The sequence below is a fragment of the Aliidiomarina shirensis genome, from assembly GCF_003987345.1.
Taxonomy (GTDB): Bacteria; Pseudomonadota; Gammaproteobacteria; order Enterobacterales; family Alteromonadaceae; genus Aliidiomarina; species Aliidiomarina shirensis.
Genome location: NZ_PIPP01000001.1, coordinates 576059 through 633089, shown reverse-complemented (window position 1 = coordinate 633089; position 57031 = coordinate 576059). Strand labels below are relative to the sequence as shown.

The 57031-nt window shown below is 45.2% G+C and carries 62 protein-coding genes (1 of these 62 only partly in view); 45 read left to right on the top strand and 17 right to left on the bottom strand.

What is annotated here, in order from left to right; all coding sequences use genetic code 11:
* Positions 1-67: 67 nt before the first annotated feature.
* From CWE13_RS02905 to CWE13_RS02845, 13 genes are all read left to right on the top strand, one after another.
* A complete protein-coding gene (locus CWE13_RS02905) occupies positions 68-481 on the top strand; it encodes a hypothetical protein (RefSeq protein WP_126805831.1) in 414 nt (137 codons plus the stop codon).
* Positions 482-658: 177 nt separating this feature from the next.
* On the top strand, positions 659-1180 hold the full coding sequence (locus tag CWE13_RS02900; RefSeq protein WP_126805830.1) for a YcxB family protein: 522 nt from the start codon (positions 659-661) through the stop codon (positions 1178-1180).
* Positions 1181-1236: 56 nt separating this feature from the next.
* On the top strand, positions 1237-2124 hold the full coding sequence (locus CWE13_RS02895; RefSeq protein ID WP_126805829.1) for a hypothetical protein: 888 nt from the start codon (positions 1237-1239) through the stop codon (positions 2122-2124).
* 70 nt (positions 2125-2194) lie between these two features.
* On the top strand, positions 2195-2623 hold the full coding sequence (locus tag CWE13_RS02890; RefSeq protein WP_126805828.1) for a hypothetical protein: 429 nt from the start codon (positions 2195-2197) through the stop codon (positions 2621-2623).
* A gap of 105 nt (positions 2624-2728) precedes the next feature.
* Positions 2729-3067: a hypothetical protein gene (locus CWE13_RS02885; protein WP_126805827.1), complete on the top strand. Its 339-nt coding sequence runs from the start codon at positions 2729-2731 to the stop codon at positions 3065-3067.
* 159 nt (positions 3068-3226) lie between these two features.
* A complete protein-coding gene (locus tag CWE13_RS02880) occupies positions 3227-4576 on the top strand; it encodes a metal-dependent hydrolase family protein (RefSeq protein WP_126805826.1) in 1350 nt (449 codons plus the stop codon).
* Complete coding sequence (locus tag CWE13_RS02875; protein WP_126805825.1) at positions 4576-4977, top strand: GFA family protein; 402 nt, start codon at positions 4576-4578, stop codon at positions 4975-4977. The genes CWE13_RS02880 and CWE13_RS02875 overlap by 1 nt, the downstream gene beginning before the upstream one ends.
* Positions 4978-5145: 168 nt before the next feature.
* Complete coding sequence (locus CWE13_RS02870; RefSeq protein WP_126805824.1) at positions 5146-5601, top strand: hypothetical protein; 456 nt, start codon at positions 5146-5148, stop codon at positions 5599-5601.
* An 80-nt stretch (positions 5602-5681) separates the two neighbouring features.
* Positions 5682-6200, top strand: coding sequence for a DUF4269 domain-containing protein (locus CWE13_RS02865; protein ID WP_126805823.1), 519 nt, complete (start codon positions 5682-5684; stop codon positions 6198-6200).
* A gap of 850 nt (positions 6201-7050) precedes the next feature.
* On the top strand, positions 7051-8595 hold the full coding sequence (locus CWE13_RS02860; RefSeq protein WP_126805822.1) for a glutamate synthase-related protein: 1545 nt from the start codon (positions 7051-7053) through the stop codon (positions 8593-8595).
* Positions 8596-8654: 59 nt separating this feature from the next.
* On the top strand, positions 8655-9302 hold the full coding sequence (locus CWE13_RS02855; protein ID WP_126805821.1) for a hypothetical protein: 648 nt from the start codon (positions 8655-8657) through the stop codon (positions 9300-9302).
* Positions 9303-9511: 209 nt separating this feature from the next.
* On the top strand, positions 9512-9859 hold the full coding sequence (locus CWE13_RS02850) for a VOC family protein (protein ID WP_126805820.1): 348 nt from the start codon (positions 9512-9514) through the stop codon (positions 9857-9859).
* A 56-nt stretch (positions 9860-9915) separates the two neighbouring features.
* Positions 9916-10509, top strand: a complete 594-nt coding sequence (locus CWE13_RS02845) for a hypothetical protein (protein ID WP_126805819.1) — start codon at positions 9916-9918, stop codon at positions 10507-10509.
* A gap of 100 nt (positions 10510-10609) precedes the next feature.
* Here CWE13_RS02845 and CWE13_RS02840 read toward each other — a convergent pair whose 3' ends face one another.
* Positions 10610-11365 (bottom strand): SDR family oxidoreductase, encoded by a 756-nt coding sequence (locus CWE13_RS02840; RefSeq protein ID WP_126805818.1) that lies wholly within the window; start codon positions 11363-11365, stop codon positions 10610-10612.
* Positions 11366-11504: 139 nt separating this feature from the next.
* Here CWE13_RS02840 and CWE13_RS02835 point away from each other — a divergent pair, with 139 nt between their 5' ends.
* From CWE13_RS02835 to CWE13_RS02760, 17 genes are all read left to right on the top strand, one after another.
* Positions 11505-12416 carry a LysR family transcriptional regulator gene (locus tag CWE13_RS02835; protein WP_126805817.1) on the top strand — a complete coding sequence of 304 codons (912 nt, stop codon included), beginning with the start codon at positions 11505-11507 and terminating at the stop codon, positions 12414-12416.
* Between the two features lies 1 nt (position 12417).
* Positions 12418-12840 (top strand): PH domain-containing protein, encoded by a 423-nt coding sequence (locus CWE13_RS02830; protein WP_126805816.1) that lies wholly within the window; start codon positions 12418-12420, stop codon positions 12838-12840.
* A gap of 24 nt (positions 12841-12864) precedes the next feature.
* A complete protein-coding gene (locus CWE13_RS02825; protein ID WP_126805815.1) occupies positions 12865-13548 on the top strand; it encodes a DUF899 domain-containing protein in 684 nt (227 codons plus the stop codon).
* Positions 13549-13679: 131 nt separating this feature from the next.
* Positions 13680-14234, top strand: a complete 555-nt coding sequence (locus tag CWE13_RS02820) for a dihydrofolate reductase family protein (RefSeq protein WP_126805814.1) — start codon at positions 13680-13682, stop codon at positions 14232-14234.
* 131 nt (positions 14235-14365) lie between these two features.
* Positions 14366-15736, top strand: coding sequence for an alpha/beta hydrolase (locus CWE13_RS02815; protein ID WP_126805813.1), 1371 nt, complete (start codon positions 14366-14368; stop codon positions 15734-15736).
* A gap of 16 nt (positions 15737-15752) precedes the next feature.
* Complete coding sequence (locus CWE13_RS02810; RefSeq protein ID WP_126805812.1) at positions 15753-16130, top strand: hypothetical protein; 378 nt, start codon at positions 15753-15755, stop codon at positions 16128-16130.
* A gap of 65 nt (positions 16131-16195) precedes the next feature.
* Positions 16196-16981, top strand: a complete 786-nt coding sequence (blaOXA, locus tag CWE13_RS02805; RefSeq protein WP_126805811.1) for a class D beta-lactamase — start codon at positions 16196-16198, stop codon at positions 16979-16981.
* 38 nt (positions 16982-17019) lie between these two features.
* Positions 17020-17796 (top strand): type I methionyl aminopeptidase, encoded by a 777-nt coding sequence (map, locus tag CWE13_RS02800; RefSeq protein ID WP_126805810.1) that lies wholly within the window; start codon positions 17020-17022, stop codon positions 17794-17796.
* A 141-nt stretch (positions 17797-17937) separates the two neighbouring features.
* The gene (locus tag CWE13_RS12735; protein ID WP_126805809.1) at positions 17938-18489 is read left to right on the top strand and encodes a DUF805 domain-containing protein; all 552 of its coding nucleotides are present in this window, start codon (positions 17938-17940) and stop codon (positions 18487-18489) included.
* 157 nt (positions 18490-18646) lie between these two features.
* Entirely contained in the window at positions 18647-18787 is a 141-nt protein-coding gene (locus tag CWE13_RS12505) for a hypothetical protein (protein WP_157980925.1), read from the top strand.
* Between the two features lie 229 nt (positions 18788-19016).
* Positions 19017-19412: a hypothetical protein gene (locus CWE13_RS02790; protein WP_126805808.1), complete on the top strand. Its 396-nt coding sequence runs from the start codon at positions 19017-19019 to the stop codon at positions 19410-19412.
* A 48-nt stretch (positions 19413-19460) separates the two neighbouring features.
* Positions 19461-19994, top strand: coding sequence for a DinB family protein (locus CWE13_RS02785; RefSeq protein ID WP_126805807.1), 534 nt, complete (start codon positions 19461-19463; stop codon positions 19992-19994).
* 74 nt (positions 19995-20068) lie between these two features.
* A complete protein-coding gene (locus CWE13_RS02780; RefSeq protein ID WP_126805806.1) occupies positions 20069-20308 on the top strand; it encodes a hypothetical protein in 240 nt (79 codons plus the stop codon).
* The gene (locus CWE13_RS02775; RefSeq protein WP_126805805.1) at positions 20305-20778 is read left to right on the top strand and encodes a hypothetical protein; all 474 of its coding nucleotides are present in this window, start codon (positions 20305-20307) and stop codon (positions 20776-20778) included. The genes CWE13_RS02780 and CWE13_RS02775 overlap by 4 nt, the downstream gene beginning before the upstream one ends.
* Before the next feature lie 18 nt (positions 20779-20796).
* On the top strand, positions 20797-20991 hold the full coding sequence (locus CWE13_RS02770; protein ID WP_126805804.1) for a YqaE/Pmp3 family membrane protein: 195 nt from the start codon (positions 20797-20799) through the stop codon (positions 20989-20991).
* Between the two features lie 69 nt (positions 20992-21060).
* Positions 21061-21921 carry a DMT family transporter gene (locus CWE13_RS02765; protein WP_126805803.1) on the top strand — a complete coding sequence of 287 codons (861 nt, stop codon included), beginning with the start codon at positions 21061-21063 and terminating at the stop codon, positions 21919-21921.
* Positions 21922-21929: 8 nt separating this feature from the next.
* Positions 21930-22556, top strand: a complete 627-nt coding sequence (locus tag CWE13_RS02760) for an alternative oxidase (RefSeq protein ID WP_126805802.1) — start codon at positions 21930-21932, stop codon at positions 22554-22556.
* Positions 22557-22646: 90 nt separating this feature from the next.
* Here the strand turns inward: CWE13_RS02760 and CWE13_RS02755 are convergent, their stop codons facing one another.
* The gene (locus tag CWE13_RS02755; RefSeq protein ID WP_198677878.1) at positions 22647-23105 is read right to left on the bottom strand and encodes a MerR family transcriptional regulator; all 459 of its coding nucleotides are present in this window, start codon (positions 23103-23105) and stop codon (positions 22647-22649) included.
* 12 nt (positions 23106-23117) lie between these two features.
* On the opposite strand from CWE13_RS02755, the gene CWE13_RS02750 reads away from it, so the two are divergent.
* The 5 genes from CWE13_RS02750 to CWE13_RS02730 all read left to right on the top strand — a co-directional run bounded on the left by CWE13_RS02750 (position 23118) and on the right by CWE13_RS02730 (position 26532).
* Entirely contained in the window at positions 23118-23870 is a 753-nt protein-coding gene (locus tag CWE13_RS02750; RefSeq protein ID WP_126805801.1) for a MauE/DoxX family redox-associated membrane protein, read from the top strand.
* Positions 23871-23898: 28 nt separating this feature from the next.
* Positions 23899-24402 (top strand): GNAT family N-acetyltransferase, encoded by a 504-nt coding sequence (locus tag CWE13_RS02745; protein ID WP_126805800.1) that lies wholly within the window; start codon positions 23899-23901, stop codon positions 24400-24402.
* A gap of 67 nt (positions 24403-24469) precedes the next feature.
* A complete protein-coding gene (locus CWE13_RS02740; protein WP_126805799.1) occupies positions 24470-24814 on the top strand; it encodes a YciI family protein in 345 nt (114 codons plus the stop codon).
* Between the two features lie 2 nt (positions 24815-24816).
* Positions 24817-26064 (top strand): RNA polymerase sigma factor, encoded by a 1248-nt coding sequence (locus CWE13_RS02735; RefSeq protein ID WP_126805798.1) that lies wholly within the window; start codon positions 24817-24819, stop codon positions 26062-26064.
* Between the two features lie 81 nt (positions 26065-26145).
* On the top strand, positions 26146-26532 hold the full coding sequence (locus CWE13_RS02730) for a nuclear transport factor 2 family protein (RefSeq protein WP_126805797.1): 387 nt from the start codon (positions 26146-26148) through the stop codon (positions 26530-26532).
* A 77-nt stretch (positions 26533-26609) separates the two neighbouring features.
* On the opposite strand, the gene CWE13_RS02725 is transcribed toward CWE13_RS02730, so the two are convergent.
* Complete coding sequence (locus CWE13_RS02725) at positions 26610-27554, bottom strand: hypothetical protein (RefSeq protein WP_126805796.1); 945 nt, start codon at positions 27552-27554, stop codon at positions 26610-26612.
* Complete coding sequence (locus CWE13_RS02720; protein ID WP_126805795.1) at positions 27551-27904, bottom strand: PadR family transcriptional regulator; 354 nt, start codon at positions 27902-27904, stop codon at positions 27551-27553. The genes CWE13_RS02725 and CWE13_RS02720 overlap by 4 nt, the downstream gene beginning before the upstream one ends.
* Before the next feature lie 192 nt (positions 27905-28096).
* On the opposite strand from CWE13_RS02720, the gene CWE13_RS02715 reads away from it, so the two are divergent.
* Positions 28097-28648, top strand: a complete 552-nt coding sequence (locus CWE13_RS02715) for a DUF924 family protein (RefSeq protein ID WP_126805794.1) — start codon at positions 28097-28099, stop codon at positions 28646-28648.
* On the opposite strand, the gene pnuC is transcribed toward CWE13_RS02715, so the two are convergent.
* Positions 28645-29385: a nicotinamide riboside transporter PnuC gene (gene pnuC, locus CWE13_RS02710; RefSeq protein WP_126805793.1), complete on the bottom strand. Its 741-nt coding sequence runs from the start codon at positions 29383-29385 to the stop codon at positions 28645-28647. The two genes, CWE13_RS02715 and pnuC, sit on opposite strands and share 4 nt — an antisense overlap.
* Before the next feature lie 105 nt (positions 29386-29490).
* Here pnuC and CWE13_RS02705 point away from each other — a divergent pair, with 105 nt between their 5' ends.
* A complete protein-coding gene (locus tag CWE13_RS02705; RefSeq protein WP_126805792.1) occupies positions 29491-29937 on the top strand; it encodes an energy transducer TonB in 447 nt (148 codons plus the stop codon).
* 7 nt (positions 29938-29944) lie between these two features.
* Here the strand turns inward: CWE13_RS02705 and CWE13_RS02700 are convergent, their stop codons facing one another.
* On the bottom strand, positions 29945-30175 hold the full coding sequence (locus CWE13_RS02700; RefSeq protein ID WP_126805791.1) for a helix-turn-helix transcriptional regulator: 231 nt from the start codon (positions 30173-30175) through the stop codon (positions 29945-29947).
* A complete protein-coding gene (locus tag CWE13_RS02695) occupies positions 30175-30660 on the bottom strand; it encodes a hypothetical protein (protein ID WP_126805790.1) in 486 nt (161 codons plus the stop codon). The genes CWE13_RS02700 and CWE13_RS02695 overlap by 1 nt, the downstream gene beginning before the upstream one ends.
* 284 nt (positions 30661-30944) lie before the next feature.
* Between CWE13_RS02695 and CWE13_RS02690 the strand changes: the two genes are divergently transcribed.
* Both CWE13_RS02690 and CWE13_RS02685 read left to right on the top strand, forming a co-directional pair.
* Positions 30945-33134 carry an OsmC domain/YcaO domain-containing protein gene (locus CWE13_RS02690; RefSeq protein WP_126805789.1) on the top strand — a complete coding sequence of 730 codons (2190 nt, stop codon included), beginning with the start codon at positions 30945-30947 and terminating at the stop codon, positions 33132-33134.
* Between the two features lie 47 nt (positions 33135-33181).
* Entirely contained in the window at positions 33182-34993 is a 1812-nt protein-coding gene (locus CWE13_RS02685; RefSeq protein WP_126805788.1) for a DUF805 domain-containing protein, read from the top strand.
* A gap of 1 nt (position 34994) precedes the next feature.
* Here the strand turns inward: CWE13_RS02685 and CWE13_RS02680 are convergent, their stop codons facing one another.
* Positions 34995-35975: a metallophosphoesterase gene (locus tag CWE13_RS02680; RefSeq protein WP_126805787.1), complete on the bottom strand. Its 981-nt coding sequence runs from the start codon at positions 35973-35975 to the stop codon at positions 34995-34997.
* Positions 35976-36174: 199 nt separating this feature from the next.
* On the opposite strand from CWE13_RS02680, the gene CWE13_RS02675 reads away from it, so the two are divergent.
* The gene (locus tag CWE13_RS02675) at positions 36175-37359 is read left to right on the top strand and encodes an exonuclease SbcCD subunit D (protein WP_126805786.1); all 1185 of its coding nucleotides are present in this window, start codon (positions 36175-36177) and stop codon (positions 37357-37359) included.
* On the top strand, positions 37356-40493 hold the full coding sequence (locus tag CWE13_RS02670; RefSeq protein ID WP_126805785.1) for an AAA family ATPase: 3138 nt from the start codon (positions 37356-37358) through the stop codon (positions 40491-40493). The genes CWE13_RS02675 and CWE13_RS02670 overlap by 4 nt, the downstream gene beginning before the upstream one ends.
* 7 nt (positions 40494-40500) lie before the next feature.
* Here the strand turns inward: CWE13_RS02670 and CWE13_RS02665 are convergent, their stop codons facing one another.
* The 7 genes from CWE13_RS02665 to CWE13_RS02635 all read right to left on the bottom strand — a co-directional run bounded on the left by CWE13_RS02665 (position 40501) and on the right by CWE13_RS02635 (position 51772).
* A complete protein-coding gene (locus CWE13_RS02665; protein WP_126805784.1) occupies positions 40501-41235 on the bottom strand; it encodes a hypothetical protein in 735 nt (244 codons plus the stop codon).
* Positions 41236-41275: 40 nt separating this feature from the next.
* Complete coding sequence (gene rnk, locus CWE13_RS02660; RefSeq protein WP_126805783.1) at positions 41276-41692, bottom strand: nucleoside diphosphate kinase regulator; 417 nt, start codon at positions 41690-41692, stop codon at positions 41276-41278.
* A gap of 220 nt (positions 41693-41912) precedes the next feature.
* Positions 41913-43181, bottom strand: coding sequence for a DEAD/DEAH box helicase (locus CWE13_RS02655; protein ID WP_126805782.1), 1269 nt, complete (start codon positions 43179-43181; stop codon positions 41913-41915).
* Between the two features lie 140 nt (positions 43182-43321).
* On the bottom strand, positions 43322-44179 hold the full coding sequence (locus CWE13_RS02650) for an EamA family transporter (protein ID WP_126805781.1): 858 nt from the start codon (positions 44177-44179) through the stop codon (positions 43322-43324).
* An 87-nt stretch (positions 44180-44266) separates the two neighbouring features.
* Positions 44267-47344, bottom strand: coding sequence for an efflux RND transporter permease subunit (locus tag CWE13_RS02645; protein WP_126805780.1), 3078 nt, complete (start codon positions 47342-47344; stop codon positions 44267-44269).
* Positions 47337-50663: an efflux RND transporter permease subunit gene (locus tag CWE13_RS02640; RefSeq protein ID WP_126805779.1), complete on the bottom strand. Its 3327-nt coding sequence runs from the start codon at positions 50661-50663 to the stop codon at positions 47337-47339. Before CWE13_RS02640 ends, CWE13_RS02645 begins: the two co-directional genes overlap by 8 nt.
* Positions 50664-50704: 41 nt before the next feature.
* On the bottom strand, positions 50705-51772 hold the full coding sequence (locus tag CWE13_RS02635) for an efflux RND transporter periplasmic adaptor subunit (protein WP_157980924.1): 1068 nt from the start codon (positions 51770-51772) through the stop codon (positions 50705-50707).
* Positions 51773-52104: 332 nt separating this feature from the next.
* On the opposite strand from CWE13_RS02635, the gene CWE13_RS02630 reads away from it, so the two are divergent.
* Positions 52105-53373: an O-acetylhomoserine aminocarboxypropyltransferase/cysteine synthase family protein gene (locus tag CWE13_RS02630; RefSeq protein ID WP_126805777.1), complete on the top strand. Its 1269-nt coding sequence runs from the start codon at positions 52105-52107 to the stop codon at positions 53371-53373.
* Between the two features lie 113 nt (positions 53374-53486).
* Here CWE13_RS02630 and CWE13_RS02625 read toward each other — a convergent pair whose 3' ends face one another.
* Positions 53487-54350, bottom strand: a complete 864-nt coding sequence (locus CWE13_RS02625) for a homoserine O-acetyltransferase/O-succinyltransferase family protein (protein WP_126805776.1) — start codon at positions 54348-54350, stop codon at positions 53487-53489.
* Between the two features lie 169 nt (positions 54351-54519).
* Complete coding sequence (gene gltA, locus CWE13_RS02620) at positions 54520-55800, bottom strand: citrate synthase (protein WP_126805775.1); 1281 nt, start codon at positions 55798-55800, stop codon at positions 54520-54522.
* Positions 55801-56095: 295 nt separating this feature from the next.
* Between gltA and sdhC the strand changes: the two genes are divergently transcribed.
* The 3 genes in view from sdhC to sdhA are tightly spaced (at most 9 nt apart) and all read left to right on the top strand, a layout consistent with a single transcriptional unit that may run on beyond the window.
* Positions 56096-56470: a succinate dehydrogenase, cytochrome b556 subunit gene (sdhC, locus tag CWE13_RS02615; protein ID WP_126805774.1), complete on the top strand. Its 375-nt coding sequence runs from the start codon at positions 56096-56098 to the stop codon at positions 56468-56470.
* Entirely contained in the window at positions 56464-56811 is a 348-nt protein-coding gene (sdhD, locus tag CWE13_RS02610; protein WP_126805773.1) for a succinate dehydrogenase, hydrophobic membrane anchor protein, read from the top strand. Before sdhC ends, sdhD begins: the two co-directional genes overlap by 7 nt.
* Positions 56812-56820: 9 nt before the next feature.
* A protein-coding gene (sdhA, locus tag CWE13_RS02605) for a succinate dehydrogenase flavoprotein subunit (RefSeq protein ID WP_126805772.1) crosses the window boundary here: on the top strand, positions 56821-57031 show its 5' end (the start). Its footprint extends 1550 nt past the window's final position; the window shows 211 of its 1761 coding nt (coding positions 1-211); its start codon is at positions 56821-56823; the stop codon falls past the right edge of the window.

Below are 57031 nucleotides of genomic sequence, written 5' to 3'. Positions count from 1 at the left end.
CTACGGCGCCGGACACTCATTTAGTCCGTGCCGCAGTCTTCTGCGTTAGCAGGCGATGGAGGTTTTTATGAGATATGCCTTAAAATTTGTTTTGATGACACTTGTGATTGTTTCGCATTCTGCCTTTGCTTGCAGGGAATTTGTAGGCTTTACGGAGCACCTTAAGGTTAGTGATGCTCGCGATTATTACGTGGTCGATATTCAGCAATTCGATAGTAATGGATTGCGCGGAAGGATTGTAAAATCATTTAATGAAGATGTTTCAGTAGGCGATATTGTGTCTATTGGATTCATTCAGGGTGAACAAGCCTATGCTAGGTGCAATACTAGGTTTGAACTAGGTGTAGTCTATCTTTTAAGGGCTGAATCGATAGATGGACGATTAGAGACATCTCGATTCAGTGGTTACAATATTTCAGCTGCTCACGAACGGTTTAGTGCTTATGTACAAGACATTGAAATGGCCCGAGATTCGCGCTAGCGAAGTGCTCATATCGTTCGCTGCCCCTTAACACAACGTTATGCGTTCGTCACAGTCGGTTCAATCTCTTTGATAAAGGGTGGTGCTTTTGAGAACACTCAACAAACGTGTCAAATTCTACGCTCGTAACTTGGGCGCTTCACGCGGGCGTTAAACATACACGGAAAAGTTTGAATCATGATTAAAACAATAAGAGTCACTAAGACGGATTATCTTAACTTCGCTAATTACGCTTATAAGCGTCTGTGCCCACCACAAGCTAAGGGCGGTATCGGCTTTATAAAAAGCATGATTATGTGGTGCATTTTAGCCATAGCTTTTATGTTTGCATTTCAGATTAACTCCCTATCAATCTCTAGCTTTCATTGGCCATCAGCGGCAATGGCCGCAATCCCTTTTGTAGTGTTTATTTTCGCTTACGCTAACAATATGCGTAAACTCCATCAGTCAAGTATTCCCAATGAAAATGGCTTAATGCTTGGAGAAAAAACCATAGAATTTGGTACTGACGGAATTACAGAAATAAACACACTTGGAAAGTGTTTCTATAAATGGGAAAGCGTTGAGTCCGTAGAAGATAATAACGGTGATCTTTATATTTTTTTAGATAAGCTTCTTGCCTTAATCGTCCCAGCTTCTTCTTTCTCCTCAGATATAGAAAAAGCAGAGCTCCATTCAATAATGAAAAAGTATGTATAACAAGGTGCTTAGAGTAGAGTTAAGCGCAATCAGTTTCTCATGGAGTAAAATTGAAAATGAGTGAATCGGTTACGCACTATATTAGAATATTCGTTGGGTTTGCTGTTTTTTTTCTTGTAACTTTTGTAGGGTGGGAGTTAGCGAAGAAATCCGTTTGGTTTGCCGGGGTATGGGAATCTCTTCTTAACCGTCTATTTATTGTTATTGTTGGTACTATTTTAGTTATTGGTCTTTTTTCCTTTATCTATTCATACTTTTGGGGAAGAAGAAACTTCATCCGGGCTTTCAAAGAAGTGGGAATTTTTAAATTAGATAAATGCAAAGAAAATGAATTGGTTAGGATACAGGGAGAATTAGTACTAATAGGGAGTCCATTGATTGCACCTTTTTCGGGTAAAGAATGTGCTGCTTTTGAAACAAGAGCGTCAACAATGGAAACAGTTGTAACTGTAACAACGATAGGTTCGCACGTTGAGTCAAAACAAATTTGGGTAACGTTAAAAACAGCCTCAGATACAAGCGATTTTTTAATTAAATGTAAAGATTCTTACGCATTAGTTAGAGTACAAGAATGTAAATTGAAAATTCACGAAGATATAATTCATGATGAAAACTCTTATGACAAAGATCGCGGTGGGTTCTTAAGTGAACATGAAAATACTATCAGAGAAAATGCTCTTACTCGAATGAATCACTCATCTAGAAACTTTATTGGTACATATGCTCAAAATATTAAATTTGAGGAAGGTCTATTAGAACAAGGTGAACAAGTTGCTGTAAGAGGTGTAGGTAAATGGGTCAACGTAGCTGATCTAGAAGAGCTAAGCTTCTTGCTCTCAAAAGGTGTAGATAAGATTTTTGAAATAAGAAACAGTGCAGATTATCAGCTATACATCAGTGATTCATTGGATGTTCTTGAAGAAGCAGTAGGAACTAAAATCTGATAAGAAATTGAACAGGAACAAATATGAGAATAATTGCAGAAATGGTGCATAAAACTTATAAGGAATAACAATGAAAAGAATATTATTGATAGCTGCTCTAAGTGCCCTAAGCCTCAACTCGTATGCGGCAGATGTTTGTGATAGCGCCTCACAAGAGTTTGCTGCTGCTGTTGAAGTGTATCAAGAAGAAGGCGGGACGGCTTTCATGAAGCGCGTTCTCAAAAATGGTCCGTTAGAAAACGATACAAGGTCACTCGATCAAGCTCAAGTACTTGGACAAATTGAACAATTTTTTGGCGCATTAGAGGGCGCCTCGATTTTAAGCACGAAAGCCTTAGGTGCAAAGTCTTGCTATATCATCGGGATACTTGAGTATGAAAATGGGCCTGCATTTGCAGTAGCCAACTACTACAGTGGTTCAAAAGGTGTTGGTGCTACATCAATGTTTTTCAAAACTGAACCGGAGCAAATACTTCCAAGCGAGTTTCTTGTTCAGTAGACATTTAACAAATAGATCAAAGGCAGCTCCACTATGTTGCGCTGGGCATTCCTCTCGGTCGGCCCTTTACGTGGGCGTTCCATAAAGCACGGAAATTACAATCACATGAAAACAATTATTGCATCAATTCTATTTGTATTTCTGTTCCCGGCGGTTTCATTTGCTGGTCCAATGGAGTGTAAAATTGGACCCATCGAAATGGATCTTGGCGGAAATAAATGGCTTGTGTACGCGTGCACTGACGAACGATCAATAGTTGCGGTTAGCGCCCCAGGCAACCCAGCCATGCCATTTTTTTTCGCGGTTAGCCCAGTAAATGGGGAGTATACCGTTTCGGGTGAAGGCAACGGAGATAAGGCTGCAAGTAAATCGGCTTACGATGAACTCATCAAATTACAAAAAGAAGAAATTGAGAACATCATTGCGAAAGCAAAAAATATATAACAAAAAGTTCAACACAGGAATATTAACCTCCGGCTCGTTTATGTGCAGGTATGGGCAGATTGCTTTTCCTCTGGTGCTACAAAGCATTGGCAGCTACATTTAACATTGCTCTGGTTATCGGGTACTGGGCAACAATATAATTTAAAAATAGAGGTTCATATGCGTGCCACAATCAATAGATATACCGTTCCCTTAATTTTATTCGGGTTTCTCATTTCGGCCGTTGGCTATGCAAAAGATGCCGAGCCTTCTGTTGTATTGTTTGAAAACGTTCGTATTTTTGACGGTACGAGTAGCGCGCTTTCTGCGCCATCTAACGTGCTTGTGCGCGGAAATGTTATTGAGCGAATCACCACTGACCCAATTCCTGTCGATCGCCGTGCTGATACGCGCATTATTCAAGGGGAAGGGCGAACATTAATGCCTGGCCTTATTGATGTGCACGTGCACATGACCTTCGGTGCGCTGAGCATGACCGATCTTATGTCACCTGACCTAACACCAGCTAAAGCAGGAGCAGCAGCGGCTCGCAATGCCGAAGAAACTTTGTTGCGCGGATTCACCTCGGTACGTGACGCCGGTGGACCGATATTTGAATTAAAAGCCGCGATCGATGCAGGGCAAATCAGCGGCCCACGTATTTGGCCATCGGGTGCTACCGTTAGCCAGACAGCCGGCCATGGTGATTTTCGCATGCCGCACGAACGTTCGCGGCGCTTCTTTGGGGAAGTTTCCCGTGCGGAACAAATGGGAGCCACATTCATCGCTGATGGGCGAGATGATGTGTTGACCGCGGTACGTGAGAATTTACGGTTCGGGGCGAGCCAAATTAAGCTAATGGCTGGAGGTGGTACATCTTCCGCCTATGATCCGATTGACGTAACACAATATACGCTCGATGAGATGCGAGCAGCGGTGGAAGCCGCTGAGGATTGGGGTACGTATGTAACCGTTCATGCGTATACACCACGCGCAGTGCAGCGAGCAATTGAGGCGGGCGTAAAAGTGATAGATCACGGCCAAATGCTCGATGAAGAAACGCTAAAAATGATGGTTGAGCATGGCGTTTGGTTATCGACCCAGGTTTTACGTTCGAGCACTCCGGATATGGATCCTCAGCGCGTGGCGAAACGTCAGCCCGTTCTTGAAGGGCAGGCGCGCCTTTGGCCAATGGCACGCGATCTCGATGTAAAGCTTGCCTGGGGAACTGATTTCTTGTTTGAGCCAGATCTAAATAAAGAACAGAATTCTTACATACCACCACTTGCTGAGTGGTTCTCCGCCGCAGAAATTCTTAAGTTAGTAACTCATGATAACGCTCAATTATTGGCTCTTTCCGGCCTACGAAGCCCTTACTCAGGAACGCTTGGTGTTGTTGAGAACGGCGCACTCGCCGATTTGTTGTTGGTAGATGGCGATCCTCTTTCTGATATTACCTTGCTTGCAGATCCGGAAAATAATTTCATAGTGATTATGAAAGACGGGAAATTGGTCAAGGATATTCTCTGATGACTAATTATTTTGGTTCTTGTTTGTGTGGCAATGCAAAATTTGAATTGCAGGGGGAGTTTGAAGGCTTTTACCTGTGTCATTGTCAGCATTGTCAAAAGGATACCGGGTCTGCTCATGCGGCCAATTTATTTTCGAGAGAAGCTAAGTTGACTTGGTTAGTTGGATCAGATTATGTGACGACCTTTACGCTTCCAGGCACTCGCCACATGAAAAGTTTTTGTACGTGTTGCGGATCAGCATTACCAACCTCTAATGCCGGAGGTTTGCTGGTCATTCCCGCTGGGTCTTTGGATACGAAAGTTTCTATAACACCAACAGCTCATATCTTTACATCTAGCAAAGCTGTTTGGGATAAAGATTTAGGTGATGTGCCAGAGTTTAAAGGGCTGCCAGAGTGAGTAGCTTTCCCACATTAAGCCGTGGCAGGTTTTGCTTCAATCGGAGCAGGAGTCGCTAGGCTTTCCGTTGAATGCGGTGTTACTTGCAATCTTTGATCGTATTAATTGGCGTAAGTGTTTATATTTTAAAAAAGCGCACTTATGCGTTATACACATTCGGGAGAAATCGTGAAAAAAGCATTTATTATAATTTGTATAGCCTCATTCATACTTCTTTATGAGGATTTAAATCATTTCTTTGTACTTTTGGTGGTGGGTGGTTTCGAAGTTGAACAGGCTACTCAAACCGCGTTTAGTAATTCAAGTGTTGATAGTGCCTTATTCATTGGCGCTTTTCGCTTAATACCCTTTGTTCTACTCATCTCATGCGCCGCTTACACAAGGCTTTTCGAATCGCTTAAAGGAAGATTTTCTTTATACATTAGTTTGCTAGTTTCCATACTTGTTATATTCAGTGGTTACTGGTCAATAACCGCTCCTCTATATACAGCCGAACAAATTTCTTCTACGTCAGCACTAAGCTATATATTTGTACCCATAGGTGCGCTTTTTCTTTCAGTTTGTGCCGGTGTCGGTTCATATTTATTGTTTAAAGTTTATGAGCGTGTATTTAAACGTGCATAATAAGTGGTTGTTGGCGAGCGTATCTGCGCTAAGGCACACGGCACATTTGAAGCGTTATAAGAAATCGAGAAGTGGCTAGAATGAATAGCAAAATAGCTCGCGCCAACAGAGCGATCAAAGAATCGGAAGTTCTTACTAAACTCGATGCATATTCGCCCGAAGTAGTAAGTACGATATTTGTCTCTCTGGATACGAATGAAAGCGACATCGATATCGTTTGTACGTACCAGGAACAGGAAGCGTTTATCGAGGCATTTGCATCGGCATATTCCGGCTATGAATCATACCGCTTGTACCCCCGCCAAGATCACGCCTTAGGTCAGTTTCACTGTCACCAATTTCTAATTGAAGTATATGCGTCGAAAACGCCAGTGAAATTCCAACCTGCATTTCGCCATTATCAGGTTATGAAACGCCTTGTAAATATTGGCGGGAATGAGTTCATCGAAAAGATACGGCAGCTTAAAGAAAGCGGCCTTAAAACAGAACCCGCTATTTGTCGGGTTATGGAGATTTCTGGTGAGCCATACGCTGCAGTACTTGAGCTAGAGCGCTGGTCCGAAAACGAGCTTAAGGTGCGTCTTGCTCAGTGCTTATAACAATCGCAGACAAAGCGATACCAAAAAGTGAAGTATGTTAACGGGGCATTATGTGCCTAGGAGTATAAAGTGATAGATAACTTTGCAGTGATATTCGTAATTCTTCTTTGTTCGGTCTTGTTGTGGTTCTTTTTGTGTATCCGGCTATTTAAAATACTAGAAACTAGGCATCCGGAAAAATATGAATCGATGGGTAAACCAAGCCTTTTTCTGAATAACTCGATTTCTAACAATATCACCTTTATGAAGTTTCTTTTTAAAAGGGAATGGAGAGGTCTAAATGATCCGAATTTGGCATTGCTAAGCAATTTTATGCTAGTTTTCTTTGTCGTCTATATGGCTGTATTTTTAACTTTATTTGTCTCAATACAGGTGAGATATGTGCTATAAAAAGTCAATAAGCTATGTACCTGTTGCGCCGTTTGCACTGAAGTGCGCTGGTTATTTTGGGCATAATGTATGTTAAAGCATTATCGGTAATATCGAGACCACAACAGGTACAAACGGAGAGTAAATGTCAGTGTTTCTTCTTGCATATCACCACACCCACAACTACTTACTATCAAGGAAATCCTCATGAGTAATAAGGCTAAAAAGATATCTCTATATATAGGCGTAATATTAGTACTTGGATGCTTGGGTTTTTACGCATCAATGGAAGACTACCAGAAAGAGAATATGTCAAAGTTAATCAGCCAGACATATTCAGGTTAATGTAGTAGAGAGATTCAAGTGGGTCGGCCATCGAGTATTTGAATATTTGAGGAAATTATTGAACCTGAGAAAACCCGTTGCGGTGGGTGTATGAGTTAATTTGAGCGTAATATCTAATGAAGAGTAAGGTGAGATTATGAATCCAATAGTTGCGAATAATAAACCTACCAAAGTAAATCTCTCAAAAGATACGGAGTATTTCTTTTGTTCCTGTGGCCGTTCTAGCAATCAACCATTTTGTGATGGTTCGCATGCAGGAACAGACTTCAAGCCAAAATCATTTGTTGCCGAAGAAAGCGGGGATGCGTATTTATGCCAATGTAAGCATTCTGCGAATGTGCCTTTTTGCGATGGCACTCATAAGCAGTTCGATGATGATGCTATTGGAAAAGAAGGCACTGGCGTTCAAAACAACGAGGGCGATATTCCCGTTGCGAATGTAACGAAGGAAGAGCCCACAGTTGAATTCATTCATCAATTAGCTCGGGATGGGTTATCGAAGATGGGGCACCATGGGCCCATGACGTCAATGGGGGTTCCGCGTTACAAGTTACCTCATTGGGATGATATTCAAGTGATGGTGGCGCAAATGGCAACCAAACCATTATTTGAGGACGCCAGTGTAAGTACCGAACTGGTGATCGGCCCGAAAGCAAAGAAACCATTGGTATTAAAGATTCCGTTATTTGTTTCAGATATGAGTTTTGGGGCTCTATCTGAAGAGGCTAAACTGGCGTTGGCAAAAGGTGCCGAGTTAGCAGGTACGGGAATTTGTTCTGGTGAGGGCGGAATGCTACCCGAAGAGCAGCAAGCTAATTCTCGCTACTTTTATGAACTCGCTAGCGCTCAGTTTGGTTATGACGAATCAAAGCTGAAAGATGTTCAGGCTTTTCACTTCAAGGGCGGCCAGGGTGCAAAAACTGGAACTGGTGGTCATCTGCCGGGCAATAAAAATATCGGAAAAATTTCTGAAGTTCGTGGCATTCCAGAGGGAGAAGCAGCGATATCGCCGCCAACCTTTAAAGACTTACACACTGCTGAAGATTTTAAAAAGTTTGCTGATCGCGTTCGCGAAGTAACTGGCGGTATCCCGATTGGTTTTAAACTGAGTGCCAATCATATTGAGGAAGACATCCAGTTTGCTTTGGATGCGAGCGCAGATTACATCATTTTGGATGGCCGTGGCGGTGGAACTGGTGCCGCGCCCGAAATGTTTCGTGATCACATTAGCGTTCCAACTATACCGGCGCTGGCGCGTGCGAGGCGCTACCTCGACGCCCAAGGCGTGGGCAATGATGTAACTCTTATTATTACGGGTGGTCTGCGTGTACCGATGGATTTTGTTAAAGCAATGGCCTTAGGTGCTGATGGTGTGGCTTTATCAAACAGCGCAATGCAATCCATAGGCTGCGTAGCTGCCCGCATGTGCAACACAAACAATTGCCCGGCGGGAATTGCAACTCAAAAAGCAGATTTGCGTCAACGCCTCAATGTTGATAAATCAGCAGCACAACTGAAGAATTTCTTTGAAGCGTCGGTTGAGCTTATGCAAGTGATGGCGAGAGCCTGTGGTCATGATGCGTTGGCGCGTTTCAATAAAGGCGATTTAGCGACATTCAATCGCGAGATGGCATTCCTGTCTGGAATAAAATATTCAGGATTTTCGGATCTAGATAAATAGGCAACGTCGGTACTCGTCCGTGCAAACCTGATGCTGCGTTAATCCGAAGCGAGGACTTTATGGAAAACTCTGAAAAACCAAAGACATTTATCCTTGATTTTTGGGCCTCTATTTTTAAGGTTTTGGGGAAAATATCCTTTTTTAACCTTGTACGATTCATATTCCCTGGAACCAAAACAGGCGTTTTCTCAGAGGCTTGGGCGCTAGGGCATGTTTTTCTATCTATATTGTCCGTTCCGGCGGTTTTATATATTCAGAATTACTACGTTGGTTTGTTTATTGCTGTATATGCACTATTGCGTGTTTTTGAGGTTGTGGTTTATCAAACAAATGTTCTGCTGTTTGATGAGTATAGGGCAACCAAGGCCGGTAAAGAGTATGCGCTTCATGGCTATCGAAGAATGGTTGTTCTTCTTATGCAAAACTATTTTGAAATAATATTTTGGTTTGCAGCGCAGTATATTTTCTTTAATGGCTTGTTCTCTTTCTCTGTTGCGGGATCACATGAAAGTGTTTTTGGTGCGATTTATACAAGCTTTGTAGTTATGACCAGCTTTGGTTATTACAATGTTACCCCACTGGGGGTACTTGCCTATTCGCTTGTTATTGGACAAGCCATGATTGGGCTTTTCATGACATTATTGAGTTTGGCACGGTTTATAGGACTAATCCCTACTCCTAAATCTAGAGATATAACAGAACGGTAATTTTAATTACCATTCAAAATGCGATTCTTAAATTGAGAACGCCAGACGTACAATCACTTTTAAACGCTGAAGGCAATTTGTTTGGGTTCCGGATAAAGGTTTTGCAGTAACATCTGAGCCCGAGCGTTATAAACCATAAACTCGGAAGTAAGTGGGTAGGGCGATTATAGCCATGCCAGAAACCGTACTATCTGGCTAAGAGGTGATTTATGGCAGTTGAGAAAATGAACTACATCGAAATTCCAGCAAGCAACCTCGAAGGCACTAAGCGGTTTTTCGCGGAGGTTTTTGAGTGGAGTTTTCAAGATTATGGGCCCGATTACACTGCAATTCTTGATGCAGGCATTGATGGTGGTTTTTACCGTTCTCAGCTTGTTTCGAGAACGGAGCTCGGCAGCGCGTTAGTAGTGCTTCGTAGCAACAATCTTGAAGCTTCGCTCGGTAAAGTTGAAGTGGCTGGAGGTGAAATTGTGAAGCAGATCTTTAGCTTCCCCGGGGGCCGCAGGTTTCATTTTACCGATCCAAGTGGAAACGAGTACGCAGTGTGGTCAGAGTAATGGTCTTCACCCCCTAATATATCGGTAAAAACCAGATTTCCAAGGAACCTATTGCAATGAGAAAAGCAGCGAGTTACTGGAAGCTGGCATTTGGTATTTTTGTTCTGATAGTAACCGCAGTTGTTACCGTTCCATGGCATGTAAAGTGGTGGCCACCGGGATACATGGCACATCATGTGAACTTGTGGTTACGTGAAGCTGAAATAAAAGAGTTGCTCGTGCTGGCTGAGGATACGCCTTACGATCGTATTTTTTGGATTAATTCAGATATCGGCGGAGACCTTAACAATACTGGAAGCACCAGCATGGCCGATATTCACAACGCAGATATAGGGGCATTTCAGCAGGTCCAAAATCCAGATATTAGCGCTTTAACAGCGGTAGCTAAAAGCGCGCAGATATCTGGGTTTTATCTTTTTAAGAGGCAAGGTATTTGGACCATTGAAGGCTATCACGATGTTTTGAACCATTCTGATGGCTCGAAACATGTGATTGTTCACTCTTTTTATCAACATGGTGGGCCGGCTGAGGGGAATCGCTGTTCGCGAGAGATTATCGAAGCGTCAGATTCTGGTCGATGCCATATAAAACTATTCGGGAAGTGGGTGATGCAGAAATCATGGGTGTCGGTTGAAGATACTCCGATTTAGCCGAAATAGAACTTCCATAGACTTTACAAATTGCCAAGGATTCGGCCAGATTGTTTAACTACCGCCCTCATGGTTAGTAACGAAGGCGGTAGCTTATTTTTTAACGCGTGGTATACCCACCATTCGCAAAAATTGTCTGTCCTGTAATCCAGCGACCATCACTGGCTAAAAACTTCACAATTGGGACTATATCTTCAATGTGGGTGAGCTGACTACCCATGCCTTGCGACTTGTGATAGCTCACTCGTTCAGGTGTTTCCTGACCATAAAAGAATGGTGTATCCATTGGGCCGGGGCCGATACTATTCACGGAAATACCTCGGGCCGAGAATTCTTTAGCTGCGGCTCTGGTAAAATGTTCCACGGGTGCCTTGCCACCTGCATAGGTGGAATAACCGTCGGTAAATGCCGCTAATAGGGACGTGACTATGGTGATGATTTTACCGTTGTCGTTCAAATGTATTCCTGCCTCTTTCAAGAAGAAATAGGCAGTTTTGGCATTCACGGCCAACATAACATCAAATTCCTCCTCTGATGTTTCTATAATCGGTTTCCTCAATACCTTGCCAACGGTGTTCACGGCAATATCGATACCGCCGAACTGGTCTTTTGCTCGTTTGAACAATGCGGTGACATTTGCGGCTTTCGTCAAATCGCCTTGAATGGCGATGGCTTCACCTCCCATATCAGTAATTGCCCGGACAGTGTCGTGGGCATCCGATTCAGTGGCTGCGCTGTTATAATGCACCACCACTTTAGCTCCGCTTTGGGCTAAATTTTTACTGATAAGGCCACCAAGATTCTTGGCACCACCGGCCACTAGTGCAACTTTTCCGTTTAGGTTATCTTTAGACATCGTATTCTCCCATTGAAATCAAGTGATTGGTTGTACTGGAGACGACTGTTTATCCGGTACTAAAATCAGCTTATTTACTTGATCTCATTAAGTGAAGTGGCTATTTTGTCAATTAATAAATGCTTAAATTGCAATAAGTATGAAAACTGTTGAGCAAATTTTTTTACAAGTTGTCGAGTCCGGGAGCTTTAAGGCTGCCGCGGAACTTATGGGGGTCGAGCCTTCTGCGGTAAGCCGTAAAATCGCGGCGCTGGAAAATCGCCTAGAAGTTAAGTTACTACGGCGTTCTACGCAGCGTTCTACCCCTACGGAGCTTGGTCAGAGATATTACGATAGGCTTCGCCACATTGTGGATGAACAGGCAGCACTTGAGGAAGAAATTAAAGGCGGCGTGGCTCAGTTGCAGGGGTCGATGCGGATTGCAGCGCCGGCGGATTTTGGAGTTAAGTTTGTTGTTCCTGTTGTGAAAGCAATGCAGCAGCGAGCGAGTGGTTTGTCTGTCGAATTGTTGTTAGGAAGCCATTTTGAGAATCTCATAGAACAAAACATCGACGTTGCAATTAGGATTGGTGAGTTATCAGATTCAGCTCTTTACGCAAAAAGGCTTGGCGAAAATCCGAGAGTGCTTGTTGCTAGTCCTCAATATCTAGAACGTCGCGGAACTCCCATTGTATTATCCGATCTCGACGATCACGAGTTTATTCTTTACTCACCCGGTCAAAAACGCGCTCCAATCATCTTCGCTGACGGTAGAGGTCATGTTGTTGAAAATATGAGAGCCAACATCACCGTTAACAGCGCTGCAGCGGTTCGAGCACTAGTACTAGACAGCAAGGGTATTCACCACGGTCCTTTATGGTTGTTTAGAGAAGAAATTGAGCGAGGAGAGCTTATTCAACTCTTCTCTGATCTACCATTAAAAGCTTATCCAATTCATGCCGTATATTCGTCTCGCTCCTACATGCCGTTCAAGGTAAAGGAGTTTATTCGCTTGATGTCGCAGCAGGTTAAGGAACTCACGCGGGTTCCGTTGATAGGCAGGAGAAATTAGTATGAGTAATACAGCTTATTTTCGTTGGCAGGCATATAAGCGCTTTTTTCCAATGCTGTTCGTATGTTTGATTGTGGCATACACCGTGATTCGTCCAGCACTCAATGGGAATTGGGCGGCACTAATTGCGCTTCTTTTCTCAGCTTCATTTGCAGTGATTGCAACGATAGCTATTTACAAAAACGGTGTGTGGGTGGTGGTTGACGACGAGGGAGTAACCTTACGCCATTTGTTTAAGCAGAAATCGTTACGGTGGAGTGAGATTGTGCGGAGCTCAACAGTTAAATTTAAATGGTTTATATATATTGCTCATATAGAAACTCGTGATAATAACTTTCACTCGCTACCGATAAGTGGCCTTAAAGCAAAATCAATTTCTGAATGTATTAACCGTATGGTTCGTGAAAAAGCGGCTAAGTACTGAATTTCAAACAATGAGGCTTAATGTATGCCTAATCGTAAACAATCATCACCAGAAATAGTATCGAATGAAGAGTGGGAAGTAGCTCTTAATCAGTTACTCATTAAGGAAAAGGAAGTCACCAGAGCACGTGATGCATTGAATGCTGAGCGAAGAAAGCTACCAATGGTGAAAGTGAAGAGTGATTACGAGTTCCAAGGCGAAAACGGTAATGTGTCGTTTCTGGAACTGTTCGGTGGGCGCCGCCAACTTATTGTTTATCATTTTATGTACGCGCCTCATTGGAAAGCAGGGTGTGATGGATGCTCTTGGGTCGCTGATGCTATGACTCATCCTGCTCACTTGCATGCTCGTGATACATCGCTTGTTATGGTGTCACGTGCACCTATTGATAAGCTCACGCAGTATAAAGAACGTATGGGATGGACAATTCCCTGGTTCTCTTCTTTTGAGAGCGAATTTAATTATGACTTTGGTGTGACGACCGCTGCTGGTGAAAAGCACGGAGCAAGTGTATTTCTTCGTGACGGGAACGATATATATCGCACATATTTCACGGGTTCTCGTGGTGTTGAGTATTTAGGTAGCCTCTGGACGTATCTTGATTTAACTCCGTTTGGTCGTCAGGAAAAATGGGAAAAATCGCCTAAGGGTTGGCCACAGACAGAGCCGTATGTGTGGAACCGCCGCCATGACGAGTATGACCTATAAGATTGGTATAAGCGCTTGTTTTGGAACGCTTTTTAGGCACGAAACAGAGTGGGCCTTATGTCTGCTTAGTCGTGTCGAAAAAGCAACTACCCAAGCGACTAAAATCACATATTGTTGGATAGGGAAAACTCATGGCTCATGTGATTCATTCAATAAATATTACGGCAAGTGGCTTGTGCCATCATATGGATAGTATCGTTGATGATGCACACCACAAATACGCGATTGATTTGATGTCGTCGGCTGACGCGTTAATTCTGGGTAGAAATACCTTTGATTTATTCATGAATTTTTGGCCGGGAGCACTAAAAAAGCCTGGTTTACCCACTGGCACTTTAAACTTAGCGAAGGCGCTCAACAGTATTCCGAAATTTATTGTTTCGAATAGGCCAATCGAACTCACCTGGAATAATGTGAAACGTATACCCGGTTCGAGCTTGGAAGGTATTCGAAAAGAGCTAGAAATACTGGCTGGAAACGCAGTGGTGTTTGGAAGCCCTACGTTAGCCTCTAGTTTGTTAAATGAAGAGTTGGTTGATGAATTGCATATCGTTTTTCAACCATTCGTTGGGGTAGAAGGGCCTCGCGCTTTCAATGAAATAAATAAAAGAGTAAGCCTTTCTCTTTTAAGTGTAGATGAATTCACATCAGGCGCGGTGTTGATGCGTTATAAAGTGAACTACTAAGTATTCTTTTCGGTGATTTTCCGCGATACGATCAAGTTATCTCAGAGTGTTGCGATGCTTGTTTTAGTGGGCGTTTGTTAACCTAACCACAACGTCAGATATGAAAGTAAGCTTTAATATTAAGGATAGCCATGTTCAAAATTAAGCACGCTTTTTTAATTTTGCCTGTTCTTTTAGCGAATCCGCTACATGCTGAATCATTTGGTTCATGTGATCTCGAGCTCCATGTTTCCGGATTTTCTCCATCAACCTGTACTAAAAGCAAACTTCCTCTTGACCATGCGGGGGACGTTGCGGGTAATGTTGAGCTGGCGATTCGCAAGTTTCCTGTTCAAGATGTAGATAAACGTCGCGGTCAGATATGGCTTATACATGGTGGGCCGGGTGAACCGGGGGCTGGGTTTTATCCTCTCATTGACGTATTTCGCGAGGCTTTTGCGGGTTTCGATATTATTGTTCCGGACCATCGCGGAACGGGTGAATCGACACGCCTATGTGAAGTTGAAGAATCTATCGAGAGCGAGGCTGGCTATGCTATGGCGAATTCAGAATGGGGGTCTTGTATTGGATCTTTGTTCACAAATTCGGCTCGAACGAAAGCGTTTACCATTACCAATGCTGCCCACGATTTAGCGGCGCTCATCGAACAATATCGGGAACCGGGTGAGGTTTATGTTTATGCAGTATCGTATGGTACACAGTTAACTTTGCGCTTGATGCAAGTTGCAGAACCGAAGCTGGATGGAATTATTCTTGATGGTCTTGTTCCGCCAGAGTCAGAACCAAAATGGGATTTAAGCTACCGAACCGCTATTGTTGATGGTGTTGGACGTGAACTACTAAACAATCAAAGAATAGAACGCTTTCAAGATCTTTTATCATCAGACGTTCAGGTTTGGCATGATGTTTTGGGTAGTACTGATATAAGATTGTTTATGGCGGCCTTGTTAAGCTTTCCAGACCTACGTGATCGAATACCGGCGATCATTGACGACTTGGCAGTAGGTCAAACTAGGTCGCTCAGTGAAACGATGATTGCATTAAATGAAGCTCACAAAAACTTGATGCTATATCCACAGTCGGTACCATCGCTGCCGCTTGTGATGCTAATTAGTAATTCGGAGAATAACAGTCGACGGGGTTTAACTGCGGAAATAGTCGCGGAAGAAGCCAAAGACGCGTTGTTTGTTAGCCCTCTACCCGGGTTGTTGGTTAATGCTTCAGCACCTTTATATGATAGGGATGAGAATTTTGGTCGTTTACCTAAACGTTTACCGCGAACGTTGATTATACATGGCTCGCTAGATCCGAATACACCTTATGAAGGTGCAAAAGTACACGCCGAATTATTGAGCCAAGCGGGAAATGTAAATTTTACAACAGTGATCGGTGGAGCGCATTTTTTACCTATGGTAGCGCCAGAGTGTTTTATTCATGTAACTTCAATGTTCATGAGTGATGTTGAAGTTCCGGAATTTTGCGATTCGTTGTCGGACAATTGAAACATAAAAGGGTTTTATGCGTAAAAATGTAGGATTGCCACTTTTAATCGGTGTCTCGCTATTAGGTATAGTTCTATCCTTTGTTGTTTACGATGGAGGCGGCGCATCCACGCTTTATTTTGGGGTTATGCCAGGATTACCTTTCATTTGTATAAGTGTATTTGCTGGGGCACTCAGCAACAACGCAACGAAGGGCGCGGTTATAGGTGCGACAGCAGGAGCGCTCATGGTTTCGGTGCTTTGCTATGGCGTGCTTTACTATGAAGCGATCACCTACTCAGGTGGCGGGGCAAATATTGGACTAGGCCTGCTTCTTCTGCCGTTACCGATTTATTACGTTCTATTTATTTGGTTAGGGTGGGCTTTAGGTGGCCGTTCGAACCATTCACGATAGTAAACGAAGCAGTTTTGTGAAAATCCCGCTGGTAACAAAGACCGCTGGGGAGCCTTGGAGATAAAATGAGAGTTTTTTTGTTCTTGCTTGCAATACTAAATGTAGTTTGCTCTGTATCGGTGGCTGCTCAAGAACGGCCAGATTGGGGAAGTGTATTTGAAAAATATAATGTTCAAGGCACTATTGTTGTCGTTGATGGGCGTGGCGAAGAACAACAAGTTTTAGTGTTTAATCAGGAACGGGCAGACAAGCAATTTTCACCTGCTTCTACATTTAAGATTCCGCACACACTATTTGCTTTGGATGCGGGTGTTGTTCGAGATGAGTTTCAAGTTTTTGAGTGGGATGGGGTTGAGCGAAGTTTCTCCGGGCACAATAGCGATCAAGATCTACGCTCCGCAATGCGGAATTCTGCAGTTTGGGTTTATCAGCACTTTGCCGAGCGTATCGGAAATGAAAACGCACAAAACTACATAGAAAGCATCGGTTACGGTAATTCTGAGTACGACGTTGAAGGGGATTATTGGCTTGATGGCACACTAACAATTTCTGCGCATGAGCAGATTTCATTTTTAAAGCGGCTCTACCTCAATGCACTGCCGTTTGCGGTTGAACATCAGCGCCTCGTAAAAGATGTGATGATTGTTGAAGCGGGTAGAAATTGGATTTTGCGTGCGAAAACAGGCTGGGAAGGAAGTTTTGGTTGGTGGGTAGGATGGGTTGAATGGCCCAGTGGCCCAGTTTTTTTCGCTTTGAATATCGATACACCAAATCGGATGGATGACCTCGCGAAACGTGAGCAAATTACCAGAGAGATTTTGCAGTCGATGAATGCCCTACCTAATCAGTAGAGAAAAAATGAATGGTGTTGATTTAAGGAAGGATTTTGATGTCGGAAATAAAGCTAAAAAGCGCGGAAGAAATAAGTGTAATGCGGGAATCTGGGCGACTGCTCGCAGCTGTTTTTGATTATCTCGACGATTTTGTTGTGGTTGGTGTATCCACGATGGCTATAAATAACCTTGTTGAGGAATATATTACTCAACAATTGAATGCTCGGCCTGCAAGTAAAGGGCAATATGGTTATCAATATGTTCTCAACAGCTCGGTAAACAATGTTGTGTGCCATGGCGTTCCTTCTGAAACGCAGAAGCTAAAATCTGGTGATATCGTTAATATTGATATCACACTGGAGAAAAATGGATTTATTGCTGACTCCAGTAAAATGTATATGGTTGGGAATGTGAGCCCACTTGCACAGCGTTTAGTGACAAAAACGTATGAAGCAATGTGGGAAGGTATACGAACGGTGAAGCCTGGGGCAACGCTTGGTGATATCGGTTACGTCGTTCAGCGATTTGCAGAAAAAAACGGTTATTCCGTGGTTCGCGAGTATTGTGGTCATGGAATTGGCCGAGAAATGCATGAAGCTCCAGAAGTACTGCATTACGGTGAACGTGGTGATGGGGTGATTCTACAGGAAGGGATGGTATTCACCATAGAGCCGATGATAAATCAGGGGAAAGCCAAGGTGAAGATGAAGAAGGACGGATGGACTGTAATTACCAGTGACAAGAAGTTATCTGCGCAGTGGGAGCATACGGTGGCTGTTACTGCTACTGGTTACGAGGTGCTTACGCTTAGAACTAGTGAGAATATTCAATAACCGCTAGGCACGCGAGCTTAGGTAACTTCAGGTATAGAATATGTCGGGTTCAAGTCGTCATCATGTCGGGTCGTTGTCGTAACGAGATAATGTGGCTTCGTCGGATAATGCTGGGTACCAAAACCCCATCGAGGAATCTTTATGCATGTGAATAGTACCCGACTTCGAGAGCTCCGCCTCGCGCGCCAGTGGTCGCAAGAGCAATTGGCCATACTCAGTGGTTTAAACCTTCGTACCATTCAGCGTCTTGAGTCAGGAGCGAAAATTTCAAACGAATCTTTGCGAGCGCTTGCTTCCGTGCTGGAAGTTCCGGCTGAGAGTTTACTTGTGAACGATACATTCTCGGGCCTGCCTGCTATCAAAGCAATGCGTGAAGGCATGCTGTTAAGCTTGGAGTTCACAGGTAAAACCAGGCGTGCCGATTTCTGGTGGTTTGCGCTGGCCGTTATAATGATTCTCGCTTTTGCGTCAATTTTTGCGGAATATCTCGGTCCTTTACCGCTACAAATTGCATCGTTACTGGTTCTATTGCCGTGGGTTGCTGCGTGTACGCGCCGCTTGCGCGATGCAGGATTCAACCCTTGGTGGCAGCTCATTAGCTTAGCGCCAGTAGGGGGTATTTTGGTATTACTTTATTTACTGACTTATCCCACAAGAACTCCCGATTTAACTGATTCTGTGGCAAGCGAATGATGAATATAATTCTACCCCGATTTAATTACGATTTTGTGCGATAACGCACATATTTCTCCGCAATTAGCGCTCATATTCTTATCAGGTGCCACGAGTGTGTGTCACCGGATGAGTCACAATTTAGTGGCCCTGATTAAATCTCGTAGGAGATATTATTATGAGTACACAAAATACCCCAGGCTCACATACGCCCAGCAAGCAGGATCAGCAAAAGCAGGATCAGCAAAAGCACGGTCAGCAAAAACAAGACCAGCAAAAACAAGCTAATCCAGCTCAGCAGGAACGTAATAAGTCCTAATAGATATTTGGCCAAAAAAGCGTAGTTAATCACGCAGCATCGAGCCCAGCATATATTGCTGGGCTTTTTATATTGAATGGCGTTTTGTGATACTAGGTAGGTGAATGTTCGGAATTATTCTTGCTAACTGAATTGGTTATGCTAAAAATACGTATTAGGCACTTTATTTAAGTGCGGTTAAAAGGAAAGCGATTATAGCTTTATTGTTATTAATATGGAGATTAAGAAAATGACTAAATTATTTACCTTTGTTGTATTTTGCGCACTAGTTTCAGGCTGTAGCTCCCCATCTTCACATGTAGTTACGGGAGAGGTTCGAGAAGCCATTCCAACTTCAAATGTTGTTGTTTATGAAACACTACCTGAGCAATATTCAGAAATAGCTGTTTTGACTGCCTCTAGTAAAGGCTCATATTCCCTTGGTGGTGAATCGCTAGTTGAAGATGTAATGAGATCTCTTCGAGCTGAAGCTGCAGCACTCGGCGCAAATGGAGTTATCTTAACTAGTTTATATGATGACGCAGCTAATGAAACGATAACAACATTTGACGGGCACCAGTCTGGCAAACGAGATGTTGTTAAGTACTACAAGAGAGCCCAAGCTTTAGCCGTTTTTATTGAGTAGTTTGAGAACTTGTATTAAGTGCTGTTGTGGTTTTAAAAGGAAGTGTTGATGCAACTTAACCATCATGTACGTCTGATGGCTGAATATAATCAGTGGATGAACGTGAAACTTTATAAAGCGTGTTCTCAACTTTCTCATGAGCAGCTCACTGAAGATCGAGGCGCGTTTTTTGTTTCAATATTAGGCACGCTCAATCATCTAGCGGTAGCCGATACGATCTGGTTAAAGCGATTTTCGCCAGCGTTGGCTAACTATTCTGAGCTGAGCTCTCTTGCACTTCTATCAATGCCAACCTCGCTAAATACTATTCTCTACCCAGACTTGAAAGAACTCGGCGAATATAGAGAGCGTTTAGATACGTTGTTTCTAGCGTTATCTAAAGTTGTATCTGAATGTGATTTAATGCAAACAATTGCTTATCAAAACTCGCAAGGAACCGAATTCAAAAAAGTGTTTTTTAGTATTTTAATGCACGTATTTAATCATCAAACACATCATCGAGGGCAAATAACGACATTACTCTCCCAAGTTGGTGTTGATGTTGGCGTAACTGATTTAAATGCGATAATCCCCAGCGCTTAAGTTTGCTGAAATGTTCGTGTTTGGCAGTGCTAGGCAAACAATAGGCGTCTTATAATGATGAATTCGAGGCATTAATGAAGAAACTATCGATTCTATTCGTAATATTTGGCGTTGCAGGGTGTAGCAACCAAGCACTGTACGATAATGTGCGGTCACATCAACGCAAAGAATGTTTGAAAGAACCTTCGGCAACGTATTCAGAGTGTATTGAGCGAACTAATAAAGAATACGAGGAATATGAGCGTGAACGCCAAGAGGCCTTGAAGAAAATCATCGTAGATTCGGACTCTATTCCCAGTGGGAGCCAAGCATGAATAGATATTTACTCATACTCTTTGGTTTTTTTATGCCATCGGTTGGTTTGGCTTGCTCGTGCTACTTTGATAATTTACCGTTAGAAGAATCGGTTAACCGTTCGTTCAACGATGCTTCAGCTGTTGTGTTAGCTAAGGTTTTAAGTATTGAAACCTATGGCGGAAAATCGGCTTCGGATGAAGGTTATATTTCGCGAAGCGATATTGAAATTGAGATTACTCAATTTCGTACGCTCCAATCATGGAAGGGCGAACACGGAGAAACGTTTAAAACGCGAATTAATACCGCGTGCTGTATGTGTGGGTATGCATTTAGTTCCGGAGCCTCTTATCTTTTATACCTGTATGGGCCCGATGATGAAGGGTATTATGCCGCTAGCACTTGCTCGCGAACCACGCGAGCTACGAATGCAGATGAAGAGATTGAGGTTTTGAACCGTCTCGTATCCAGCGAAACCGACGATAATTAAGAATTAAGGATCCAAACTATGCGGCTTTTATTAGCTATTTTTCTACCATTTCTTGCGTTTTTCACTATCGGCCGCCCAATATCGGGAATTATTTGCCTCATTTTACAAATCACATTGATTGGTTGGGTTCCTGCGGCTATTTGGGCTGTATATTCATTAAGCCAATACAACACTGATAAGAAAATTGATAGAGCACTCAGTAAAAGGCCTTAGAGGCAGATGCTGGTGCACATACATTGAAGATTCAAGCGCACACTGTGAGTTCCGAATTAAAGGGTTGAAATGTCGAATATACGCATAGTTGTGCTGACATCCTTGGCCATGATTGCATTCGCAGGCAACTCGCTCCTAAATCGTATCGCGCTATATGACACCAGTATTGATGCTGCTAGTTTTACCAGCATTCGGCTGATATCTGGCGCATTGATACTTTGGCTTTTAGTGCAAGCTGTGCATCGTTCTCGCTTTTCCGGCGGTATACCAGCCCGCATTGGTGCCGGTAACTGGTTTTCTGCTATTGCCTTAGTCATTTACGCGGCCGGCTTTTCGTACGCTTACTTAAGCCTTTCGGCTGCGATGGGAGCGCTTGTGCTCTTTGGCGCTGTTCAGGCAACAATGATTAGCCATGGCTTATGGCGTGGTGAAAGGCTAAAACTGCTGCAAGCTTTGGGGCTTTTATTCGCCCTTGCGGGGCTTGTTGGTTTATTTTTGCCAGGCATTTCAAAACCACCACTCATTGGCACATTACTGATGGTTCTTGCGGGTATTGCTTGGGGCGTTTATTCGCTGCGAGGAAGAGGAGCGGGAGATGCCACTCAAGTAACGGCAGGAAACTTTTTACGTGCCGTTCCTATTGCCGTGCTATTGAATATACTGATGTATCAACATATTTCTCTGGATACTGCTGGATTTTGGTACGCCGTGGCTTCCGGAGCGCTTGCTTCAGGGCTTGGCTATGCAATTTGGTACACTGCTTTACCCGCTTTAAAAGCAACTACTGCGGCCACTGTTCAATTGAGTGTGCCGGTTATTGCGGCAATAGGTGGTATTGTTCTATTGGGTGAGCCGCTAACGTTCCGTTTAGTGTTAGCTTCCATTGCTATACTGGGTGGTATAGCTCTGGTAATTTTAAACACCGAATAGGAATTCAGATGAAAGAAGAAAGTGAAATACGTGCCAAGCATCATACACCGCAAGGTATCTCCGATCGCATCGCCTATTCGATAGTGAGGTTTCTCCGCTTTTTTGCCGATCTATTCTTTTCTGGGCGCTATGGAAACCGTGCGGTAGTACTGGAAACGGTGGCAGCCGTGCCGGGTATGGTGGGCGGCGCGATTCAGCATTTACATTCACTGCGCCGAATGAAAAACGATGATGGTTGGATACACACTCTACTTGATGAAGCGGAAAATGAGCGTATGCATTTGTTAACGTTTATCGAAGTGGCGAAACCAAGCGGGTTCGAGCGTGCTCTGATTATTATCGCTCAAGGCATTTTCTATAATGTATTTTTTATCTTGTATCTATGCTCAAGCAAAACCGCACATCGCATTGTTGGCTACTTGGAAGAGGAAGCGGTGTATAGCTACACCGAGTACCTTGAAGGTGTAGATAACGGTAAATACGAAAATGTTCCAGCGCCGCAGATTGCCATTGATTATTGGGAGCTGCCGGAAGATGCTCGTTTGCGCGATGTTATTATTGCGGTGCGGGCTGACGAGGCCAAACACCGCGATGTAAACCACGGCTTCGCCGACGAGTTAAAAGCAAGAAAATAGAATGGAAGCAGTTAAACAATGCCTAGAATTCACTGTATAAAAAATAAAGTGTTTTTTAAAAGGCGAAAGCTTCATAGCAGAGCATAAGCCTTAATTCTTAGGATTATCTTCTACAAACGAAGCAATGATTGGGCAGGGTTTGTGGCGGTTATGTTGGCATTCATGTGCGAGTTTTTGCAACGCAGCTTGTGCCGTTTTTAAGTCGTTTATCTGCTCTTCTAATGCAGATAAACGCTGTAAAGCCAGATTTCGTGCTTTTGCGTGATCTTCCGAAGCATCCATTTCTAGCAACTGCTTAATCTCTTTCAACGTGAATCCGGCTAATTGCGCGTTTTTAATAAATGCAATCCGTGTTACATGTATATCTTCGTAGTATCTTATTTTTCCAATCGGCTCAGGAATTGGTAGTAGTTGTTCTCGTTGATAAAAGCGTAACGTTTCTACGCCGACACCAGCAGTTTTTGCCAATTTGCCTATAGTAAACATATATACCTCTTGATTCCGTACCATGGTACGTAGTATAAGCTCCTTAATAACATTTGCAACCAAAGGAGAACACCGATGAGTAAAAATACCAAGAAAGCGGTTCTGTATCGCATGATGACACCGGATCATCAGTGTCCGTATGGCCTAAAAACATTAGATATGTTGAAGCGAGAAGGTTTTGAAGTTGACGATAATCACCTTGCTTCGCGAGAGGAAACCGATGCGTTTAAAGCCAAACATAATGTAACAACTACACCACAAGTATTTATTGGCGGTGAGCGTATTGGTGGATATGAAGATGTTCGTAAACATTTGGATAAACCCGTAGTTGACCCTGATAAACCAAGTTATCGTCCGGTAATAGCGCTATTTTCAATGACAGCACTCTCGGCGCTCGCATTAAATATGGGCATGAATGGCTCTTGGATATCAGTGCAAGCGGTAGAATGGTTTATTGCTTTATCAATGGTGGTTTTAGCGTTATTAAAACTGCAGGATGTGGAAAGTTTCTCAACCATGTTCTTAAATTATGATCTTTTGGCTAAGCGCTGGGTGCCGTATGGGCGGGTGTATCCGTTTGCTGAAGGGTTAGCCGGTATTCTTATGGTGGGCGGTTTATTCAATTGGCTATCTATTCCGCTGGCGCTATTCATCGGTACTGTGGGTGCGCTCTCGGTGTTTAAAGCGGTTTATATTGATAAGCGCGAGCTGAAATGCGCCTGCGTTGGCGGTAACAACAATGTTCCTCTTGGGTTCATTTCGTTAACTGAGAACCTGATGATGGTAGGTATGGCCGTGTGGATGTGGTACGCCCATGGTTGGTTTTAACTCGATACACGATTACGAGTAAACGCGCGTGCATTTAATTATCCCGAACGCTAAGTACGAAGCAAGTTATCGAGAATATATCGAGGAACTTGGTGTTGAAGAACGATATCCGTTTCCGCTGGATTTCGATCATAGTAATTTTTCGATATTGCTCACCAAGCTGGATAATTTTCGAATGGGCGTTGATTTACCTGCGGGCTTCGTACCGTCCACTACCTATTGGCTAGTTGATGGTGGTGAAATTGTTGGGGTTTCCAACCTTCGGCATTTCCTGAATGATCGTATTCGTTATGCCGGAGGCCATATTGGCCTTGGCATAAAACCTTCGAAGCGAGGTAAGGGCCTCGGCAACTTGCTGTTGAAGCTAACCATTGCTAAAGCCGTTGAGCTCGGTATTCATCCTATTCACATTCATTGCCATAAAGAGAATATCGCCTCAGCGCGTATGATCATGAGCAATGGCGGTAAACTTGAATCAGAAATTGAAGAGGCTGGAGAGGTTGTTCAACGATATTTGGTGAATACAGTTTAACGGTAGATGTCGAATACTCCTGTTTGTGTTCGATTAGCTGTGTTTAGGGCAAAAGGATGGAAATCTGATGAAATACTTATGTTTAGTTTATGCCAATGAAAATAATCTACACTCGCTGCCAGAAAGTCCACACGATAGTGAATGCCATGCATATGCTAGCCAGGCCGCTGACACGGGAGTACTACTCGCGGGGCAAGCGTTACAACCAGTTGAAACGGCAACCACGGTTAGAGTGCGCGGCGATCAAGTAACGGTTACCGATGGCCCCTTTGCGGAAACAAAGGAGCAGTTAGCAGGTTTTTATATGATTGATGCGCGTGATTTAAATGAAGCGATAGCATTTGCCGAGAAAATTCCACCTGCGCGAGTTGGCTCCATTGAAGTAAGGCCAGTTCGGGAACTGGATGTTTAGCGATGCCTTTACCGCCGGTATCAGGTGTAACTGCTTTCATCGAAAAATTGTATAGGGAACAATCGAGGCGAATTCTTGCAACTTTAATTCGCCTTCTAGGTAGCTTCGAACTGGCCGAAGAAGCTTTGCACGATGCATTTTCTGTAGCGATAAAGCAATGGCCAACGCAGGGAATTCCAGAGAATCCTCGCGCTTGGCTTATTTCAACAGGGCGGTTTAAGGCGATCGATAAATTGCGCCGGCAGGAGCGCTTTAAACAATTGGCTCAGGAACATGCTGAGATTTCTGAGCATGCCATCGTTGATGGCAATGAGAACCTTGACTATATCGAAGATGATAGCTTACGCCTGATTTTTACGTGTTGTCATCCAGCGCTATCAACGGAAGCGCGTGTTGCCCTAACGTTACGTGAAGTTTGCGGTTTAACTACGGAAGAAGTAGCCAGCGCATTTCTTACGAAACCAACAACGTTAGCGCAACGCATTGTGCGTGCGAAACGCAAGATCAAGAACGCTAATATCCCTTACGAGATTCCTCAAAGTGAAGATATACCGAAGCGGCTGAATACGGTGCTTCAAGTTATCTACTTAGTATTCAACGAAGGCTATTCGGCATCCGCAGGCGAGCAATTGCAACGCAGTGAGCTCACGAACGAAGCTATTCGCTTGGCGCGCTTGCTATGTTCATTAATGGATGAACCGGAGGTGCACGGTTTGTTGGCACTGATGTTATTTCAGGCTTCGAGGCAGCAAGCAAGGATAGGCGCAGGAGGTGAGCTTTTGCGCCTGCACGAACAAGATCGAAGCTTATGGAACCAAGCTATGATCACAGAAGCTGATGTCTTGGTGAAGGCCGCATTGAGCGCGAAACATATAGGTGTTTATAGTTTACAGGCTGCGATTGCAGGTGTTCACGCTACCGCAACGACCTCGGCTGAAACTGATTGGCGAGAGATTTTGGGGTTATACAATTTGTTACTTCAAATAAATAATTCACCGGTTGTAACATTGAATAGAGCAGTAGCTGTTGGGCATGTTTTCGGGCCGGAAGCGGCCTTAAATGAGATTGAGCAACTGATAGTTAAGGAGCATTTAAAAGACTATTATTTACTCCATTCTACTCACGCTTATTTTCTACAGGAGCTTGGGGATACAAAATCTGCGGCAGCATCTTATCAGCGCGCGCTTTCCTTTACTGAGCAGCAACACGAACGAGATTTTCTGGAGCGGTGTATTCGAGAGCTCAATTAATGGGTCCCTAATTTTCTTTTGTTGTCGATTCGTTTCTTTGGAATTCGATTACTCAGGAACCTCAATAAAAGGAGCAAACCTATGAGTAATTTAAAAACATTTTTAGCACGGTTTAATCAAGCGTGGGCTGAGCATGACATTAAAACGATTATTGCAGGCGTTACCGACGATATACGGTTTCAAATGGCAACGGATGATACGGGAATTAAGGGTAAAGAAGCATTTGAGAAATGGCTCACCGAAATGATGAACCCGGATTATAAAGTGACGATGAATACCGAGCGATTATTTATCAGCGGTAATGATGCGGCTTTAAGTGGGTCTATGGAGATGGTAGATCCAACGGGCGCGGAACATAAATTCGCATTCTGTGATCTCTACACGCTACGCGATGGCAAAGTTTCTGAGTTACGCGCGTATGTTATGGATTATAAAGCAGATAAAAGCTGCCCCGCGAGTTCAGAGTGAGTGGCGTTATATTGTTTTAACATACTGAAATAAAACAGCCGCATTTTAAATGCGGCTGTTTTTTTGTTGCCCTTGATTCACGATATGCGCACGAGCCTGCGGATATCTCGTATCACTTCGTAAGCGGCGATTAACGCTATTACGAGTACGAAAATTTGAATGCTAAGCTCCAGATATGAAACATTTATGGATGCATGCAACGCTTCTGTATTAATACGCAGAATTGGGGTATTCACGATAAGCCACAGCGATACTAAGAAAAATGCACTGCTTACGCCAATATTTAAGAGGAGCATATTTCGATTCCACAAGCGTGTACGTAGCTGCCATAAACTGTGTACGATAGCGATTCCAATTACTGGCGTGAACCAAAGCAGAACATTGTGGGCTTCCGCGGTGAAAATGCTGGTGGCGCCGCTTTCCGGTTGCCAGATTGGGTACCAAATTAGCATCACCAAGAACAACATAGTGGCAAGATCACCAAAGATGTCCTGCAAACTAATATGCTGCCAATCTTTACCTGCGGCAGGTAGCTTTTCCGGGCTCCACTTGCAGGTTCCAGGCGATTCAGTAGGATCCGTTTTCTGCTTGCGAGAGATGACAGCAAAACCGATAGTGATCGCGGCAAAAGCAAAATAAGCATCATTAAGGAAACTGCTAGCCAACCCTTTTAAAAACCAAAAAAGGTTCATTTCAGCACCACCGAGCCAACGGCTGGTTATAGCGATTACTGAAATAACGAGGAGTACGCCTAGTACCATGTAAAGCGTGTGCAGGTACAAAGGCATAAGAGCCGCAGAAATAAGCGGGGTAGGTGGACAAAACTGCAATGCCACCGAGCGTGGGTGCCCCATAGCTTTGAGTAATCCTGCTATTTCAGCTTCCGAAATAGAACCTTGCTGATCTTCAATGGCTTCGATTTTATCGAGAATATTGGCGTTCAATTCGCGGCCGATATCCTCACGTTTTTTCTCTGGCAATTCCCGCTGCACAGCAGCGATATAACGTTCAACCATATTCATTCTTGTTGCTCCTCATCGGTTTTACGCAACAGTAGGGGGCCTATCGCGCTGTTGAGCGAGGTCCACTCCTGAGTGAGTTGTTCTAGCAGATCGGTGCCAAGCGCTGATAACTGATAATAACGCCGTTCGCGCCCTTCACCTTGTTTCCATTCGCTATCGAGTAGCCCTTGCTCGGCTAATCTTCGAATTAACGGATACAGCGTACCTTCATCAATATCTACCCCTGCATCTTGCAGTTGCTTGCGCAACGAGTAGCCATAATGCGGTTGGCGAAGTGAAGCGAGCACTGCTAATACTAGTACGCCGCGGCGTAGTTCTAGCTTGAGTTTATCGAGTGGTGCAGTAGCCATAGTGGTTCCTCTTTGTACTGTGCGCTACATACTGTTTGTTGCACAGTAATATTATACTAGGCGGCGCATAGTATAAATGCAAGTAGCAAAACAAAATAAATCATGCTTTGATTAAAGCTCGTGGTTATGGGAATGAGATTTTAAATGCAGCAACCGTTATTCACGGGGCTTGCATCAGAATACGGAGGCAATATGGCAGCACTCATCAATGAAGATACTGTGCTCAGCTTTTGGTTTAATGAGCTCTCGCAAGAGCAATGGTTTAAGAAAGATGCCGCGCTTGATGCCGAGATCACCGCTCGCTTTGGTGATACCTTGCAGGAGGGAGAGCGCTGTGAGTTATATCGCTGGCGGCGGACACCGGAAGGGCGGTTGGCTGAAATTATCGTACTCGATCAATTTTCGCGGAATATCTATCGTGATAAGCCACAGGCTTTTGCGAACGATCCGTTGGCTTTAGCTTTGGCGCAAGAAGCCGTTGCGCAATGTTTAGATAATCAGCTTACTCCTGTGCAACGGGCGTTTTTATACATGCCGTATATGCACAGTGAATCGTTGGCAATTCATAATATTGCGATGCAGCTTTTCGACCAGCCAGGGCTGGAAAATAACCTCGATTTTGAAGTGAAACATCGTGATATTATTGCGCGTTTTGGCCGTTACCCACACCGCAATGAGTTGCTAGGCCGTACTTCTTCGGCAGAAGAAGTGGCGTTTTTACAACAGCCTGGTTCTTCTTTTTAGCTGGCCGGTTGGCGAATTGAACGTCGCCAACCGTACCACCCTACAAATGCGTTTACTTGATACACCATGGTTTGAATAGCGAATATGTAGTTGTTGTTGGCTAAATTCACGCTTAACCATACAAAGTTTACAATGATCCAAATACTCCAGCTGAATGAGTAGCGCAATATCATGGTGGTTTGCGCGGTTACACCGAGCACAAATGCCGTTACATTGATGGCATACCAGCTAATATCAATACCGAATGCACTCATTGCTGTATCGCTGCTCGATTCGATAAAGCTGTACTGTTGCAACTGTTCATTGAGCCATGGGAATACCGCAAGGCCAAGGGCAATAAATATCGCTGTAATGACCCAAACACTAACAGTGGCTTGGCGCGGCAGCATATTGCCATCACCGTCTTGGTTTTTGCGCCAATAAAAGAGCCCATAAACATGCGTAGCTAAATAAAAAATAGGCGCGAGCATAAGGCCCGTTGCACCGCTTCGCCCTTGCGCTAGCACTTCACCAATATTGGCGGTGATGCCTAAGCCGTTTCCGGTTAAATTACGGCGAAAAGCCAGCGAAACTACACAAATAAGGCCGATCAGCGCTACAGCGAGCATGAATATCTCTAGCCCACCGCGCTCGGTGGTGAACCAAAAGCCGGCAAACAAAGCGAGCGCACCGCAAACAAACCAAACTACAGCCCATTGCCGTTGCCATTCGTGGGTAATTTTATCGAGTATATTCATTCATTTCCTTAAAGGCCTTTGACATAGGCTCCGGCGACATTTACTTTAACCACTGCATAAGTTTAGTTTTAAATAAAAATAATGATTAAACAAGGAAAGTAGAGCATGAAAAAATTCGGATTAGTTGGAGTATTGGCGCTCGCGGCGTTTACCTTTAACGCCAACGCAAACGTTTCTGGCTATGGGCATGTGCATTTATCGCATTTGGAGCCAGCGCAAGACGCTTCTGTATGGTTACGTGCTTCGCAAGTTGTGCCTATGTATCCGCGGGAGTTAGCACAAGAAGGTATTGTTGGTTGTGGCGTTTTTAAGGTGGTCGTGAATGAAAACGGCGAAACCGATAGTATTGATTTAGTACGTTCGGTACCGGAGCGGGGCATTGAAAGGCCAGTAGCCAATATCATTCGCAAATGGGAATGGCAGAATGTATCGGGCGAAGCCAACGTGGCGGAAGAGAAACTAATACGCCTCGATTTTTGTATGGGCCGAGGCACTCCGGAAGAAGTTGAGCAAAGCTGTATCGCGCAATCGCAATATGCGTGCACCTCGTAACGTTTAACTAGCTTTTCGGAAAACCTTTAGCGGTTTCCTGTGCGAGTGAGAAAATTGATTCCACAGGAACCGCAAAATAACCTGCTATTTTTAACGCAACCACTATTGAGGGCGTAAATCGCCGCGTTTCAATAGTGCTTATGGTTTTACGAGAAACACCAATAGCATCCGCAAGCTGCTGCTGCGATAACCCTCGGAGCTTACGCTCAATAGCAACGCGATTATAAACCTCTTCCACTATTCATCCTGCTCTTCATCGTTAACCAAGCGCATTACGGTAATGGCCCAAATTAAGGTGCCGGATATAGCAAATAAGCCGCCAATTTGGCCTACAGAAACGCTTACTGTACTTAAAGTACTCAGTAATACATCAGCCAATAAAAACACGAACAAGGCGAGTAGCATCAAACCCCAAGCAACGGCGCGGTATGCTTGATGAATAACATGCCGGCAAAACTCATCGGTGAACGTAGGTAGGCGATTGGGGTTTTCACTCGAAAGAATGCCGCTGCTAAAAAATATGATAGGCGCTACGGTTATTGAAACAAAAACACCGACGAAGCTAACGAAAATGAAAAACGAGGGTAATTCAAACCAATTCGATACGAAGGTGATAAATACGCCGAAAGCGGCTACAAAAATACTGAGCGCTAGGCGTGTTAGTGCTTTTACTTGCCGATCGGGTGTCCATGCGTGGTAAGGGTTATTCGCTTGATCCTTCATCGAGAGCTCTCTTGTGGGTGAATGATTTATATTAATGTAAAAAATGATACCTATAGGTATCAATATATAACCTGGAGGTATCATTTTCAACCGCTAAAATGAATGATTTGCACGAAGATTAACTAGCAGACAAGACAAAAGCCCACAAAAAAGCGATAATGCACGCCTCATTTCTTGGTAGTAAGTTCCTGCTCGTACTTTTGTTTCGGTTTAGCGTTTATAAATAGTGCTTGCGAAAAACATAGTTAAAGCTCACTTGTCTTATTCAACACTCGGTACTCCTCATGCAAATTAACGTTAACTTTCTGGAAAATCTTCGATTAGAAGCGAAATTCGATGATTTTACGGTAATCGCCGATCAGCCTATTCGCTATAAAGGCGATGGTTCTGCGCCTAGCCCATTTGATTATTTCTTGGCTTCCTCGGCATTATGCGCAGCTTATTTTGTACGGGTGTATTGTCTATCGCGGAATATTTCTACCGATAATATTCGTATTTCACAGAACAATATTGTGGATCCGGAAAACCGTTACAACCAAATCTTTAAGATTCAAGTTGAGCTTCCTGAAGGTATTTCTCAGAAAGATCGCGAAGGTATTTTGCGTTCTATTGATCGTTGTACGGTAAAAAAGGTGGTGCAAACGGGGCCAGAATTTCAAATTGAATCCGTTGAAAACCTTGATGAAGATGCGCAAGCGCTGTTGATGGTAAAACCTGAAGCCGAATCAGCTACCTTTATCGCCGGTAAAGATCTGCCACTAGAACAAACCATTGCCAATATGTCGGCGATTTTGGCTGATTTAGGCATGAAGATTGAAATTGCCTCGTGGCGTAATATTGTTCCACATGTTTGGAGCTTGCACATTCGCGATGCAGCTTCACCTATGTGCTTTACCAACGGCAAGGGCGCTACCAAAGAAAGCGCGCTGTGTTCGGCGTTAGGGGAATTTATTGAGCGCTTAAGCTGTAATTTCTTTTACAACGATCAGTTTTTCGGCGAAGAGATAGCAAACAGCGAGTTTGTGCATTACCCGAACGAAAAATGGTTCCAGCCCGGACCGAACAATGAACTGCCGCGTGAGATTTTAGATGCCCATTGTTTAGCTATTTATAATCCAGATGGTGAACTGCAGGGGAGCCACCTGATTGATACCAATTCTGGTCGTGCCGATCGCGGGGTGTGTTCATTGCCGTTTGTGCGCCAATCCGATGGTAAAGAAGTGTATTTCCCTTCTAACCTGATTGAGAACTTGTTCTTGAGCAATGGCATGAGTGCGGGCAACACGCTGGTTGAAGCGCAAGTGCAATGTTTATCAGAGATCTTCGAGCGGGCGGTTAAAAAGCAAATCATTGAAGAAGAAATCACCTTGCCAGATGTTCCTGCTGAAGTATTAGCGAACTATCCGAATGTGCTGGAAGGTATTAAAGCGTTAGAAGCTCAGGGTTTCCCTGTATTGGTGAAAGATGCCTCTTTAGGTGGCCAGTTCCCGGTGGCCTGCGTTACCTTAATGAACCCGCGTACCGGAGGTGTATTTGCCTCCTTTGGTGCTCATCCGAGCTTTGAAATTGCGCTGGAGCGCAGCCTTACTGAACTGCTGCAAGGCCGAAGCTTTGAGGGTTTAAACAATTTACCACTGCCGACGTTCAACTCTATGGCAGTTTCAGAACCGAATAATTTTGTTGAGCACTTTATTGATTCTAGCGGTGTCGTTTCCTGGCGTTTCTTTAGTGCCAGTGCGGATTACGAATTTGTACCATGGGATTTCTCAGGTACAAATGCAGCAGAAGCAAAAACCCTGTTTGCGATTTTGCATGAAATGGGGCTAGAGGCATATATGGCGGTACATGAAGATTTAGGTGCGCCGGTATGCCGAATTTTGGTGCCGGGCTATTCAGAAGTGTATCCAGTAGAAGATCTTATTTGGGATAACACCAATGTGGCACTGGAATACCGTGAGGATATTCTAAATCTTCATCGTTTAAGTGACGAACAACTGGCTGATTTAGTTGCACGATTAGAAGAAAGCCAACTGGATAACTACACTGATATCATTACCTTTATTGGGGTGGAGTTCGATGAGAACACGGTATGGGGCCAGCTTACTATTCTTGAGCTTAAACTGTTGGTTTACTTAGCCTTGGGTGAGCACGAAGAAGCGCTCGATTTGGTTGAGCAATTTTTGCAGTACAACGATAACACGGTAGCGCGGGTGTTGTTTTACCGCGCCATGCAGGCGGTACTGGAAATCACGTTGGCGGATGATCTTGAACTTAATGACTATACGCACAATCTGAGCCGTATGTATGGTGAAGAAACCATGCAAGCGGTTATAGGTTCGGTGCAGGGCAGTGTGCGTTTCCATGGCTTAACGCCAACGAATATGCAGCTTGAAGGCCTAGAGAAGCACCAACGTTTAATTGAAAGTTATAAGAAACTGCACGCAGCGCGCGCTTTAGCTGCGAAAAATAAATAGCAATGAAACCTTAACCGGAAACGATTAGAAATAACCAAGAGGTGTTATTGAATAACTCAACAAGCAATGCAATAGCAATACTCGTAGCTGTTTTGGTACTTTTGGGCGGTAAATTTTTGCCGCTCGAAAGTGTGAATGAGCTTGCGTTTATCGCCTTACTGATTGCATTGAGCTTGCTTGCTTACCAATATCTGGATGCGGTACGAATGCTGCGCCGCCAAGCCTTTTTGAGCCATGTGTATAAACCCGAAGGCAGAATTCGCCGGTTGTTTTGGGATAGCTTATGGTTGCGCATTATATACACCTTCGTGTCGGTAGTTTCTGCACTCATAGCTCTGATGCTCATCGCTCAACTACAAGCACTTGAATGGCTGATTCTGTTTATTGGTATCGGCTCGTTTGTGTTGATTGCTCTACTAGTTTACCGCCTTCTTAGTAACGAAACCCAACCTCAGTATCATGTAGCGATTGTATTGCGCGTAAGTGCGTGGATTAATTTGATCGTGCTTGCGGTGGCCCTCGCGATAGTTCAGATATTTTGGTTAGAAGTGCCCGATACCCGTTATTTAACGGTATTTGAAGTTGCCGAGCAGAGCTGGCAAGTGGAAGCCACAATTCCAATCGTGGGTTGGTTGCTCGGTACCGCAGCGGTGCTGCAAGATGTGAGTTGGCATTTGTTGCAACAAGCGAGCCGAGTGGAAGCGAGCATGGGCCTAAAAGCTAGTGCTTGGTTTTTGATTTTAAGTGTAAATGCTTTGAAGCTCGCGAGTTTACAGGTGGTGCTACTGGGTATACCGAGCATTGCGCAGCAAATGCAACAGAACGGTTGGCGAGTGGCCAGTAAACGAGTATTTAGAAAAAGCTATGTGTTAACACTTATTGTATTGTTAATTGTCTATGTTGGTTTAAATCACGTACCTTGGCAGCAGTTAAAAAGTACCGCTACATCGCCACCTGTTGAAGTGGTGCATGATCCGTGCGCAGAAGTGTTTATTGCCCGCGAACAGCAGCAGCTAGAGCAACAAGTACAGCGCGAATTGAGCGCGCAACAGCTTAACTCAAGCCGGCGTATGCAAGCGCACATAACGATTGCTGTAACCCGTGCATTTCAGCAAGCTGAAAGTGGTGTTGATGCGTTTTTAGATTGGAACTTTAGTATTCAAGGGCAGTATCAACAGCTTGGTTATTTACTTAGCGCCTCGGTAACATCAGCAAAGTTTAATGATTATCTTAGTAATAAAATGAACGAATACATTGGTGCCGAGCTTACGCCTGCACTCATGGAAGCAAATACGGCATTAAACGAAACCTTCGCTGCGGAAATGCGGCGCGCAGGCGCTGCTCAAAGTGCGTTTTTGGAAGAATTGTTAGCAAATAGCCAGTGTTTTGAACAACCTGAGCTCACCTTCACCGTGGGCGAGTACATGGATAAATCGCTAGTCGGCTTAGGGATAGCGGGTGGTGCAGTGGCATTGCGTTTTGCTACCGCCGCGGGTACACGTGCTGCCGGCCGTGCAGGCATTCGTAGAGCGATAGCCGCGATATTCACCCGTTCTGCTACCCGAGCGGGAGCGGTAGGCTCTGGCAGTGCAGGCGCTTTCTGTGGGCCTGCCTTTTGGCTTTGTACACCGGCGATCATTGCTGGAAGTTGGTTTGCAATTGATTATGGGTTAAATAAAGCAGATGAAGCCATTAACCGCGAACGAATGCGAGCAGAAATGCTTCTCTCGTTACAAAGTGATCAAGCCCAAGCAATAGCTGAACTGCAAGAATTTTATCAATTAGCGTTAAACGATTTTTACGCAGAGCTCGAAGAAGCCCAGCAGCGGCAATTTAATATTCGCCGAGATGGGCTCTAAGTTACTCCGCACCGGCCGCTACGAAATTAGCGTTATCCAAAATACGCTCGCCACTCCAGCGATACGCCACTAACGGCCCGTTGCGGCCGGCTGAGTAATCAACACAGGCGGTTTTTGGTGTTAGGGCGCCCGGCGTACCGGCTAACCAATAGTGGCCAAAAAATACTGGGCATTCGCCTTGATAGGCCAAACGTTTTAAAAGATTATTATCCGCAGTTACCTTGCCAAGGGCATTAATCGCCAGTTGATTTTGCCCTGGTACAGGAATATGAGCGATATCCGCGAGCGTTTCTGCTTCACTTCGCCACCATGATATACGCACTTCCCACCGTTCTTTGCCTTTATGATCAACAAAGCTAACGCCTTCAGGTAGTGTTTCCTCTACGCCCTTTAATAGATTTTCAACCGCATGGAAAGGTGCGCTCCCTTCTTCGAAAATGGCTTCCCACGCATCGGCGCGTAGTGAGTTATCTGGGTTCAAATAAGGTTGAATAACCGTGAACGAAGGTTCGTGCCAACACGCGTGAATAACACGAAATTCATCTAGATCGAGGAATAATGGCAAGGTTTTGAACCACTCCAGCCATGGTCTGCGTTCTTCGAAAGTAGGTAAATCATCGAGAAAAGCTTGATGATGTGCTTGGTTAGTTGCGGAATGTGCGCGCAAATATTTGCCAGTAACTGAATGTTGTGTGGCCCAGCCTACCGCATTGAGCTCGTGGTTCCCCATGGTAATCAGAGCATGGCCGTGATCAACCATTGCTTTCACAGTGTTTAAAACCGCTACCGTTTGGTGGCCGTTATCAATTAAATCACCTACGAAGATAGCTTTACGGGTAGGGTGCTGGTATGCACCGTTTCGCTCTTCATAGCCGAGCTTTGCTAATAGAGCGAATAGCTTATCGGCCTTACCGTGCACATCGCCGATAATATCGAAGCCTTGTGTTAACTGTGTTTGAGAAACATTGTGTTTAGAATCCATGCCGATGTTATTCTCCGTGGTGATAAAAAGCGGTGGGCGTATCGCGGTGAAAGCGCTATTGTTTTCATCATACGCAGGCGGAAAAAATTGTTAAACTGTTTCTGCAGTTTGCGAGCTACTATTCGATGCATAAGGTTTAGCACTAAAGAACTGCATAGATGCTAAGCAAAAAATCAAAAAATCGGCAAGGAGCAACAGGTTGAAGATTTTACATACCTCAGATTGGCATTTAGGGCGTTATTTTCACCAGCAATCATTGTTGGATGATCAACGTTTTGTATTGGCGCAAATTGAGAAATATGTAGAAGAGCAAAAACCTGATGCCGTTATTGTTGCCGGTGACATCTATGATCGTTCTTTGCCGCCCGGCGAAGCGGTAAAGCTACTTGACGATACGTTGCATACCTTGGTGCATGAGCTGAAAGTGCCGGTGATCATGATCTCGGGTAATCACGATGGTGCCGATCGCTTGGGTTTCGGGGCTCGGCAACTACGACAAGCAGGCTTGAGCATTGTTACCTCGTTTACTGAGATGTTAAACCCAGTTGTACTTCACGATGAGCACGGTGAAGTGGCGGTGTGGTGTATGCCCTACAATGATCCGAATCTAGTGGCTGATTATTTGCAGAAAGAAGTGAAGGGCTATCAGCACGCTCATGAGTTGTTGGTGGCTGAAATCGAACAGGCAAAGGAAGAGCTAGGCTTAACGAAAGCACGGCATATATTGGTTAGCCATTGCTTTTTAGATGGCGGCAGCGAATCAGATTCTGAGCGGCCACTTTCGATTGGTGGCGCTGATAAAGTATCGCCAAAAACCTTTGCTGGTTTTGATTATGTGGCACTTGGTCATTTACATCAGCCTCAGTATAAAAGTGCTGAATATATTCGTTATAGTGGTTCACTGTTGAAATACAGCTTTTCTGAACATCAACAGAACAAAAGTGTAACTTTGGTGGCGTTGGACGAGAAAGGCTTTGCCGGTTTTGAGCTTTTACCGCTAACGGCCAAACGCAACGTTCGGCGCCTATCGGGTAAATTTGAGGAGTTATTGGCCGATGGCAAGCAAGATCCTCAGCGCGATGATTATATTGAAATTACCCTCACCGATACCGATGCAATTCTTGAACCATTAGCGCGCTTACGTGCGGTGTATCCAAATATTCTTGATTTACAAAAAGAGCGTTTTAGCCATCGCTTAGGTGAGGGCGCTTCACTTGCACGTGAACATTTGAAACGTACCGAGCTTGATATGCTGGCTGATTTCTATCAGCAAGTAACGGATGTAGCGCTCTCTGATGAGCAGTTATCGTTAGCCAAGGATTTAATTCGTGAAAGCCTTAAGGAGAGCGTTAACGATTCGAGTTCAGGGAGTGATAAAGCATGAAGCCGTTGTATTTAAAAATGCAAGCATTCGGGCCATTTGCAGGCACCGAAGAAGTGCCGTTTACGGAGCTGGGTGAGAATCCACTTTTTTTGATTAATGGGCCTACTGGTGCGGGCAAAACAAGCTTACTTGATGGCATTAGTTATGCGCTTTATGGCGAAACCACGGGTGATAGAAGTGGCGAGCAAATGCGCTGTGATCACGCTGATTCGAGTACTGAAACCTTGCTGTGTTTTATTTTCCGTTTGGCCGATAAGGTTTATCGCATTGAGCGTTTACCCACACAAACATTGGCAAAGTTACGCGGCGAGGGCGTAACCCAACGGAATGCCAGTGGCAGTATTTGGTTGCTCGAAGAAGATGCAGGGCTCCCACCGCAAGAATGGTCGAGAAAGTTATTGGTGGATAAGAAAATTCGCGAGCTCGATGAGTACGTGAATCAGCTAATAGGCTTAAATGCAAAGCAGTTTCGGCAAGTTGTTGTATTGCCGCAAGGGAAGTTTCGTGAACTGCTTACTGCCAATTCTACGCAGCGTGAAGAAGTGTTTGCGAGTTTATTCCAAACCCAACGATACCAGCTGATTGAAGAGGGTTTTCGGGTAAAAGCGAAAGCACTGCAAAGCCAATATAGCCGGGTAAAAGAGGAAATTTCGGCTATCTATTTGGAAGCTGGCATTACTGCGGATGTTACCGATGAAAGCGGCGATTTTATTGCACGAGAGCAGCAATTAGCCGCTCTGTTGGCAGCTGCAGAAGCGCCCAGAGAAGCGGCTGAAGTTGAGCACAAACGCATAAATCAGCGATATGTTGAAGCTGCACGTAACCTTGATCGCGCCTCCGAGCTGGAAAAACAGTTTACGCGACATGAAGAGTTATTGAGTGAAAAGGAAGCGCTAGATAAGCAAAAACAAGCTATGGCTGAACTTGAGAAGTTACTAGCGCGCGGCAAGAATGCTGCGAAAATTCAACCAATGTGGCAGCGTGTGGCAGATCAACGCCATGCGCTAAAACGCATCGAACGTACTGAAACTGAAGCTGTAGTAGCTGCAAAAAAAGCGCAAACCGAGCATTCGCAAGCGCGCAAAGCATACGAAAAGGCGCAGCAAAAAGCGAACGAGCTGCCGGAATTGCGTGAGCAACTTGGGCCTTTGAAGCGAGCTTTGATAGATGCACAAAAATTACAGCAGGCTCTAAGCGAGCAAGCATTACTTGATAAACGCAAGCAACAAGCACAGGAAAGTGCGGAGGTGAGTGACGCCAAACTTGCTGAAGCCAACACCGAATATAGAGCGGTTGAAAAGGCCATTGATGCGCAAGAAGCGCTGATTGTGGGGCAGGACAATATTGCCGTTAAGCTCGCGCAATTAGAGCCGAAAATAGCTCAGCGCCAAGAGCTTAGCCAGCACCAAGAACGTGAGAAGCAGCTTAAAACAAAGCAATCTAGCGTTCAGGCTGAGGTTGATTCCGCACGTAAGCAATTGCAAGCCGCTGAACGCGAAGAAAAGCAGGCGGTTAGAGGTTGGCACTTAAGCCAGGCTTTGCTGCTTTCACGGGATTTAGCCGATGGTGAACCTTGCATGGTGTGCGGTAGTTTGGAACATCCGGCACTGGCGCACGAGCAAGCGAACAACGCACTAGTTGTAGAACAAGAAACAGTTGAAGCAGCGCAAGCAAATACTGCCCAGCAGCGAGAAACACTGGGCAGTATTGAGCAGACGCTATTGCAAGTGAACACTGAGCTGAGTACTGAACACAAACGCATTAAGGTATTGCAAGTAGCGCTGGGCGAGGCTGCTGAGCAGGATATTAGCGCACTTCAGCAAGAGCGTGATGTGTTGCAGCGGCAAGCCGAGAAAAATGCGCAGCAAAAGCAGGGTTTACAGCAGCAAAAGCTGCGTTTTCGGGAAATCCGAAGCGAGCTTGAGGAGCTTCGTAAGCAACAGCAATTCGCCCAAAGCGCTTTGCAATCAGCGGCTCATGCGGCAGAAGCAAATACAATCCGGGTACAAGAACTAGAACGCGATCTTCCTGAAGATGGACGTAATTCGGTACAAATAGAGCAGAAAATAGCGGATATTAACGACGTTATCGCAAATATTGAAGGAGATCTCGAGCACGCGCGCCAAGCACAAGAGCAGGCGGGCCAGAATGTTAGCAGTGCAGAGGCTGGGTTGAAGCAAACGCAAATGCAGCGTGAAGAGCTGGAAGCAAACGTAGTGAAGGCCGATAAAGCGTGGTTAGAGGCTTTGCAGGCGAGTGAGTTTGCCGATGCAGAGGCGTTCGCGCAGGCGCAACTTACCGCAGAGCAAGAACAGCAATACAGTATGCAGGTGCAAGAGTGGCAACAAAGTGCACAACACAATGCTACGTTGTTGGCGGAATTAGCGCAGGCGATTAAGGGCAAAGACCGCCCCGCGCTCGATACATTAAATGCCGAGCTAAAGGAGCTAGAGGAAAATGTGAGCGCGGCGTTGGAAAAGATGCAGCAACTCAATAATGAATACCAAACCTTACAGAATATAGCGCAACGTTTAAAAGCGAAAGAAGCCAATAGTGCTGAATTATCTGAGCGTTATCAGGTATTGGGTACATTGGCAGATGCGGTTGCAGGGAACAATTCTCAGCGCTTAACCTTACACCGTTTTGTACTTAGCATTTTGCTTGATGATGTGTTGCACGAAGCTTCGGTGCGCTTGGATAAAATGTCGGGGGGGCGATACTTATTGCGCCGTGATCTCTACGTGGCCGATAAACGCTCGGCTGCGGGCCTGAACCTTGTGGTGGACGATGCGTATACCGGGCGAACGCGGCCGGTGAACACTTTGTCTGGGGGGGAAAGTTTTATGGCGGCACTGGCATTAGCGCTTGGCCTTTCCGATGTGGTGCAAAGTTACGCCGGTGGTATTCGTTTAGAAACACTCTTCATTGATGAGGGGTTTGGAAGCCTTGATGAGCATGCGTTAGATGCTGCAATTGCGGTTTTGGCCGAGCTTCGCGCTCATGGTCGAACTATCGGTATTATTTCGCATGTGCGTGAACTGAAGGAGCGTTTGCCCGATCGGATTGATGTATTACGCCATCAAACAGGTAGTCGCACGCAACTGGTTAATCAGGCGAGGGTGAGCGGGCGATAGCGCGCCGTTAGCGCATGTGAATAACTTGATAAGCACAGTTTACAATCGCTTCGGAATGGTCATGGATTGGCGTATAAATATCGGTGGGGCGCATGCCTTGATAGGTGGCTACTTCGCTACGGCGGTGTTGCAGGTGTTGTTCAGAACCATCGGAAAACACTAAGCTTAAAGTTGATTCATGCCAGCGCCAAAGGCCATTTAAATAATGTAGGTTTTGCTCATCATCGGCGTAATAAACGAATTCGAGTTGAAAGCTGCCATCGTTACTAATTTTCAGTAAACCATCTTGTTGTGGGCATTGGGTACTGCGTAGAAACGGGTTTGCGAAACGTTGTTGTTGCGATTCTGGATTGCGAACATAAATACCGATGTTTTTACCAAAATAGGCGTGGTTGCCTTCACCAAAACGCATGCTGTGCACTGAAGCTTGAGTTTTATCTTCGAGTAACGCCTCTAAGCGCTCGAGAAATTGAATATCGCTAAATGCCGGATTAACGGAAATCGTGGTATCAGGGAAGGCCTCGGGTATCTCGATGCGGGTTGTTTCCACAGCATAATCGAGCGTTTCCAATTGCTTGCGAAGCTCCGCTTGCTGCGCTTCGCTATATCCCTCAGTGGTGAGGTACAGCGTTGGAGTGCTGCAGCCGCTTGCTATAAAAGCAGCGGTTATTACTAACCCTGCTGATAAGCGGGTTCTTCCAACACTGCGGCGTTCTGCACTCAAAAAATCATTCTTAAACACAAGAAAAAGCCTCTGAAAAAGAGGCTTTAATAGTAAAAAATTAGCTGGTGAAATCACCATCACGCTCCGGCTGAAATACAATATCAATTACTTCAACGTGGCTTAAACCATGTTGAGTTGGCCATTCAATGGTTTCGCCCACGCGCACGCCGAGAATAGCGCTACCGATGGGTGCAAAAATTGAAATGCTTTCCGCAACGTTAGCAAGATCTTTTGGGTACACCAAGGTTTTTTCGAATTCTTTGTTGGTTTCTACAATGCGAAAACGCACGCGCGAATTCATGGTGACGACGTCAGCCGGAATTTCTTGCGGCTTCACTACTTTTGCTCGCCCTAGTTCAGTTTCTAGCGCCGCTACTTGCTTGCTTAAGCCGGGCGTTTTTTCAATCAGTGATTCAATTCGAATAACATCGAGCTCAGATAAAATAAGTGTTGGTTGAACATTTGGTTCTGGCATTCTAATTCTCCAAAGGCAGCACTGCTGAGTGTTGCCAAATTGCATGCTGGTTTAGGCTGTTAGTTACAAAGGCGATAAGCCATAGGCATAATAAAAAACCGCCCGATTAAATCAGGCGGCTTGAATAAAACGTATACTCTATTTATGGCGTTTATTTTACTAAAATGCAAGCGCAAAAGTGCGTGTTAAAGTAAAAGCCGGTTGCTTGCTAGCGATTGCCTTAGCTTCTTCCGCCTTGGCTACGGTTACCCGAGCGAGCACCACCGGAACCACCAGGCCTTCCTGAACCTTGAGCACGGCCACCGCGTTGCTGGCCACCCCGTGCGGGTTTAGGCGCTGGCTTGGCTTTGGATAAATCAACTTTGGTAAAGCCTTCTAAATATTGCTGTGGAATCTCTTGTTTAATTAAGCGTTCAACAGCCTTAAGCAGTTTCACTTCATCGCCTTCAACCAGCGAAATCGCATTACCACTGGCACCTGCGCGGCCCGTGCGGCCGATACGGTGAACGTAATCTTCCGCAACTTGGGGGAGATCATAGTTCACTACAAATGGCAGCTGATCAATATCGAGGCCGCGTGCCGCAATATCAGTGGCTACGAGAATTTGTACCTTACCGGTTTTAAATTCGTGCAGGGCTTTGGTACGCGCGCCTTGGCTTTTGTTACCATGAATAGCGGTAGCTAGAAAGCCGCCTTTATCGAGCTGCTTAACTAACCGATTTGCGCCATGTTTGGTACGGCTAAATACCAGCACCTGAGGCAGATCCAGTTGGCGCAACAAGGCCATGAGCATATTTGGTTTATCCGCTTTTAAAACCGGATAAATAACCTGTTCAACACGCTCAGCAGTGGTGTTGCGCGGGCTTACCGATATTTCTACTGGATCGTTCACTAAGCCTTTTGCGAGATCACGAATCTCATCCGAGAATGTGGCGGAAAACAACAAATTCTGACGTTTCGGTGGCAAGGCTTTGATGATGCGCTTGATATCATGAATAAAGCCCATATCGAGCATGCGATCGGCTTCATCTAAAACAAGAATTTCTAACTTTGGAAAGCGTACTGCGTTTTGCTGATAAAGATCGAGCAAGCGGCCTGGGGTAGCCACTAAAATATCAACGCCTCGGCGCAGTTTCATCATTTGTGGATTGATTTTCACGCCACCAAACACAACCGCAGAGCTTAATTTTAAGCCTTTTGCGTAGGTTTCAACGCTTTCGCCCACTTGTGCCGCTAGCTCGCGGGTAGGGGTAAGAATCAGCACGCGCGCTTCATTTGGCTTTGCGCGTTCGCCATCTTTTAGGATTTCCAACATCGGCAAGGTGAAACCAGCTGTTTTTCCTGTACCGGTTTGCGCAGCGGCCATTACATCGCGGCGCGCGAGCACTGCGGGAATAGCTTGTTCTTGAATTGGTGTTGGCGTGGTATAGCCTTCGGCTTGCAAGGCTTCGAGAATAGTGGCGCAAAGGCCCAGAGAAGCAAAACTCATTAAATACAAAATCTCTTTGGTGAGTGCGAGCGCTGAGAATGTCTTGGCTCCGCCCGCTGCGAAAGGCTCAAATGAACCTTTCAAAACAGCGGCAAGGATACAGTAGAAGCAGAACTAGCGCAATCAAGAGGCGCCTTTGCTTAGGGCTTGCTGAGGGAGTTTCGTGAGGTAAGCCAAACGGCAAAAAGAATAATGGCGCCGCCAAAAATTAGCGAACCCCATTGCACGTTTTGCCCCCATAAAATGAAGTTTACCAGCAAACCTGCGGGTATCAGGGCATTGTTCATTGTTGCGAGTTGGCCAATGTTTACTTTTTTACTGGCAATGCTCCACGCTAAATAGCCAACACCAGAAGCGCCAAAGCCCAACCATAATAAAACTGACCAATGTACCCATGTGCTAGGTAAACGGCTGTAATCAGCGAATAACAGCATACCAATGCCGGATACGAGGGTGGCACCAAGGAAGAATAATGCATACACGCCAATTTGCTGTTTGGCCTTACCCAGCGGTAAGCGTTTGTATGCCACTTGACCCGTAGCAAAGCAAATATTTGCCGCTTGGATGAGCAAGAACCCGGTAATAAATTCGCTACTCAGGCCTTTATAGCGAATTAACCCGGCGCCGAGCACCGAAAGCGCGGCAGCTAACCACCAGATTCTTGGCAACGGTTTTCGGTTTAAGAGCAATTCATCAATTAAGGTGATGTAGAGCGGGGTGAAAATTGTAAAGAGCAATACTTCTGCCACGCTAAGATAGAGAAATGCATGATAAAGCAGCAGATACATCAGGCCGATCTGAATGCCACCTATGATCATTAAACGCACACGAATAGGGGCAGAAACGTTTTTTAATTTTAGGAAGGGTAGCAACAATCCCAGAGCCAGAATCATGCGAATGAATACCGCAATATAGGCATCAACATCGCGCGATAAATACTCTCCTATTAAGGAGAAGCTGAACGCCCATACGATAGTGATTAAAATTAATACTGGCATGCGGTTACTCCAAAACAACCATGTAGCGCCCTGAATGTTCAGGCCGCTACATGGTTTTAATTTAATTACATGGGCTAACTGGACGTGTTAGTTTGCGTGCTGTTTTCGGCTACGCAGCGGTTTGCTTGAACGTTCCCACACCATGCCCCAATGCGAGCGCCAGTATAACAGGCGGCTGTATGCATGAGGAACGAAGTATAAACTAGTTAGTGTACTAAATGCTAAACCGCTAATAATGGTAATGGCCATAGGTGTGTAGGGAGGGCCATCGCCACCTATCTGGGTATCCCCCAATGCAAGCGGAACCATGCCGAGAATAGTGGTCGCTACGGTCATTAAAATCGGGCGCAGGCGACGAGAGGCCGCTTCAAGAATAGCTTCTTCTAAGGCTACGCCCTCATCAATGAGCTGATTTATGGCATCAACTAAAACAATGCCGTTATTCACCACAATCCCCATTAAAATCAGCATGCCGATAAGGGCCATCATTTCAATACCATTGCCGGTAAGCCAAAGCCCCCAAAATACACCGGTGATTGCCAAGATAAGCGAACCAATAACGGCAGAAGGCAGCAACAATGATTCAAATAGTGCGGCCATCACCATATACACCATCGCTACCGCTAACAGCATATTCACTAACATAATTGAGTTTTGCCGTTGCTGGGCTTGGAAACCACCATCGAGGCTCCAGCGGTAGCCATCGGGCAATTGTACATTCGCCATGACGTTGTTAATCGCTGTGCGCGCTTCTGACATGGAGATTTCGTTCAAATTAGCGTTAATACGTACGGCTGTTTGCCGATCAAATCGACGGATGTTACCGAGCTGTTCAACTTCCTCGATGCTGGCAATTTGATTCAAGTGAATGAGCGTATTATCAACGCGAGCCACTACCATTCGTTGTAATTCCGGGAGTGAAAGGCTGAAATACTCGGGGAACATTACGCGAATACGCATATCGCCTTCTGGGTTATGCCGGAATGAGCGTAGGTTATTGCCGCGCAGCGCCACACCAATTTGTTCGGCAACTTGATTGGCGTTTAAGCCAAAGCGCTCAGCCTGCTCGCGGTCGATTCGAATGCGCAGTTCGTTTTTAGCGTTGCTGGTAGCCGTTTGCACATCTTCCAAACCTTCAATACTTTGCAATACCGGAATTAAATCATCTGCTATCGCTTCTAGTTCTTGGGTTGAACGACCTTGCAGCGTGATTTGAACACCGCTGTTATCGCCACCACGGAAACCAAATACTGGCTCACTGCGCGGAAGCGGTGGCATGTTCTCGCGCACCCGGCGTTGAATTTCTGCCACAGAAAGTGTGCGATCAGGTTTTAACAGCAGAGTGGACATAGCGTAGCCCGGCGTATAATAGCTATACACATGTTCAAGCTCGAACTCGTCTTTGTTGGCATACAAGTAGGTTTCAAGTGCTGTGACTTCACGCTCAACTTCCTCGAGTTTGTATTGGTCAGTAATGTGATAGTTAATAAACAACCGATCGTTATACGCTACGTCAGTTTCATCGTTGCCAAGATTTGACCTAGGTATATAAGTGCTAGCCATGATGAGTAACGTTAAAAGGGTAGTGAGCACGGGATGGCGATGCGACCAACGCAAACTATTTAAATACCCGCGTTTGAAGCGCCCAGGTTTTGGCGGCTCAGCCGATATTTTCATTTTGATTTTGCTAAGTAACATCGGAATCAGTGTTTGCGCGATAAGCAGTGACGCAAGTAGTGATATACAAATTGAAACCGCTACATGCTCAAGAAAAATAGTAATTTGATCGGTTTCACCAAAAATATTTGGTAAGAACACAATTGCTGTGGTGAATGTTCCCGCGATAATCGCTAATGAAACTCGGCTTGCGCCGGCAATCACTGTTTCTTTGTCTTGAATTTTTCCGGTTGCTTGTTGCTCAAGTTGGATACTTTCGGTAACCACCACAGCGTTATCGATGAGCATGCCCACGGCGAGCATTAATCCCATCATCGAAAGAATATTTAAGCTATACCCGAGTAGATACATGACGCCAAGGGTAAGGCAAATGGCGATAGGTACTGAAACCACGATAATCAAAGTAGTGCGCCAATCACGCAAAAACAGATACAACACAATAATCGATAGCAAGGCGCCGAAACCACCCGCTTTGAGCAAATCACTTAGCGATGTGGTAACACTCTCAGCGGTGTTATCCATCATCATTAAATTGATACCGGAAAATTCTGGTGATCGTGAAACATCATCAATGAGCAGGCTGGCCGCACGGGCCACATCAACCAAGTTGGCGCTTGATTCTTTAAATATATCTAAGCCGATAGCAAAGCTTTGATTAAAGCTGCGTCCGTCTGTTGCGCGCGGCAATTCATAGCTCACTGTGGCAAGGTCGCCCAAGGTTAAATCAGGGGTGATAGGCAAGGTACGGATATCATCTAAGTTGCGATATTCTCCGGCAGGCTTTACTAGAATACGATCGTAATCGGTTTCTAGGTAACCAGCCGACATGGTGAAGTTCGCTTGATTTAGAATTGTTGTAATCGCACTTACGGTAAGGCCGGTAGCGCTGAGTGATTCGGGGTTGAGGCGAATCATGATTTCTCGTTGTTGGACACCATAAAGGCTAACGCGCGAGACACCTTCAACACGCTCCAACGGCTGTTTTAACTGGCGGTTGAGAAGCTCCCACGCCATCGACAGATCTTGGTCGCTCGAAATCCGCAGTTGCATAACGGGCATATCTTCGGTGTTAAACTGAAAAATAAAAACCCGCTCAACATCATCAGGTAGCAAGTGCCGCATGCTTTCTACGCGTTCACGTGCTTCAATACTGCGTGCAGAAACGCTATCTTTCCAAGCGAAATTAAGTACCACATCGGCGCCATTTTCACCGGATGATGACCGCATTTCTTCAATACCGGGCAGGGTAGCCAAGGCTTCTTCTAACGGCCGAGTAATCAAACGTTCTACTTCCGCTGGCGTAGAGCTGCGATAGGGCACGTTCACTACTATTTGCGGTATATCAATACCAGGAAACTTCTCCAACGGCAGCATGCGGCTGGACACTAGGCCTAGAATTAAAAAACTGAGAAAAAACATGCATACCGTTACTGGCCGTTTCAACGCGAAGCTGGCTAATGGCGCACTGAGTTCTGATATTTTACTCATGAGTGCCCCCGCTAACTTCGGTGCGAGTATTTTCTGCAGTAATAGCGTTAAAATTTTTCCGATCGAACAACTGATACACGAGCGGAATAAATAGCAACGTAAGGAGGGTTGCAAACAACAAGCCACTAATTACGGCAATGGCCATGCTGGCACTTAGTTCAGCGCCTTCACCGATGCCTAAAGCTAATGGTAAGAGGCCAAGAACAGTGGTGAGTGTGGTCATCAATATAGGGCGTAAACGCTGTGCCGCAGCCTGTTGAATTGCCTGTAGCTTGTTAATGCCTTCGGTGCGCAGCTGATTAATGCGATCGATAAGCACGATGGCGTTATTCACCACGATACCGGCCAGCATAATGAGGCCGATGAACACTACAACGCTTAACGGTGTATTGGTTAACCACAAGCCAACAATGGAGCCTGCTGCGGCCAAAGGCACCGAGAACATAATCAATAGTGGATGGCCGAAACTTTCGAACTGTGAAGCCATTACCAAGTACACTAGGAACACGGCTAAACCGAGGGCCAGTAGCAATGAATTATATGATTGCTCAAGCAATTCACTTTGGCCGCCGATATTCGCGGTCACACCTGGCGCTAAGCGTACTTCACTAATGATCTGCTCAAGCTTAGCTTGTGCGGAACGTAAATCACCTGCAGCACTGGCGCTAATCAATGCTACTCGCTGCTGTGATAAACGGGTGATTTCGCTTGGGCCTACGGTGCTGCGAATTTCAGCTACAGCCGAAAGCGGTAACTCAACTTCGCTTCCTGGGTTGATAATAAGCTGTGAAACCAGATTTGGATCTTGGCGTACGTGATCAGGCAAGCGCACGCGAATATCAATTTGCCGGTCTTGCAAGCTATATTGAGTGGCAATCTGGCCGCCAATTTGAGTGCTAATAACCCGGGCTACATCAGGGGCGGTTAAGCCTACCCAAGATAAACGCGCATGGTCGAAAATAATTTCGAGCTCAGGCTGGCCACGTGTTAAGCCGTTGCGCACATCAGTAAATGCTGGATCTTCTTCTAAACGCGTGGCAATTTGCTCGGCGTTATCCAGTAACCGATCCAGTTCATAGCCGTAAAGCTCAACTACCATAGGCATATCGATACTCACCAGCTCTGGGAAATCGATACGAGCTTGCACATCCGGTTGTTGATCTAAATAGCGTCGTAATTCACTGATAAGTTCATCGCGAAGCTCTGGCGTAACGGTTGCTTTGGTAACGACATGGAATCGGCCCCAAAAATCGCCACCTTGGTTCGCTTGCACTTGCATTAATGAACCTGAACCAGCAACTGAGTAGGTGCGTTCTACGCGGCTATCATGGCTTAAATGCGTTGCTACACTCGCTAAGAACTCATCAGTACGGGCAATTGGGGTGCCACGCGGAAGTTCGATATCGACAAAGAATTCACGTTGCTCCATTTGCGGGATAAGTTCGGCACCTAAGCGGGGTACTAGTGCGAAACAAGCAATAGTAAGGGCGGCAAACAAGGAGAAAAATAACCACGGTTTGTTCTGCATGCGATTAAGGCTGCCGGAATGGGCTTTACCCACACTGGCTAGCATTTTATCGAAAACGTAGATAATAGGCCGTGCTAGCCAGCCCAGAACCGTAGCGATAGCGCCAAATATCACACGAAATATGCGAATAACGAATAGTGGTATCCAATAAAAGATGGTTTTCCAAACCATTCGAAATGGCCAGCCCAGCCAGAACAACACACCACGGCGGGTTGGGGGCGCTGTGGGTGTTGTTGGCTGAGTGGTTTGTTGCGCAAGTTGTTGCTCTTGGGCTTCTTGATAGTGCTTCCGGAATTGGCGGCTAGCCAACATTGGAATAAGCGTTAGAGCAACGAAAAGCGATGCGATTAAGGCAAAACTGACGGTTAGTGCTTGATCGGTAAACAGCTGGCCAGCCATGCCACTCACGAATACCAAGGGCACGAACACGGCTAATGTGGTGAGAGTTGCGGCTACAACTGCGCCGGTTACTTCTTGGGTACCGATGATGGCGGCGGTACGGCTATCTTCGCCTAGGTGCTTACGCCGATCGATATTTTCCAATACCACAATGGCATTATCTACTAACAATCCAACGGCTAGGGCAATACCGCCTAACGACATTAAGTTCAGGCTTAAGCCGCCCATAAACATAAATAAGAAGGTAGCCACGATGGATACGGGGATGGCCAAAGAAATAATAATAGTTGGGCCAATTTTACGCAGAAATAACAAGATAACCCCCATGGCCAATAAGCCACCGAAAAGCGCATTTTGTTTAACTGCTGAAATAGCGTTACGAATAAATGTTGATTGATCAGAAAGCAATTCAATACTGTAATCAGCCGGTAATTGCTTATTAAGCTGCGGTAACCGGGCGCGCACTGCATCAGCTACGGTTACCGTATTTGCATCACCTTCGCGGTATAGATTCAGCTCAATCGATTCGCGGCCGTTTACTCGGCTAATGGCGGTACGATCTTTATGGCCACTGCGTACCTGGGCTATATCTTTAAGTTGAATAGGGGTGCCATCGCGGCTGGCGATATAGATATTTTCCATATCCTCAAGCGATCGAAATTGGTTAACGGTGCGTACCAAAAACTCTTGGGTGCCGGTTTCAATACGGCCCCCGGATTGGTTCATGTTCTCGGCCCGTAACCGATTAATAATGGTTTGCATATCAATGTTCAATTGGCCGATACGATACTCATCAACCAAAATTTGTACTTCATCTTCATAACCGCCACCCGTGCGAACAGCGGCCACACCAGGAATACTCTCTACTTGGCGTTTGAGTTCATCATCGGCGTAACGGCGCAATTCTTGTAATTGCCACGGGCTGCCATTACTCGCCTCACGGTTTAGAGCGAGGCGCATAATAGGCTCGAGGTTCGGGTTAAAACGCAGAAGTGTTGGTTTCTCGATATCGAGCGGTAGCATCACCATATCGAGTTTTTCACGAATATCGATACCGGCGAAATCCATGTTGGTACCCCAAACGAATTCGAGGACGATATCGGATTGGCCTGAACGTGCATACGACGTAATAGTGCGCACGCCTTTTACGGTACCAAGTGTTTCTTCAATAGGGCGGTTAATGAGCTGTTCAATTTCGCTTGGTGCTGCACCGGCGTATACGGTGCGAACCGTCAGCGTAGGGTAACTTAAATCAGGTAACAGGTTTACTGGTAACCGGCCCAAGCCAACGAAACCAAACAAAACGATGGCTAGCGTAAACATAATAATGGTTACTGGACGGCGCACGGCGAGTGCGGCAATACCTTTTCGTGAAGGATTTGATGCGTTCATGAGAATGCTTCCTTGAATTATTGTTGTTAGGTGGCTGTGATTTAAAGTTCAATCACTTCCAGTAACGCATCATTTCGCAGGGTATTTTGTCCGGTAACAATTAATTGCATACCAGTATCCAACCCTTCCGTTATTTCAATCCAACCGTTTTCGCGAATGCCGGTAGTAACCGCTAGGCGCTGCGCTTTATTTTCGTTGGCAATAAACACATAGCTGGCTTGATCCACGTTCACTAGGGCGTGGTGAGGAATGCGAACAACATTATGTTTTTGCGCATAGTGAAGGTTTACCCGAGTAAACATACCGGCGCGAAGGTTTTGCTCGGCATTCGGAATCGAGAGCACCACCCGGAATGTACCGGAAGTAGCATCAACCACGGTGCTTACGCGAGTAACTTGCGCTGAAATGTTGTTGTGATTGCCTGCACCTTGTAATTCTAAATCGGCTTCTTGCCCAGCTTTAATGCTGGCAAGTGCATGCTCTGGTAAGTTTACTGTGGCGCGCAGTGTAGTGTCGTTCACAATATGGAACAGTGCTTTTTGCTGATAGGCCTGAATCATGTTGCCTGTTTTCACGAAACGTTCGGCGATATGACCAGAAATGGGCGCGCGAATCACGGCTTCCGATAAATCCAACTCCGCAATTTGTAATTGTGCTGAAAGCGCATCATGTCGAGATTGTAACCGTTCAACTTGTTCGGTACTGATCATTTGTTGGCCTGCAAGCTGGCGCATACGCTCTAGTTCTTGCGATACACCCCGTAATTCCGCAGCTATTTGATCGCGGCTATACCGATAACGTGAAGACTCCAAGCGCACTAATGCTTGCCCTTGTTCTACGAAATCACCTTCTTCTACCAAAATATCTTCTACGATGCCGCTTACTCGGGCGATAACATCGGTTTCTTCTTCGGCTTCGAGGATAGCGCTGGCCTGAATGCTAGCCCGCACGGTTCCTTGTGCAACGCTTACAACTTCAACCGGAACGCCGCGTTCAGTTTCTACTGGTGCCGATTCAACGGTGTTGGTGCTACCGGCGTTACCACAGCCTGAAAGGGCAACAGGGATCGTGAGAAGTAAAATAAAGGTTTTAAGATTAAAGGTGCTCATTTGGTTTAGTTCCATTAATTAATTTAACACTACACTTCAACATAACCTTTACAATGCGAAATCCATGCCAATCTATGTAACTCGTTGTTTTTAAGGTATTTGCTGCTTTTTTCAGATATTTACTGAATATTTAAATGGCGAATTTATCACAAGTTTTAAGAACATTTAGTGAATTTCACCATCCTTCGCGCCACGAGGTTAGGTTTATGCGTTCAATGCCAAGAAAAAATATCCAGCTCATATATAGACATTTAGACGTCTAAACATATAGAATTCCAAATCATAGTGATAAACCAGCCGCAATTTTGAAAATAGATTTGGAGAAGAACCTTATGCGCTTAGAAACATTGGCCCTACATCATGGTTATACCGCAGATGAAACTACTCGTGCCGCCGCGGTACCCATTTACCAAACAACGTCGTTTACGTTTAAAGATACGCAGCACGGGGCAGATCTATTTGATTTGAAAGTTGAGGGCAACATTTATTCGCGGATCATGAACCCCACGAACGCGGTGTTAGAACAGCGTATTGCTGAAATTGAAGGCGGCGTTGGTGCCTTAGCGCTCGCTTCTGGAATGGCGGCTACAGCCTATACTATTCAAACTATTACCAGTGCTGGCGATAATATCGTGAGTATTAGCCAGCTGTATGGTGGTACTTACAATTTCTTCGCCCATTCACTTCCACACCAAGGCATTGATGTACGCTTCGCCGATGCAGATGATTTCGAAGGTATTGCTGCACTAATTGATGAGCGAACCAAACTGTTATTCTGCGAATCGATAGGTAATCCAGGAGGCAATATTGTTGATTTGCAAAAGCTTGCTGATATTGCCCACGCGCATGGTATTCCGTTGGTAGTGGATAATACCGTAGCTACCCCAGTTCTATGCCGACCATTTGAGCATGGTGCGGATATCGTGGTGCACTCACTCACAAAGTATATTGGTGGCCATGGCACTACTATTGGTGGCGTTATCGTGGATAGCGGTAAGTTTGATTGGGCGGCGCAACCGCAGCGTTATCCGCAGCTGAACCAACCTGATCCTTCATATCATGGGGTAGTGTTTACCGAAGCGTTAGGTGAGGCCGCGTTTATCGGTAGGGCGAGGGTGGTGCCGTTACGAAATACTGGGGCAGCACTTTCGGCGCAAAGTTCTTTTAATTTGCTCCAAGGGCTGGAAACCTTGGCGCTACGTGTTGAACGCCATTGTGAAAACGCGCAAAAAGTTGCCGAATATCTTTCTCAACACCCGCAAGTAACCTGGGTTAAATATGCGGGTTTGCCGAACGATAAATACCATCAATTAGCGCAAAAAATTAGCTCGGGTAAAGCCTCTGGAATTCTTAGTTTTGGCATAAAAGGTGGATTACCGGCAGCGGTTAAGTTCATTGATTCACTACAGCTATTCTTACGTTTGGTGAATATTGGTGATGCAAAATCGCTCGCCTGTCATCCAGCCTCAACAACGCATCGACAACTCTCGGCGGAAGAACTGAGTAAAGCGGGTGTGAGTGAGGATTTAATCCGGCTTTCGATTGGCATAGAGCATATTGACGATATTATTGCAGATATAGCGCAAGCGCTTTCAGCCTAAACGCAGATAGCTTAAGGCTATCCCTAATGACGACGTGAGTTGGCCGCGCAGTGAGGAATATTTTACTGCACGGCCATCGGTTAGTTGCTATCAGTTAGTTGCTTATGGTGAGCTTACTTTAACCAATAATTAATCCAGTTTTGCAACAGTTTGCTGCCATCTTCTTGCCAATGCGGTAAAGGGAGTTCAAAGGTTTCGCTATCAACAAAATAGTATTCGGGCGGCAAAGGTTCTATTCCTTTTTGAAACTCGCGCTTAAATTCCTTTTGTAGCGTATCGGCTTCATATTCCGGGTGCCCAAAGATATATGCACGGCGGCGCGGCTCATCAACGGCATAAAATGCGCCGGCATTTGGCGCTTGCATAAGAACCCTAACTTCTGGATGGGCAAATAGCTGGGTTTGCCGCGCTTCAGCAAAGCGTGAGTGTGGAAACTGGACGCCAGGCTCCATATGTTCGATAAGCGCATGGCGACGAATTATTCGGTGTTCATAGATGCCGCTAATCTTTCGGCCACGTAAACGCCTTGGAATATTATAGTAATGATGTAAGGCGGCATTAGCAGCCCAACAAGAATAAAGTGTGGCTGTTGCATAGTAGGAGCACATATCGAACACTTCTTTTAGCTCATCCCAATACGGAACTTGCTCATATTCTTTATGGCCCAAAGGCGCACCCGTAATTAATAACCCATCGAAATCACTTTCCAGTGTTAGCGGCTCATAAAACTGAACAAGATGCTTCACTTCCGCTGTTTTCGGACGCCACGACGATAGGCGAAGAAAATGAATTTCTACGGTATCTTTTAAGTTGGCAAATAGGCGTAACCAGTGGCGCTCTGTTTCGGCGTGATTTGGCATTAAATTAAGAATACCAATGGAATACTTCCCTTTTTTCTGAGGCGCATAGCTTACTGCAAGCCCTTCAGCTTGCAGTTCTTGAATTGCCGGCAGCGGCCGATGCAGAATTACTGGCATGTTCGCGTAGATTCCTAAAAGCGTTATTCACAACATAAATAGATAATGGATGATGACATTAGTGAATATTATCGGCAATAGTGTAGAGATCTGGAGTAGGTTTTACGAATTTAATTTACAAAAAAGCCGCTCAACGGTATCGCTGAGCGGCTGTTTCTTTATGGCTACTTTATTTTTTTATAGCTGAAAAATCGCGCTGTGCTTCGCCAGTGTATAGTTGACGAGGACGGCCGATTTTTTGGCTTGTTTCACTCAACATTTCATGCCAATGTGAAATCCAACCAACGGTGCGTGATAGTGCGAAAATCACGGTGAACATATTCGTTGGAATGCCAATCGCTTTCAAAATAATACCTGAGTAGAAATCTACGTTCGGGTATAGTTTCTTCTCTACGAAGTATGGGTCTTCAAGCGCGATACGCTCAAGTTCCATGGCAACGTCGAGTAGTGGATCATTAATGTTTAAATCGCTTAAAACTTCGTGGCAAGTTTCACGCATTACTTTGGCGCGTGGATCGAAGTTTTTGTATACGCGATGGCCGAAGCCCATTAAGCGGAACGGGTCGTTTTTGTCTTTCGCTTTCTCAATAAATTCAGGAATGCGGTCAACAGAACCAATTTGTGCCAACATTTTCAAACATGCTTCGTTCGCACCGCCATGCGCAGGGCCCCATAATGATGCAACACCAGCGGCGATACATGCATAAGGATTCGCGCCAGAAGAGCCAGCTAGGCGAACGGTAGACGTTGATGCGTTTTGCTCATGGTCAGCATGCAGGGTAAAGATACGATCCATTGCTTTAGCAACAACTGGGTTAATCTCGTAATCTTCAGCAGGTACTGAGAACATCATGTTTAAGAAGTTTTCTGAGTAGCTCAGGGTATTCTTCGGATACACAAAAGGCTGACCAACATTGTGCTTGTAACACATAGCAGCAATTGTTGGGATTTTCGCGATCAAGCGGTATGCACTGCGCACGCGCTGTTTCGAATCGGCGATGTTCAAATCATCATGGTAAAACGATGATAGGGCGCCTGTTACCGCACAAAGCATTGCCATTGGATGCGCATCACGACGGAAACCACCAAAAAACTCATGGATACCTTGATGAACCATAGTGTGATTGGTAATGGTTTCTTTGAACTCAGAGTATTCTTCAGCAGTAGGTGCCTCGCCATGAATTAACATGTAGCACACTTCTAAGTAATCAGCTTCAGTTGCTAATTGATCGATTGGGTAGCCGCGGTGTAATAAAACACCATTCTCACCGTCGATATAAGTGATCTTCGATTCACACGAGCCTGTAGCGAGAAAGCCTGGATCGAAAGTAAAGTAACCGTGCTTGCCTAAGGTCCGTACATCTATTACATCGTGACCGGCGGTTCCAGAAAGAACCGGCAGCTCGATACTGTTGCCATCGATTTGAATAGTGGCTTTACGCTCAGCCATGGAAATCTCCTTTTATTCGGTGCGAGTGGTCTAAAAAAGTGCGCTAGTTTTACTTGATTTAGGGGTGGTTTGTCAATTTTACGTAAGGATTAGCATAATGGATGTGCAATGTTACGAACTTACTACTTTAGTCTAGTTGAATTACTTAATGCATGATTGTAAGCCAGATTTTAACAGGGTTTTAACTTATCCGCTGAACCATATTTAAGCACAGTGAGTAATTGTAATTGTGTGCAGTGGTAGATATACTTGGGCACACTGATTTCAACAGCGTTTTCAGATAAGGCAAACAGTTGTGAAAAAACAAAGACCTGTTAACCTGGAGCTGACCACAATCAGCTTCCCACCCGCAGCGATATCCTCCATTTTACACCGGGTTTCTGGTGTGATTATGTTGGTGTTAGTCGGCCTTTTGGTTTGGCTACTCGCAAAATCTCTAACTTCTCCAGAAGGATTTGCAGAAGCGCAGGCTATATTTGCGCATCCGTTCGTGCGTTTCCTTGTATGGGGCTTCCTAGCCGCACTCGGTTATCACGTGTTGGCCGGTATTCGTCATATCTTCATGGACCTTGGGTTCGGTGAAGAGAAGGAATCTGGCAAAATTACAGCAGTGCTAGCAATTGCCGGTGGGGTTGTTCTCGCTATCCTGGCAGGAGTTTGGTTATGGTAAAAATAGCATCTACTTTTGGCCGCAGCGGCACGCATGATTTCATTTTAGTTCGTGCTTCCGCTCTTGTGATGTTGGCCTACACAATCTTTTTAGTTGCTTGGCTCGTATGTAATCCAGGAATGGGTTATTCCGAGTGGGTAACTTTGTATAGCCACCTTGGCATGAAAATCTTCACATTACTTACCCTTACCGGTTTGTTGATTCACGGTTGGATCGGTATTTGGCAAGTTCTCACTGATTATGTGAAGCACTCTCTCCTACGCGGCATTATTCAATTGATATTTGTAATTGCACTGCTCGCGTACTGGTTCACCGGTTTGTTCGTATTGTGGGGTGTCTAAGTGAGCAACATGAAAGAACTTCAATTTGATGCGGTAGTTATCGGCGCTGGCGGCGCTGGTATGCGTGCGGCATTACAAATTTCTGAAAACGGTATGAGCTGTGCGCTTATGTCGAAAGTATTCCCAACTCGTTCGCATACTGTATCGGCGCAGGGTGGTATCACTGTTGCGTTAGGTAATGCACACGAAGATGATTGGCAATGGCACATGTTTGATACCG

Excerpts from the sequence above, each read along its gene's own strand:
- CWE13_RS12735 (WP_126805809.1), top strand. The coding sequence starts at position 17,938 with ATGCATGTGAATAGTACCCGACTTCGAGAGCTCCGCCTCGCGCGCCAG.
- CWE13_RS02845 (WP_126805819.1), top strand. The coding sequence starts at position 9,916 with ATGAGAAAAGCAGCGAGTTACTGGAAGCTGGCATTTGGTATTTTTGTT.
- CWE13_RS02680 (WP_126805787.1), bottom strand. The coding sequence starts at position 35,975 with ATGGATTCTAAACACAATGTTTCTCAAACACAGTTAACACAAGGCTTC.
- CWE13_RS02900 (WP_126805830.1), top strand. The coding sequence starts at position 659 with ATGATTAAAACAATAAGAGTCACTAAGACGGATTATCTTAACTTCGCT.
- rnk (WP_126805783.1), bottom strand. The coding sequence starts at position 41,692 with ATGCCAGAACCAAATGTTCAACCAACACTTATTTTATCTGAGCTCGAT.
- CWE13_RS02880 (WP_126805826.1), top strand. The coding sequence starts at position 3,227 with ATGCGTGCCACAATCAATAGATATACCGTTCCCTTAATTTTATTCGGG.
- CWE13_RS02815 (WP_126805813.1), top strand. The coding sequence starts at position 14,366 with ATGTTCAAAATTAAGCACGCTTTTTTAATTTTGCCTGTTCTTTTAGCG.
- CWE13_RS02645 (WP_126805780.1), bottom strand. The coding sequence starts at position 47,344 with ATGAGTAAAATATCAGAACTCAGTGCGCCATTAGCCAGCTTCGCGTTG.
- CWE13_RS02670 (WP_126805785.1), top strand. The coding sequence starts at position 37,356 with ATGAAGCCGTTGTATTTAAAAATGCAAGCATTCGGGCCATTTGCAGGC.
- CWE13_RS02780 (WP_126805806.1), top strand. The coding sequence starts at position 20,069 with ATGAAGAAACTATCGATTCTATTCGTAATATTTGGCGTTGCAGGGTGT.
- pnuC (WP_126805793.1), bottom strand. The coding sequence starts at position 29,385 with ATGAATATACTCGATAAAATTACCCACGAATGGCAACGGCAATGGGCT.
- CWE13_RS02860 (WP_126805822.1), top strand. The coding sequence starts at position 7,051 with ATGAATCCAATAGTTGCGAATAATAAACCTACCAAAGTAAATCTCTCA.
- CWE13_RS02705 (WP_126805792.1), top strand. The coding sequence starts at position 29,491 with ATGAAAAAATTCGGATTAGTTGGAGTATTGGCGCTCGCGGCGTTTACC.
- CWE13_RS02905 (WP_126805831.1), top strand. The coding sequence starts at position 68 with ATGAGATATGCCTTAAAATTTGTTTTGATGACACTTGTGATTGTTTCG.
- CWE13_RS02630 (WP_126805777.1), top strand. The coding sequence starts at position 52,105 with ATGCGCTTAGAAACATTGGCCCTACATCATGGTTATACCGCAGATGAA.
- CWE13_RS02760 (WP_126805802.1), top strand. The coding sequence starts at position 21,930 with ATGAAAGAAGAAAGTGAAATACGTGCCAAGCATCATACACCGCAAGGT.
- CWE13_RS02840 (WP_126805818.1), bottom strand. The coding sequence starts at position 11,365 with ATGTCTAAAGATAACCTAAACGGAAAAGTTGCACTAGTGGCCGGTGGT.
- CWE13_RS02720 (WP_126805795.1), bottom strand. The coding sequence starts at position 27,904 with ATGGCTACTGCACCACTCGATAAACTCAAGCTAGAACTACGCCGCGGC.
- CWE13_RS02635 (WP_157980924.1), bottom strand. The coding sequence starts at position 51,772 with ATGAGCACCTTTAATCTTAAAACCTTTATTTTACTTCTCACGATCCCT.
- CWE13_RS02640 (WP_126805779.1), bottom strand. The coding sequence starts at position 50,663 with ATGAACGCATCAAATCCTTCACGAAAAGGTATTGCCGCACTCGCCGTG.
- CWE13_RS02820 (WP_126805814.1), top strand. The coding sequence starts at position 13,680 with ATGGCTCATGTGATTCATTCAATAAATATTACGGCAAGTGGCTTGTGC.
- CWE13_RS02895 (WP_126805829.1), top strand. The coding sequence starts at position 1,237 with ATGAGTGAATCGGTTACGCACTATATTAGAATATTCGTTGGGTTTGCT.
- CWE13_RS02770 (WP_126805804.1), top strand. The coding sequence starts at position 20,797 with ATGCGGCTTTTATTAGCTATTTTTCTACCATTTCTTGCGTTTTTCACT.
- CWE13_RS02810 (WP_126805812.1), top strand. The coding sequence starts at position 15,753 with ATGCGTAAAAATGTAGGATTGCCACTTTTAATCGGTGTCTCGCTATTA.
- CWE13_RS02695 (WP_126805790.1), bottom strand. The coding sequence starts at position 30,660 with ATGAAGGATCAAGCGAATAACCCTTACCACGCATGGACACCCGATCGG.
- CWE13_RS02865 (WP_126805823.1), top strand. The coding sequence starts at position 5,682 with ATGAATAGCAAAATAGCTCGCGCCAACAGAGCGATCAAAGAATCGGAA.
- CWE13_RS02750 (WP_126805801.1), top strand. The coding sequence starts at position 23,118 with ATGAGTAAAAATACCAAGAAAGCGGTTCTGTATCGCATGATGACACCG.
- CWE13_RS02730 (WP_126805797.1), top strand. The coding sequence starts at position 26,146 with ATGAGTAATTTAAAAACATTTTTAGCACGGTTTAATCAAGCGTGGGCT.
- CWE13_RS02625 (WP_126805776.1), bottom strand. The coding sequence starts at position 54,350 with ATGCCAGTAATTCTGCATCGGCCGCTGCCGGCAATTCAAGAACTGCAA.
- sdhD (WP_126805773.1), top strand. The coding sequence starts at position 56,464 with ATGGTAAAAATAGCATCTACTTTTGGCCGCAGCGGCACGCATGATTTC.
- CWE13_RS02765 (WP_126805803.1), top strand. The coding sequence starts at position 21,061 with ATGTCGAATATACGCATAGTTGTGCTGACATCCTTGGCCATGATTGCA.
- CWE13_RS02875 (WP_126805825.1), top strand. The coding sequence starts at position 4,576 with ATGACTAATTATTTTGGTTCTTGTTTGTGTGGCAATGCAAAATTTGAA.
- CWE13_RS02715 (WP_126805794.1), top strand. The coding sequence starts at position 28,097 with ATGGCAGCACTCATCAATGAAGATACTGTGCTCAGCTTTTGGTTTAAT.
- CWE13_RS02655 (WP_126805782.1), bottom strand. The coding sequence starts at position 43,181 with ATGAGTTTTGCTTCTCTGGGCCTTTGCGCCACTATTCTCGAAGCCTTG.
- CWE13_RS02890 (WP_126805828.1), top strand. The coding sequence starts at position 2,195 with ATGAAAAGAATATTATTGATAGCTGCTCTAAGTGCCCTAAGCCTCAAC.
- CWE13_RS02790 (WP_126805808.1), top strand. The coding sequence starts at position 19,017 with ATGACTAAATTATTTACCTTTGTTGTATTTTGCGCACTAGTTTCAGGC.
- gltA (WP_126805775.1), bottom strand. The coding sequence starts at position 55,800 with ATGGCTGAGCGTAAAGCCACTATTCAAATCGATGGCAACAGTATCGAG.
- CWE13_RS02825 (WP_126805815.1), top strand. The coding sequence starts at position 12,865 with ATGCCTAATCGTAAACAATCATCACCAGAAATAGTATCGAATGAAGAG.
- CWE13_RS02725 (WP_126805796.1), bottom strand. The coding sequence starts at position 27,554 with ATGAATATGGTTGAACGTTATATCGCTGCTGTGCAGCGGGAATTGCCA.
- CWE13_RS02855 (WP_126805821.1), top strand. The coding sequence starts at position 8,655 with ATGGAAAACTCTGAAAAACCAAAGACATTTATCCTTGATTTTTGGGCC.
- map (WP_126805810.1), top strand. The coding sequence starts at position 17,020 with ATGTCGGAAATAAAGCTAAAAAGCGCGGAAGAAATAAGTGTAATGCGG.
- CWE13_RS02740 (WP_126805799.1), top strand. The coding sequence starts at position 24,470 with ATGAAATACTTATGTTTAGTTTATGCCAATGAAAATAATCTACACTCG.
- CWE13_RS02885 (WP_126805827.1), top strand. The coding sequence starts at position 2,729 with ATGAAAACAATTATTGCATCAATTCTATTTGTATTTCTGTTCCCGGCG.
- CWE13_RS02775 (WP_126805805.1), top strand. The coding sequence starts at position 20,305 with ATGAATAGATATTTACTCATACTCTTTGGTTTTTTTATGCCATCGGTT.
- CWE13_RS02835 (WP_126805817.1), top strand. The coding sequence starts at position 11,505 with ATGAAAACTGTTGAGCAAATTTTTTTACAAGTTGTCGAGTCCGGGAGC.
- CWE13_RS02850 (WP_126805820.1), top strand. The coding sequence starts at position 9,512 with ATGGCAGTTGAGAAAATGAACTACATCGAAATTCCAGCAAGCAACCTC.
- CWE13_RS02830 (WP_126805816.1), top strand. The coding sequence starts at position 12,418 with ATGAGTAATACAGCTTATTTTCGTTGGCAGGCATATAAGCGCTTTTTT.
- CWE13_RS02785 (WP_126805807.1), top strand. The coding sequence starts at position 19,461 with ATGCAACTTAACCATCATGTACGTCTGATGGCTGAATATAATCAGTGG.
- blaOXA (WP_126805811.1), top strand. The coding sequence starts at position 16,196 with ATGAGAGTTTTTTTGTTCTTGCTTGCAATACTAAATGTAGTTTGCTCT.
- CWE13_RS02690 (WP_126805789.1), top strand. The coding sequence starts at position 30,945 with ATGCAAATTAACGTTAACTTTCTGGAAAATCTTCGATTAGAAGCGAAA.
- CWE13_RS02735 (WP_126805798.1), top strand. The coding sequence starts at position 24,817 with ATGCCTTTACCGCCGGTATCAGGTGTAACTGCTTTCATCGAAAAATTG.
- CWE13_RS12505 (WP_157980925.1), top strand. The coding sequence starts at position 18,647 with ATGAGTACACAAAATACCCCAGGCTCACATACGCCCAGCAAGCAGGAT.
- CWE13_RS02650 (WP_126805781.1), bottom strand. The coding sequence starts at position 44,179 with ATGCCAGTATTAATTTTAATCACTATCGTATGGGCGTTCAGCTTCTCC.